At 72.6% G+C, this 56,951-nt stretch carries 51 protein-coding genes and 1 rRNA gene; 21 read left to right on the top strand and 31 right to left on the bottom strand.

The window, feature by feature from the left end:
- Positions 1–234: 234 nt before the first annotated feature.
- Together ACWC5C_RS40215 and ACWC5C_RS40210 are read left to right on the top strand one after the other, a co-directional pair.
- Positions 235–1,419 carry a hypothetical protein gene (locus ACWC5C_RS40215; protein ID WP_450884008.1) on the top strand — a complete coding sequence of 395 codons (1,185 nt, stop codon included), beginning with the start codon at positions 235–237 and terminating at the stop codon, positions 1,417–1,419.
- A gap of 313 nt (positions 1,420–1,732) precedes the next feature.
- Complete coding sequence (locus ACWC5C_RS40210; RefSeq protein ID WP_450884006.1) at positions 1,733–2,779, top strand: phosphatase PAP2 family protein; 1,047 nt, start codon at positions 1,733–1,735, stop codon at positions 2,777–2,779.
- A 148-nt stretch (positions 2,780–2,927) separates the two neighbouring features.
- Here ACWC5C_RS40210 and ACWC5C_RS40205 read toward each other — a convergent pair whose 3' ends face one another.
- Positions 2,928–3,143, bottom strand: a complete 216-nt coding sequence (locus ACWC5C_RS40205; protein WP_450884004.1) for an I78 family peptidase inhibitor — start codon at positions 3,141–3,143, stop codon at positions 2,928–2,930.
- Positions 3,144–3,481: 338 nt separating this feature from the next.
- Here ACWC5C_RS40205 and ACWC5C_RS40200 point away from each other — a divergent pair, with 338 nt between their 5' ends.
- The 9 genes from ACWC5C_RS40200 (at position 3,482) to ctaD (ending at position 8,759) form a co-directional block, all read left to right on the top strand.
- Complete coding sequence (locus ACWC5C_RS40200) at positions 3,482–3,784, top strand: gas vesicle protein GvpO (protein ID WP_450884002.1); 303 nt, start codon at positions 3,482–3,484, stop codon at positions 3,782–3,784.
- 48 nt (positions 3,785–3,832) lie between these two features.
- The gene (locus tag ACWC5C_RS40195; protein ID WP_450884000.1) at positions 3,833–4,306 is read left to right on the top strand and encodes a gas vesicle structural protein GvpA; all 474 of its coding nucleotides are present in this window, start codon (positions 3,833–3,835) and stop codon (positions 4,304–4,306) included.
- Complete coding sequence (locus ACWC5C_RS40190; RefSeq protein ID WP_450883998.1) at positions 4,306–5,025, top strand: GvpL/GvpF family gas vesicle protein; 720 nt, start codon at positions 4,306–4,308, stop codon at positions 5,023–5,025. Before ACWC5C_RS40195 ends, ACWC5C_RS40190 begins: the two co-directional genes overlap by 1 nt.
- Positions 5,025–5,231: a gas vesicle protein GvpG gene (locus ACWC5C_RS40185; protein WP_450883996.1), complete on the top strand. Its 207-nt coding sequence runs from the start codon at positions 5,025–5,027 to the stop codon at positions 5,229–5,231. The genes ACWC5C_RS40190 and ACWC5C_RS40185 overlap by 1 nt, the downstream gene beginning before the upstream one ends.
- Complete coding sequence (locus ACWC5C_RS40180; protein ID WP_450883994.1) at positions 5,210–5,587, top strand: gas vesicle protein; 378 nt, start codon at positions 5,210–5,212, stop codon at positions 5,585–5,587. The genes ACWC5C_RS40185 and ACWC5C_RS40180 overlap by 22 nt, the downstream gene beginning before the upstream one ends.
- Positions 5,584–6,408, top strand: a complete 825-nt coding sequence (locus ACWC5C_RS40175) for a GvpL/GvpF family gas vesicle protein (RefSeq protein ID WP_450883992.1) — start codon at positions 5,584–5,586, stop codon at positions 6,406–6,408. Before ACWC5C_RS40180 ends, ACWC5C_RS40175 begins: the two co-directional genes overlap by 4 nt.
- Entirely contained in the window at positions 6,405–6,638 is a 234-nt protein-coding gene (locus ACWC5C_RS40170; protein ID WP_450883990.1) for a gas vesicle protein, read from the top strand. The genes ACWC5C_RS40175 and ACWC5C_RS40170 overlap by 4 nt, the downstream gene beginning before the upstream one ends.
- Positions 6,635–6,913: a gas vesicle protein K gene (locus tag ACWC5C_RS40165; protein WP_055553182.1), complete on the top strand. Its 279-nt coding sequence runs from the start codon at positions 6,635–6,637 to the stop codon at positions 6,911–6,913. The genes ACWC5C_RS40170 and ACWC5C_RS40165 overlap by 4 nt, the downstream gene beginning before the upstream one ends.
- A 103-nt stretch (positions 6,914–7,016) precedes the next feature.
- On the top strand, positions 7,017–8,759 hold the full coding sequence (gene ctaD, locus ACWC5C_RS40160) for an aa3-type cytochrome oxidase subunit I (protein WP_450883988.1): 1,743 nt from the start codon (positions 7,017–7,019) through the stop codon (positions 8,757–8,759).
- On the opposite strand, the gene ACWC5C_RS40155 is transcribed toward ctaD, so the two are convergent.
- From ACWC5C_RS40155 to ACWC5C_RS40145, 3 genes are all read right to left on the bottom strand, one after another.
- Positions 8,713–9,684: a helix-turn-helix transcriptional regulator gene (locus tag ACWC5C_RS40155; protein WP_450883986.1), complete on the bottom strand. Its 972-nt coding sequence runs from the start codon at positions 9,682–9,684 to the stop codon at positions 8,713–8,715. The genes ctaD and ACWC5C_RS40155 overlap by 47 nt on opposite strands.
- Before the next feature lie 59 nt (positions 9,685–9,743).
- Positions 9,744–10,604, bottom strand: coding sequence for a hypothetical protein (locus ACWC5C_RS40150; protein WP_450883984.1), 861 nt, complete (start codon positions 10,602–10,604; stop codon positions 9,744–9,746).
- A gap of 89 nt (positions 10,605–10,693) precedes the next feature.
- Entirely contained in the window at positions 10,694–11,932 is a 1,239-nt protein-coding gene (locus tag ACWC5C_RS40145) for a glycosyltransferase family 4 protein (RefSeq protein ID WP_450883982.1), read from the bottom strand.
- A gap of 270 nt (positions 11,933–12,202) precedes the next feature.
- Between ACWC5C_RS40145 and ACWC5C_RS40140 the strand changes: the two genes are divergently transcribed.
- Together ACWC5C_RS40140 and ACWC5C_RS40135 are read left to right on the top strand one after the other, a co-directional pair.
- Positions 12,203–13,081, top strand: coding sequence for a hypothetical protein (locus ACWC5C_RS40140; RefSeq protein ID WP_450883980.1), 879 nt, complete (start codon positions 12,203–12,205; stop codon positions 13,079–13,081).
- 61 nt (positions 13,082–13,142) lie between these two features.
- A complete protein-coding gene (locus ACWC5C_RS40135; RefSeq protein WP_385442191.1) occupies positions 13,143–13,508 on the top strand; it encodes a hypothetical protein in 366 nt (121 codons plus the stop codon).
- Positions 13,509–13,587: 79 nt separating this feature from the next.
- On the opposite strand, the gene der is transcribed toward ACWC5C_RS40135, so the two are convergent.
- The 14 genes from der to ACWC5C_RS40065 form a co-directional block, all read right to left on the bottom strand.
- The gene (gene der, locus ACWC5C_RS40130) at positions 13,588–15,051 is read right to left on the bottom strand and encodes a ribosome biogenesis GTPase Der (protein WP_450883977.1); all 1,464 of its coding nucleotides are present in this window, start codon (positions 15,049–15,051) and stop codon (positions 13,588–13,590) included.
- Positions 15,052–15,105: 54 nt separating this feature from the next.
- The gene (locus tag ACWC5C_RS40125; RefSeq protein WP_450883975.1) at positions 15,106–15,795 is read right to left on the bottom strand and encodes a lysophospholipid acyltransferase family protein; all 690 of its coding nucleotides are present in this window, start codon (positions 15,793–15,795) and stop codon (positions 15,106–15,108) included.
- A complete protein-coding gene (gene cmk / locus ACWC5C_RS40120) occupies positions 15,792–16,496 on the bottom strand; it encodes a (d)CMP kinase (RefSeq protein ID WP_450883973.1) in 705 nt (234 codons plus the stop codon). Before cmk ends, ACWC5C_RS40125 begins: the two co-directional genes overlap by 4 nt.
- A 92-nt stretch (positions 16,497–16,588) precedes the next feature.
- On the bottom strand, positions 16,589–17,674 hold the full coding sequence (locus tag ACWC5C_RS40115) for a prephenate dehydrogenase (protein ID WP_450883971.1): 1,086 nt from the start codon (positions 17,672–17,674) through the stop codon (positions 16,589–16,591).
- A complete protein-coding gene (gene aroH, locus ACWC5C_RS40110) occupies positions 17,671–18,033 on the bottom strand; it encodes a chorismate mutase (RefSeq protein WP_385442198.1) in 363 nt (120 codons plus the stop codon). Before aroH ends, ACWC5C_RS40115 begins: the two co-directional genes overlap by 4 nt.
- 128 nt (positions 18,034–18,161) lie before the next feature.
- Positions 18,162–19,250 carry a pseudouridine synthase gene (locus ACWC5C_RS40105; RefSeq protein ID WP_450883969.1) on the bottom strand — a complete coding sequence of 363 codons (1,089 nt, stop codon included), beginning with the start codon at positions 19,248–19,250 and terminating at the stop codon, positions 18,162–18,164.
- Positions 19,250–19,918, bottom strand: coding sequence for an SMC-Scp complex subunit ScpB (gene scpB, locus ACWC5C_RS40100; protein ID WP_450883967.1), 669 nt, complete (start codon positions 19,916–19,918; stop codon positions 19,250–19,252). Before scpB ends, ACWC5C_RS40105 begins: the two co-directional genes overlap by 1 nt.
- Complete coding sequence (locus tag ACWC5C_RS40095) at positions 19,915–21,561, bottom strand: segregation/condensation protein A (RefSeq protein WP_450883965.1); 1,647 nt, start codon at positions 21,559–21,561, stop codon at positions 19,915–19,917. The genes scpB and ACWC5C_RS40095 overlap by 4 nt, the downstream gene beginning before the upstream one ends.
- Before the next feature lie 66 nt (positions 21,562–21,627).
- Entirely contained in the window at positions 21,628–22,254 is a 627-nt protein-coding gene (locus ACWC5C_RS40090) for a hypothetical protein (RefSeq protein ID WP_450883963.1), read from the bottom strand.
- Positions 22,239–23,255 (bottom strand): ParA family protein, encoded by a 1,017-nt coding sequence (locus ACWC5C_RS40085; RefSeq protein ID WP_385442265.1) that lies wholly within the window; start codon positions 23,253–23,255, stop codon positions 22,239–22,241. The genes ACWC5C_RS40090 and ACWC5C_RS40085 overlap by 16 nt, the downstream gene beginning before the upstream one ends.
- A gap of 543 nt (positions 23,256–23,798) precedes the next feature.
- Positions 23,799–24,914 (bottom strand): alanine dehydrogenase, encoded by a 1,116-nt coding sequence (gene ald / locus ACWC5C_RS40080; RefSeq protein WP_450883961.1) that lies wholly within the window; start codon positions 24,912–24,914, stop codon positions 23,799–23,801.
- Between the two features lie 263 nt (positions 24,915–25,177).
- On the bottom strand, positions 25,178–27,199 hold the full coding sequence (locus tag ACWC5C_RS40075; protein WP_450883959.1) for a tetratricopeptide repeat protein: 2,022 nt from the start codon (positions 27,197–27,199) through the stop codon (positions 25,178–25,180).
- 1,242 nt (positions 27,200–28,441) lie between these two features.
- Positions 28,442–29,068, bottom strand: coding sequence for an NUDIX domain-containing protein (locus tag ACWC5C_RS40070; RefSeq protein ID WP_450883957.1), 627 nt, complete (start codon positions 29,066–29,068; stop codon positions 28,442–28,444).
- A gap of 91 nt (positions 29,069–29,159) precedes the next feature.
- Complete coding sequence (locus ACWC5C_RS40065; protein ID WP_450883955.1) at positions 29,160–30,815, bottom strand: CTP synthase; 1,656 nt, start codon at positions 30,813–30,815, stop codon at positions 29,160–29,162.
- 448 nt (positions 30,816–31,263) lie between these two features.
- Between ACWC5C_RS40065 and ACWC5C_RS40060 the strand changes: the two genes are divergently transcribed.
- From ACWC5C_RS40060 to ACWC5C_RS40035, 6 genes are all read left to right on the top strand, one after another.
- The gene (locus tag ACWC5C_RS40060; protein ID WP_385442267.1) at positions 31,264–33,066 is read left to right on the top strand and encodes a glycoside hydrolase family 15 protein; all 1,803 of its coding nucleotides are present in this window, start codon (positions 31,264–31,266) and stop codon (positions 33,064–33,066) included.
- 85 nt (positions 33,067–33,151) lie between these two features.
- Complete coding sequence (locus ACWC5C_RS40055; protein ID WP_450883953.1) at positions 33,152–33,607, top strand: hypothetical protein; 456 nt, start codon at positions 33,152–33,154, stop codon at positions 33,605–33,607.
- Complete coding sequence (locus tag ACWC5C_RS40050; RefSeq protein WP_450883951.1) at positions 33,604–34,269, top strand: hypothetical protein; 666 nt, start codon at positions 33,604–33,606, stop codon at positions 34,267–34,269. The genes ACWC5C_RS40055 and ACWC5C_RS40050 overlap by 4 nt, the downstream gene beginning before the upstream one ends.
- The gene (locus ACWC5C_RS40045) at positions 34,269–38,990 is read left to right on the top strand and encodes a putative T7SS-secreted protein (protein WP_450883949.1); all 4,722 of its coding nucleotides are present in this window, start codon (positions 34,269–34,271) and stop codon (positions 38,988–38,990) included. Before ACWC5C_RS40050 ends, ACWC5C_RS40045 begins: the two co-directional genes overlap by 1 nt.
- Positions 38,987–39,253: a hypothetical protein gene (locus ACWC5C_RS40040; protein WP_450883947.1), complete on the top strand. Its 267-nt coding sequence runs from the start codon at positions 38,987–38,989 to the stop codon at positions 39,251–39,253. Before ACWC5C_RS40045 ends, ACWC5C_RS40040 begins: the two co-directional genes overlap by 4 nt.
- 64 nt (positions 39,254–39,317) lie before the next feature.
- The gene (locus ACWC5C_RS40035) at positions 39,318–41,015 is read left to right on the top strand and encodes a PucR family transcriptional regulator (RefSeq protein WP_450883945.1); all 1,698 of its coding nucleotides are present in this window, start codon (positions 39,318–39,320) and stop codon (positions 41,013–41,015) included.
- Positions 41,016–41,020: 5 nt separating this feature from the next.
- Here the strand turns inward: ACWC5C_RS40035 and ACWC5C_RS40030 are convergent, their stop codons facing one another.
- The 6 genes from ACWC5C_RS40030 to ACWC5C_RS40005 all read right to left on the bottom strand — a co-directional run bounded on the left by ACWC5C_RS40030 (position 41,021) and on the right by ACWC5C_RS40005 (position 48,309).
- Positions 41,021–42,178, bottom strand: a complete 1,158-nt coding sequence (locus ACWC5C_RS40030) for a glycoside hydrolase family 64 protein (protein WP_450883943.1) — start codon at positions 42,176–42,178, stop codon at positions 41,021–41,023.
- A 133-nt stretch (positions 42,179–42,311) separates the two neighbouring features.
- Positions 42,312–43,445 (bottom strand): glycosyltransferase family 4 protein, encoded by a 1,134-nt coding sequence (locus ACWC5C_RS40025; RefSeq protein WP_450884016.1) that lies wholly within the window; start codon positions 43,443–43,445, stop codon positions 42,312–42,314.
- Positions 43,446–44,160: 715 nt separating this feature from the next.
- A complete protein-coding gene (recN, locus tag ACWC5C_RS40020) occupies positions 44,161–45,912 on the bottom strand; it encodes a DNA repair protein RecN (protein ID WP_450883941.1) in 1,752 nt (583 codons plus the stop codon).
- Positions 45,913–46,078: 166 nt separating this feature from the next.
- Positions 46,079–47,044 carry an NAD kinase gene (locus ACWC5C_RS40015; RefSeq protein WP_450883939.1) on the bottom strand — a complete coding sequence of 322 codons (966 nt, stop codon included), beginning with the start codon at positions 47,042–47,044 and terminating at the stop codon, positions 46,079–46,081.
- Positions 47,041–47,910 (bottom strand): TlyA family RNA methyltransferase, encoded by an 870-nt coding sequence (locus ACWC5C_RS40010; RefSeq protein ID WP_450884014.1) that lies wholly within the window; start codon positions 47,908–47,910, stop codon positions 47,041–47,043. Before ACWC5C_RS40010 ends, ACWC5C_RS40015 begins: the two co-directional genes overlap by 4 nt.
- A 72-nt stretch (positions 47,911–47,982) precedes the next feature.
- Complete coding sequence (locus ACWC5C_RS40005) at positions 47,983–48,309, bottom strand: hypothetical protein (RefSeq protein WP_450883938.1); 327 nt, start codon at positions 48,307–48,309, stop codon at positions 47,983–47,985.
- 66 nt (positions 48,310–48,375) lie between these two features.
- Between ACWC5C_RS40005 and ACWC5C_RS40000 the strand changes: the two genes are divergently transcribed.
- The gene (locus ACWC5C_RS40000) at positions 48,376–48,723 is read left to right on the top strand and encodes a sterol-binding protein (protein WP_450883936.1); all 348 of its coding nucleotides are present in this window, start codon (positions 48,376–48,378) and stop codon (positions 48,721–48,723) included.
- Between the two features lie 60 nt (positions 48,724–48,783).
- On the opposite strand, the gene ACWC5C_RS39995 is transcribed toward ACWC5C_RS40000, so the two are convergent.
- The 4 genes from ACWC5C_RS39995 to ACWC5C_RS39980 form a co-directional block, all read right to left on the bottom strand.
- Positions 48,784–49,767: an ABC transporter ATP-binding protein gene (locus ACWC5C_RS39995; protein WP_450883934.1), complete on the bottom strand. Its 984-nt coding sequence runs from the start codon at positions 49,765–49,767 to the stop codon at positions 48,784–48,786.
- Positions 49,764–50,828 carry a FecCD family ABC transporter permease gene (locus ACWC5C_RS39990; RefSeq protein ID WP_450883932.1) on the bottom strand — a complete coding sequence of 355 codons (1,065 nt, stop codon included), beginning with the start codon at positions 50,826–50,828 and terminating at the stop codon, positions 49,764–49,766. The genes ACWC5C_RS39995 and ACWC5C_RS39990 overlap by 4 nt, the downstream gene beginning before the upstream one ends.
- On the bottom strand, positions 50,825–51,886 hold the full coding sequence (locus tag ACWC5C_RS39985) for a FecCD family ABC transporter permease (protein WP_450883930.1): 1,062 nt from the start codon (positions 51,884–51,886) through the stop codon (positions 50,825–50,827). The genes ACWC5C_RS39990 and ACWC5C_RS39985 overlap by 4 nt, the downstream gene beginning before the upstream one ends.
- A 156-nt stretch (positions 51,887–52,042) precedes the next feature.
- Positions 52,043–53,074 carry an HAD-IIA family hydrolase gene (locus tag ACWC5C_RS39980; RefSeq protein WP_450883928.1) on the bottom strand — a complete coding sequence of 344 codons (1,032 nt, stop codon included), beginning with the start codon at positions 53,072–53,074 and terminating at the stop codon, positions 52,043–52,045.
- Positions 53,075–53,152: 78 nt separating this feature from the next.
- On the opposite strand from ACWC5C_RS39980, the gene ACWC5C_RS39975 reads away from it, so the two are divergent.
- Positions 53,153–54,448: a DUF1015 domain-containing protein gene (locus tag ACWC5C_RS39975; protein ID WP_450883926.1), complete on the top strand. Its 1,296-nt coding sequence runs from the start codon at positions 53,153–53,155 to the stop codon at positions 54,446–54,448.
- Between the two features lie 88 nt (positions 54,449–54,536).
- Here the strand turns inward: ACWC5C_RS39975 and ACWC5C_RS39970 are convergent, their stop codons facing one another.
- The 3 genes from ACWC5C_RS39970 to rrf all read right to left on the bottom strand — a co-directional run bounded on the left by ACWC5C_RS39970 (position 54,537) and on the right by rrf (position 56,768).
- On the bottom strand, positions 54,537–55,337 hold the full coding sequence (locus ACWC5C_RS39970; RefSeq protein ID WP_450883924.1) for a hypothetical protein: 801 nt from the start codon (positions 55,335–55,337) through the stop codon (positions 54,537–54,539).
- Complete coding sequence (locus ACWC5C_RS39965) at positions 55,319–56,410, bottom strand: hypothetical protein (RefSeq protein ID WP_450883922.1); 1,092 nt, start codon at positions 56,408–56,410, stop codon at positions 55,319–55,321. The genes ACWC5C_RS39970 and ACWC5C_RS39965 overlap by 19 nt, the downstream gene beginning before the upstream one ends.
- 241 nt (positions 56,411–56,651) lie before the next feature.
- Positions 56,652–56,768, bottom strand: a 5S ribosomal RNA gene (rrf, locus tag ACWC5C_RS39960).
- Positions 56,769–56,951: the final 183 nt, after the last annotated feature.

Here is a 56,951-nt window from a genome sequence, read left to right as displayed (position 1 = left end):
CGGGGCGTGTGCCGCAGGTCATGTTGTGGGCATCGCCGCAGGTGAAGGCGGTGGGATACGTTCCGCCGCTCCCCTTTTGTCCCCTGTCTTCCCGCCGTCCATCGACCGTACGCCAACCGTGCCCCGGTCGCCCCTCGGCCGCCTTCCCCCGTCCTCCCGCCGTCCCTCCGTTGTTCGTCCGACGGTTATCCACAGGCCCGGCGGGCCCCGGAAACATCCTCGATAATCGTCGCCGTGACTGATCTCGCCCAAGCCGATACCGCGCCGCCCGGCGCCTGGCGGCCCGGCGGCGTGGCCCTTGCCGCGCTGCGCCGGGCCGCCCCGGCGCTGCTGCTGTATGCCGGGACGCGCGCGCTCGGCCTCGTGGTTCTCGCGGTCTGGGGAGCGGCCGCGGGCAGGAGTCCGCACCAGCTCCTCTCCGCCCGCTGGGACTCGCTCTGGTACTCCCGCATCGCCGAGGAGGGATACGGCTACACGATCCATCTGGCCGATGGAGCGGTCCACTCCAACCTGGCCTTCTTCCCACTGCTCCCCCTGCTGGAGCGCGGCATAGCGGCCGTGACGCCGCTGAGCGTGCCGGACGCGGGGCTGCTCGTGAGTTCGGTCACCTCGCTGCTGGCCGCGTGGGGGATCTTCGCGGTCGGCGATCTGGTGTACGGGCGCCGGGTGGGCATCACGCTGGCGGTGCTGTGGGGCGCGCTGCCGGTCGGGATCGTGCAGTCCATGGCGTATTCGGAGTCGCTCTTCACGGCGCTGGCCGCCTGGTCGGTGTATGCGGTGCTGACCCGGCGCTGGGTGTGGGCGGGGGTCCTGGCGGCGCTCGCGGGGCTCACCCGGCCGGTGGGGGCGGCGGCGGTCGCCGCGGTGTGGATCACGGCGGCGGTGGAGCTGCTGCCCGGCGGGCGGTGGCGCCAGGCGCTCCGTACGCATCGGCGGGTCCTGGCGGGGCTCGCGATCGCGCCACTGGGCTGGCTGGGCTATGTGGTCTGGGTGGCGGTGCGAACCGGCAGCCCGAGCGGCTACTTCGACGTCCAGAACGGCTGGGGGAACGGTTTCGACGGCGGGTTGGCCTTCGCGGTCTTCATCGGCGGGCTGCTGGTGCAGCCCCCGTTCGTGGCCGGTATAGCGCTGCTCCTCGCCGTGTCCGCGCTGCTCTGGCTGTATGTGTGCTGCGTACGGCAGCGCCAGCCGCTGCCGCTGCTGGTGTACGGCGGCTCGGTGCTGGTCCTCGCGCTGGCCGCCAAGGGGTACTTCGGCTCGAAGCCGCGGCTGCTCATACCCGCCTTCCCGGTGCTGATCCCGCTCGCGATCGCCCTGGCCCGGCTGCGTCCGGCGCGCACCGCGCTGGTCCTCGGCTCGGTGGCGCTGGCCTCCGCGGTGTACGGGGCCTGGTGGCTGCACGGCTCGGGACCGCCCTGATCCGGCCACCCGGTCCTGCCTCCCGGCGGGGTGCCGACCCGGGCGCCGGGAGCCCGCCTGACGTCCGGGCGACACCCCGGGAAACGGTGAGGAACGCCACGGCCAATCGCCGATAAACACCCCTGTAAGAATTCCATAAAGAGATCGCGGATCGCTGATAGGAAGGCCAGCGCACAAATGTGCCGGGGCCTCGTGCATTCCTTGGAAAGGGGCGGCCAAAAGCCGACCGACGAGACGCACCCCACATCACATCGTCATCACAAAGCGACCTGATCGACTGAACCCCCCTGTCACGCAATGTAACGTCGATTAGGTGCGTACCGAAGACAAGCTCCTCATGGAGGAGCGACCTACCGATCTCGCGCGGCGCGATCTCGCGCGACCGCGGATGACCCGAACACGCTTCTGGCTGCTCGGAACCACCCTCGCGGTCTATGCCGCGACCGTGATCGGCGTGCTCACCACCTCATGGCTGGTGAAGCTCGACTGGCAGATCATGCTCTTCCGGCCCTACAAGCAGTGGCCGGAGTTCCACATGCTCCTGGACTACTTCGTGGTGATGGGCCAGCGCGGCCCCACCGCGGTGGCGGTGGCCGCCTGGCTGGGGTGGTGCTGCTACCAGCAGCGGACCCTGCGGCCAGGGCTGGTGCTGGGCACCTCACTGCTGCTGCTGAACATCACCGTGGGCGCCGTGAAGATCGGCTTCGGGCGGCTCGGCCCGCACTACGCGACGAGCGTCGGATCCAATGAGATGTGGGACGTCGGCGATATATTTCCCTCGGGTCACACCGCGAACGCCGTGGTCACCTGGGGTGTGCTGGCCTACCTCGCGACCACCCCGCTGGCCCGCAGGATCGCCTCGCTGATCGCCGCGGGCTTCGCCTTCGGCGTCGGCATGACGACCGTCTACCTGGGCACCCACTGGCTGAGCGACGTGGTGCTGGGCTGGGCCGCCGGGGTGCTGGTCCTGCTGGCCCTGCCGTGGCTGGAACCGGCGATGGCCCGGGCCGAGATGCTGCTGCTGAGCCTGTACCGGCGGGTGCGCTACGGCCGGGCGCGGGTGCCCGTGCCCTCCGCGCGGCCCGTCCCCGGGCCCTCCCTGGCCACCCCGCGGACCGCCCGCGACGACGAGTCCCCGGTCCTCGAACCGGTGAGCGTGGTCGGCCGCCCGGGCAGCACCGGGCGGGTGCCCGAGGCGCGGCCGCACCACACCGGGCGGCAGCACACCGTCCGCTCCGAGCGCACCCCGGTCACCCCGGTCGGCAGCCGCCGTCCGCCGCACGCCGACCGCGTGCCGCGCACCACGACCCCGTTCGGCCCCTCGGCCGGGCGCGGCCGCACCCCGGCCACCGGCGGCTAGCCCCGGGCACCCCACGGGCCGGTACGCACACCCCCGCGGCCCGCGGCGCATACGACGGCGACGGCCCCGGAAGCTCCTGAGAGAGCTTCCGGGGCCGTTTCCGTGCGCGCGGGGGCCCTCCCCGTGCGCGAAGGCCGTCTCCGGGCCGTCAGCCGCGCCAGCAGCGCCGCACGGCGTCGTCGGCGACCTCGAAGTTGATGCGGCCGCGCAGGTACTCCATCGTGATGATCGCGCCCGGCGGAAGCGCCCGCACGGTGGTCCAGCCGCGCTCGCGCGCCATGTCCTCGGCGGCCTTGGCATCGAGCCCCACATAGCTATCGAGGTCGTCTTCGGGTTCGGCCGGAAGGTTCGGTACAGGTCCCATGACAGCCACGGTAGGCGCAGTCGAAGTCATTCGTCACACTTGTGTCACAGAAAACACGCCCGGGTTTGTCATCGACTTTGTCACTCTTACGAGCCGCGTGTTGACGCTCGAAAGATGACGGAGAGTTTTCGTCGATATCCCTTGTCAAAGGCGGGGTTCTGGTAGGGGCGCGAGACGGCCCATGACATGCCACGAGAGGAATTCAGCCGCCGCGGGAATATGCCAGCGCCGAGTGGGCACCCGCGATCCGGAGCGCACAATTCCGACACAAATCGGGGAATTCGAACCCCGAGGTTTACCCCGCCGGGACCGCGGTACCCGGCGCCATCGAGGCGAACATGACAGACACATCCGATGGAACCCGCAAGAAGACGGCGACCGGTGGCCCGAGCCCACTGGCGCTCATGCGATCCGCCCGGGAACAGCTCGCCGAACTGACGGGCCTGTACCCCGAGTCGATGCCCCGGCTGGAGCAGACCGACGAGGGCTGGGTCCTGGACGTCGAGGTGGTGGAGCTGGCCCGGGTGCCGGAGACGATGAGCCTGATGGCCCTGTACGAGGTGACTCTCGACCCGGACGGCCAGCTCACCGGCTACCGCCGCATCCGCCGTTACGAACGCGGGCGAAGTGACCGCGGCTGACTGACCGGGGGAACGGCCGGCGCGGCCGGACACGAGAGGACACACGACATGACCACGGTTGTTCCGGCACAGCAGAGCAGGGGCGGGGGCGGCAGCAGCGGCCTCTACGACGTCCTGGAACTGATCCTCGACCGCGGCCTGGTGATCGACGCGTTCATCCGCGTCTCCCTGGTCGGCATCGAAATCCTCAAGATAGACATCCGGGTCGTGGTGGCGAGCGTCGATACCTACCTCCGGTTCGCCGAGGCCTGCAACCGCCTCGACCTGGAGTCCGGGCCGAACAAGTCCCCCGGCATCCCCGAGATCCTCGACGGCGCCACCGAGGGCGCCGCCCGCAGCAAGACCAAGGGCGCGCTGTCCGGCGCCGGGGAGACCGTCTCCAAGGCCGCCCACTCGGTCGCCGAGGCGCTCCGGGGCGACGAGGAGCCTGAGCCAGAGGAAGCGCCCGCACGCAGCCGCTCCCGCCGCCCGGCGGCCCGTAAGTCCACCCAGTCCGCCTCGAGGAAGTCCGAGGAGAGCTGATGAGCACCTATGTGTACGGGATCGCCCGCGGCGCCCTCCCGGACCTCGGCGACACGCTGCTCGGCATCGGCGATCCGCCGCTGCCGGTCCGTGCCCTGAACGAGGGCGAGCTGACCGCGGTCGTCAGCGACTGCCCGCCGGAGCTGAAGCCCCGGCGCCGCGATCTGCTGGCCCACCAGCACGTGCTGACCGAGGTGAGCGACAAGCGCTCGGTGCTGCCGATGCGGTTCGGCTCGGTCTCCGCCAGCGACGCGGACGTGCGTACGGTGCTGAACCGGCACGCCGACCGCTACGAGGACCAGTTGCGGAGGCTGGCCGACCGGGTGGAGTACAACGTCAAGGCGGTGCACGACGAGGACGCGGTGCTCCACCAAGTGCTCTCCGAGGAGCCCGAGTTGCGGCTGATGGCCGAGGCCAACCGGGCCTCGGGCGGCGGCACCTACGAGGAGCGCATGCGCTTCGGCGAGCTGGTGGCGAACGCGGTGCGGGCCCGTGAGGTGCGCGACGCGCGGATCGTGGAGGAGGCGCTGGCCCCCACCGCCGAGGCGATGCGCCCCGGCCCGGAGGGCGGCGGCTGGTTCGTGAGCCTGTCGGCCCTGCTGGCCAAGGACGGGACCGAGCCGCTGCTCCAGGCGATCGCCGACCTGGAGAACGCCCACCCCTGGATGAAGCTGCGGGTGAACGGCCCGCTGCCGCCCTACAGCTTCGTCGAGGCCTGATGCTGCTGATCGGCTGGGTGCTCAGACAGGTGCTGGCCGCGGCGGAACGCGAGTACTACGACCCGGCCGCGATCCAGCGCGAACTGATGGCCCTGGCCACGCGGCTGGAGGACGGGGAGATCGACGAGGCCGAGTTCGAGCGGCAGGAAGACGTGCTGCTCGACCGGATGGAGGAGGCGCAGCAATGGGCGAACGGGACCCGGTGACCACCGCGTACGGCTCCCCGTCGGGGTTCGGCTCGTCGGCGCCGTACGGTGCGCCCGGCGCGTCCGGGCTCGCCACCCGGGGTGAATCGGCCAACCTCGCCGACATCCTGGAGCGGGTGCTCGACAAGGGTGTGGTCATCGCGGGCGACATCCGCATCAATCTGCTCGACATCGAACTCCTCACGATCAAGCTGCGGCTCATCGTGGCCTCCGTCGACAAGGCCAAGGAGATGGGCATCGACTGGTGGGAGCACGACCCGTCGCTGTCGTCCCGCGCCCGCCGCGACCCCGCACCGGCGCCCGCACCGGCGGTGGAGAACGGCACGAGCGGAACGAATGAGGAGGCGGCCGGATGACCGACGCGACGACCCGCGCGACGGAAGCGGCTGAGGCGACCGGCACGCTGGAGTACGCGTACGCCATCGTCCGCGAGGCCGACACCCCGCGCTCCGCCCTGGAGCGGGTGCGCGGGGTCGCGGGCGAACCCGTGCGCGCCGTCCGCCATCTGGGGCTCGCCGTGCTGGCGGGCCCCGTACCGGCCGCCGACTTCGACGAGGGTCCGCTGCGCGCCCGGCTGGAGGACCTGACCTGGCTGGAGGGCGTCGCCCGCGCCCATCAGCAGGTGGTCGACACGGCAGGGGCGGACACCTGCGTCATCCCGGTCCGGATGGCCACCGTCTGCCGTGGCGAGGAGGGGCTGCGGCGGCTGCTCGCCAGTGGCCAGGACCGGTTCACGGCGGCGCTGGACCGGCTGGAGGGCCGGGTGGAGTGGGGCGTCAAGGTGTACGCGGCGCCCGCCCCCGCCCAGGAGCCGTCCGCGGAGCCCTCCGCCGCCATCTCGGGCCGCGACTATCTGCGCCGCCGAGGCGCCCAGCGGCGCGCCTCCGAGCAGCGCTGGGAGCACTCCGAGGAGGGCGCGCGCCGGGTCCACGAGACGCTCACCGCACTCGCCGAGGGGGCCAGGCTGCATCCGCCGCAGGACGTACGGCTCTCCGGCGAGGCGGACCGCAATGTGCTCAACGCCGCGTATCTCCTGCCGCGCGAGGACAGCGAGGCGTTCGCGGAGCGGGTGGGCCAGCTGGCCGGGCGCGAGAGCGGGCTGCGGCTGGAGCTGACCGGCCCGTGGGCGCCGTACTCCTTCGTCGCCGCCGAGGGCAACGAACGGTCCGGGCCATGACCATGACCACGAGCCCGCTCGCGCACCGGCAGATCGCCTTGGTGGACCTGCTGGACCGGCTGCTCGCGGGCGGCGTGGTCATCACCGGCGACGTGACCCTGCGCATCGCCGACGTGGATCTCGTACGCATCGATCTGCGCGCGCTCATCAGCTCGGTGAACGAGAACGTGCCGTCCCCCTGGGACGAACCGCTGAAACCGCTGGAACCGCTGGAACCGGAGGAACCGTGAGCCGGAAGCTGGAGCTGGACCAGGACACCGTCGAGCGCGATCTGATGAAGCTGGTGCTGACCGTCGTCGAGCTGCTGCGGCAGCTGATGGAGCGGCAGGCGCTGCGCCGGGTGGACCAGGGCGACCTGACGGAGGACCAGGAGGAGCGGATCGGGCAGACCCTGATGCTGCTGGAGGACCGCATGGGCACGCTGTGCGACCGCTACGGCATCAAGGAGTCCGACCTGAACCTCGACCTCGGGCCGCTCGGCCCGCTGCTGCCCCCGAGAGAGTGACAGCACCCTGAGGGCATGACACCCGGGACATAGCCTCGCGGATCACCCCAAAGCGGGCGATCATGGGCCGGAGCCGACCCCCGTGCCAGCCCAGGGAGCCCCGATGGTGACAGACACCGCGCGTCCCGCGGCCGGACCGGACGGACGGGCGCGGCGGTCGCTCCGGGACCGGGGCCGGGTGCTGGCCGACTGGCTGACCACCACCGACCACAAGAAGATCGGCCATCTCTATCTGATCTCCTCGTTCGGCTTCTTCCTGGCGGGCGGCGTGCTGGCGCTGGTGATGCGCGCCGAACTGGCCCGGCCCGGGATTCAGATCCTCTCCCAGGAGGCCTACAACCAGGCGTTCACCCTGCACGGCACGATCATGCTGCTGCTGTTCGCGACGCCCGCCTTCGCCGGGTTCGCCAACGAGATCATGCCGCTGCAGATCGGCGCGCCCGACGTCGCCTTCCCCCGCCTCAACATGCTGTCGTACTGGCTGTATGTGTTCGGCGGGCTGATCGTGGTGGCCGGGCTGATGACGCCCGGCGGCGGCGCGGACTTCGGCTGGACCGCGTATGCCCCGCTGAACAGCATGGTGCGCTCCCCCGGCATCGGCGCCGACATGTGGATCATGGGGCTCGCGCTCTCCGGCTTCGGCACCATCCTCGGCGCGGTGAACTTCCTGACGACCATCATCACCCTGCGCGCCCCGGGGATGACGATGTTCCGGATGCCGATCTTCACCTGGAACACCCTCTTCACCTCGATCCTCATCCTGATGGCGTTCCCGGTGCTGGCGGCGGCGCTGCTGGTGCTGGAGGCGGACCGGCGGTTCGGGGCGATGGTCTTCGACTCGGCGTACGGCGGGGCGCTGCTGTGGCAGCACCTGTTCTGGTTCTTCGGCCATCCCGAGGTCTACATCATCGCGCTGCCGTTCTTCGGCATCATCACCGAGATCATCCCGGTCTTCTCGCGCAAGCCGGTCTTCGGCTATCTGACGCTGATCGGCGCGACGATGGCCATCACCGCCCTGTCGATGGTGGTCTGGGCGCACCATATGTTCGCCACCGGGGCGGTGCTGCTGCCCTTCTTCTCGCTGCTGTCCTTTCTGATCGCGGTGCCCACCGGGGTGAAGTTCTTCAACTGGATCGGCACCATGATGGGCGGTTCGCTGTCCTTCGAGGCGCCCATGCTGTGGGCGGTCGGCTTCATGGTGAGCTTCCTGTTCGGCGGGCTGACCGGCGTCATCCTGGCCTCGCCGCCGCTGGACTTCCACGTCACGGACAGCTATTTCGTCGTCGGTCACTTCCACTACGTGGTCTTCGGGACCGTGGTGTTCGCGATGTTCGCGGGCTTCTACTTCTGGTGGCCCAAGTTCACCGGGAAGATGCTGGAGGAGCGGCTGGCCCGGATCCACTTCTGGACCCTGTTCACCGGCTTCCACCTCACCTTCCTGGTGCAGCACTGGCTGGGCGCGGAGGGGATGCCGCGCCGCTACGCCGACTATCTGGCGGCGGACGGCTTCACGGCGCTCAACACGGTCTCCACGATCGGTTCCTTCCTGCTGGGGATCTCGACGCTGCCGTTCCTCTACAACGTCTGGAAGACGGCCCGGTACGGCACAAAGGTCGAGGCGGACGACCCCTGGGGGTTCGGCCGCTCGCTGGAGTGGGCGACCTCCTGCCCGCCGCCCCGCCACAACTTCCTGACGCTGCCCCGGGTGCGCAGCGAGTCGCCCGCCTTCGACCTGCACCACCCCGAGGTGGCCCAGATCGAGCAGGAGCGCGACCAGCAGCTGAAGGCGCGCGGCGCGGTCAGCCCGAAGCCCGGTCGCCCAGAGCCCGGTCCAGGCGGTCCCTGATCGCGCGGATGTGCTCGGTGAGCCCGGCCGGTTCGCGCACCTCGAAGTCGAAGCCGGTCAGCACGATGTGGAGCACCAGCACTTCGAGGGCGTGGGCGCCGGTGTGCAGCAGACAGCTGTGCTCGTCCACCGCCTCCAGCACCCCCGCCGCGGGCGAGATGCGCTCCGCCGCCCGCGCGACGGGCACCCGCAGCAGGACCGTGGCCCGCTCGCGGTAGACCGCGCCGGACACGCCCCGGGCGACATACGCCGCCAGATCCTCCGCGGGCGGGCGGCGCGGGGTGAAGCGGGGGCCGTGCGGCGGGGTGGGGGTGATGCGGTCGGCCCGGTACGTACGCCAGTCCTCCCGGTCCACGTCCCAGGCCACCAGGTACCACTTGCGCTGCGCGGCGACGAGGCGGTGCGGTTCGGCGGTGCGCCGGGTGACCGTACCGCCGTGGTCGCGGTAGGTGAAGCGCAGCCGCTGGGCGTCCCGGCAGGCGCTCGCCAGCTCGATCAGGACCGCCGAATCCACCGCGGGGCCCGGGGTCGCCCCGAACATCGGCACGGTGAACGAACTCAGCGCGCTCACCCGGCGGCGCAGCCGGTCCGGCAGCACCTGTTCCAGCTTGGCGAGGGCGCGTACGGAGGTCTCCTCGATGCCCTCGACGCCGCCCGCGGCCTGGCGCAGCCCGACCGCGACCGCCACCGCCTCCTCGTCGTCCAGCAGCAGCGGCGGCAACTGGGCGCCCGCGCCCAGCCGGTAGCCGCCCGCCGTGCCGGGGGCGGAGTGCACGGGGTAGCCCAGCTCGCGCAGCCGGTCGACGTCGCGGCGCACCGTGCGCGGGGTGACGCCGAGCCGGTCGGCGAGGTCCGAGCCGGACCATTCGCGGTGGGCCTGGAGAAGGGAGAGCAGACGGAGCAGACGGGCCGAGGTCTCCAACATGGGGCCGAGTCTGCCAGCCCTTGAGGACGACCACTGTCCTCAAGGGTCCACAGCCCTCGTCAGTCCGGGTCGGAGACCCGCACCGACAGATCGTTGTCGACGGTGTAGTACGGACGGACCGTGGCGGTGCCGTGCGGCGCGTCGACCGTCCGCACCGGGTACGTGAAGATCTCCTTCTTGTCCGCGACGTCGTCCAGTATCCGGCCGAGCCGCACCGGGGCCACCGCTTCGTCCGCCGAGCGCAGCCGCAGGTCCCACAGGTCCGCAGCCCCGCCCCAGCTCTCCGCGAGCCGCTCATAGGCGAGGGTGAAGGAGAACGCCGCGCCGTCCGCCGTCACCGGCACCGTGTGTACGAGGGCCTTGTCGCGGCGGCAGCGGGCCTCGACGACCGCACCGGCCAGCCACTCGGCCGGATTCTCCACCCGGTACAGCCGCCCGCCGACCGCCATCGCGCCGTCCTCCAGCCGGATCTCCCCCGCCTCGGCGTGCGGCACCCGGCGCCAGGTGCGCAGGCTGAGGTTGCCGTGCTTGGTGGCGTACGGGATGCGGACGGACAGCGGCGAGGTGCTGGGGCCCGGCCTGCGGTCGACCAGGGAGCGCAGATCGTGCAGGCCCGGGGCGAGCCGCCGCGGCTCCTGGTCCCCGTACGCGACGAACACGTCCCAGCGGCCCTCGGGCAGGGCCACCGTGCCCGGCAGCGCGGCCTGCAGCCTGCCGTCTGCGGTCGGGCCGAGCGGCAGCCGTACCTCGCCGTCGGCGGCGGGCTCGGCGCCGCGCAGCGTCAGGACCAGCGCCCCGCTCCAGTCGTCGTAGCTCCCCGGCTCCGGGCGGGCCCAGTCGGAGATGTGGAAGGTGAGTCCACCGGCGGAGTCCGCGACGCAGTCGGCGCGCGTCGGGGCGACCTCGGTGGCTTCACTCATGCTGTCCCCTTCAATGGCTTCCATGGGCTCGATGGGCTCCATGGGCTCGATGCGCTCGGCCGCGCCCGCTGTCACGCTCCCTCTTCCACTCATGCCATTCGCACCCTTCGCATCGCCTCGGTCGTCGCCATCGCCCCGCCGACCAGCGAGCCGCGGGCCCGGTGCAGCGAGCCGCGCAGTCCGCCGCGCGTCGCCAGGTCGGCGAAGAGGCTCTCGTAGCGGCCGGCCACCCGGGACGGGTCGAAGCGGGCGGAGTCCCGCAGCGCCGCCTGGCCCATCTGCTGCCGCAGTTCGTCGTTGTTGATGAGGTCGAGCAGCGCGGTGGCGATCGCGTTGGTGTCGCCGGAGGGCACCAGGCGGCCGTCCACGCCGTTGTCGATGATCTCGGCCGGGCCGTGCGGGCAGTCGGTCGCGACCACCGGGAGGCCGCAGCGCATCGCCTCCACGATCGTCATGCCGAACGACTCCAGGCTGGAGGTGACGGCCGCTATCGAGCCCTTGGCCCACTCGGGGTCGAGGGGGTTGGCGGGGCCCATGAGGAAGACGTGGTTGTAGAGGCCGAGCTTGTCGATGAGCGCGCGCAGCTTGGCGCGCTGCTCGCCGCCGCCGTATATCCGCAGCCGCCAGTCCGGGCGGTCCGCGCTGACCTTGGCGAACGCCCGTATCAGCAGGTCGTACCGTTTCACCGGGGCGAGCCGACCCGCCGCGACGACCCATTTGCCGGTGCCGTCGGCCGGTTCCACGCCGGGCGCGGGAACGCTGTTGGGCACGCCCTCGATCCGTACGCCCGGCAGCCGCATCTGGTCGCGGTAGTCCTTGGCGTCGGCCTCGGTGACCGTGGTCACCGCGTCGAGCCGCGGATAGAAGCCGCGCAGCGTCCGCTTGAGCCCCTTGGAGTGGGTGCTGAGCGTCAGATGCTCCTGGCCGACCCGGATCGGGCCGCGGCGCGCCTCCCGGGCGATGTGCACGTTGAGGCCCGGGCGGGTGCCGACCACCACATCGGCCTGGATCCCCCGCAGATGCTCGCCGATGCGGCGGTCGGTGAGCGCGCTGTACTGCTGGTACCGGCCCTCGGTGACCGGGAAGACCTTCGCGGGCTGCGTGTAGGCGGGGTCGTCGCCTTCGTAACCCGGGCTGTTCTTACGGATGTCGATGAGATGGCTGAGCCGCACGTTCGGTCCGGGCTCGAAGATCGGCTGATCCCGGTGGCGGAACACCGAGACGATCTCCACGTCGTGCTGCTCGCTCAGCGTGCGGGCGAGGTTGTACGTGGTCCGGATCGTCCCGCCGATCCCGTACGCGTTGTGAATCAGGAATGATATGTGCATTCCGTCCCGTATCCCACCGTTTCCCCGCGGACGGGTATCTCGTCCGCCTACCACGAGGTAAGACCCCGAAAGTGGCTGTCGGGTTGGGTACCAACACCGTCTTGTTCCCCAACAGAAAGGAAATCGGTAGCCAATTCAGGGAACTTCCGGGGGAACTCGTGCATCACAGGGGTGGTGGGACCAGGCCGCGTGACCCCCGCCGTGGATGGCCGTTGTCTACGTATGAGCCGGGGACCGCCCGGCCCACGGACCGAGACCGAGGAGCCACCCGTGCCGCGCATGCTCGACGTCAGCGATGACGTACGCGCCGAGATCGGCGATGAAGAAGCCGACCGGCTGCTCGCCGGGGACAACGCCCCGGGCGCCTACGACTGCACGTCCTGCCGCACGCCAGGCAACTCCGACCAGGAGCGCACCAGCACGGTGCTGTTCGTGGGCCAGGAGACCGCCGTGCTCGCGTTCGCGCACGCCACCTGCGTTCCCTCCCAGGTCGTCCCGGTCTCCGAGGAGCAGCTGGCCGGTGCGGTACGGTCCATCACCGCCGAGGAGTCCGCGCCGTACGCGCCGGAGCCGCCCGCCGCCTCTTACGCCTACTCCGCCCCGCACGCGGCTCCGCACCCCCCGGCCCCGCACTCCGCCGCGTACTCCGCCCCGTACACCGCCCCGCCGCCGCCCCAGCAGGCGGTGCTCGGCGTCACCAGCGGGGTGGTGCTGGTGGGCGGGGAGCAGCGCCCGGCGCTGGTCGTCGAGCCGACCGGGCCGATCACCCGGCCCGGTGCGACCGGGCACGGCGACGACTTCCTCCAGCTCCTCATCGAACAGGGCTTCCTGCCGGTGGTCGACCTCGGCCGTCCTCCGGTGGCCATTCCCGGCTGGTCGGTGCTGCTCGCCATGGGACAGCTGCACGCGGTGCTGATGCCCGCGGCGAACGGCGGCTCCCCGGTGGCCTGGTGGCAGGCGCACAGCCCGATGCCGCTCAGCGAGGGCTGGCGCAGCGCGGTGGGCCGCTCCCAGCAGGTCCTGGTGTACGCGGCGGCGGCGGGCACGATCGGCACCCAGCCGCGCGAGGACCAGCTGCGGGCCGCGCTGGACCGGGCCGCGGCGCGCGGCGCGCTGGTCGGCGCCTCGATGCCGCTCGCGGGCACCTGATCCGGTGACCCACCCCGCCCCGGGCTGCCGCTGCCTGACCCAAGCGGCCCATTCGCCGCCGATGCCGCATCCCCTGGGCGGCCTGGTCGTTGGCACATACGTGCACGGATACGACCTCCCCTACCGCTCCCCCTCTTACGCCCACATCCCGGCCATGCGCCCGGCGCTGGAGGCGTCGCCCGACCCGTGGCGGCACTCCGCGACGCCGATCTACGACGCGCTGTACGCGGAGTACCGGCGGCTGTTCCGGGCGCTGCCCGGTGACCGGTCGGACGAGGAGGATCTGGGGTTCGTCGCGTTCAGCGCCATCGGCCAGCCCCGCGGCCTGACCAGCGGCGGCCACGGCGGAGCCTGGGACACCGGCGGGCTCTACTACCGCACCTACCTCCCCGCCCTTCCACCCGGCCAGCGCGACGGGCGCTACTGAGCGCCACCGTTGAAGGGGCGCCACCGGAATCGGTGGCGCCCCTTCAACGGTTACTTCTCACCGCTACTTCTTACGGCCGTTACCGCTTGCGGCCGCGCTTCTCGCGGACCCGCACCGAGATCTGGATCGGGGTGCCCTCGAAGCCGAACTCCTCGCGCAGCCGCCGCTCGATGAAGCGGCGGTAGCCCGCCTCCAGGAAGCCGGAGGCGAAGAGGACGAAGCGGGGCGGCCGGGTACCGGCCTGGGTGCCGAACAGGATGCGGGGCTGCTTGCCGCCGCGGATCGGGTGCGGGTGGGAGGAGACGATCTCGCCGAGGAACGAGTTCAGCCGCCCGGTCGGCACCCGGGTCTCCCAGCCCGCCAGCGCCGTCTCGATCGCCGGGACGAGCTTCTCCATGTGGCGGCCGGTGCGGGCCGAGACGTTGACCCGGGGCGCCCACTGGATCTGCCCCAGCTCGGTCTCGATCTCGCGCTCCAGGTAGTAGCGGCGCTCCTCGTCGAGGGTGTCCCACTTGTTGTACGCGATGACCATCGCGCGCCCGGCCTCCACGGCCATCGTGATGATCCGCTGGTCCTGGACGCTGATGGGCTCGCTGGTGTCGATGAGGATGACCGCGACCTCGGCCTTCTCCACGGCGGCCGCGGTGCGCAGCGAGGCGTAGTAGTCGGCGCCCTCCTGGAGGTGGACGCGGCGGCGGATACCGGCGGTGTCCACGAACTTCCAGGTGACCCCGCCGAGTTCGATCAGCTCGTCCACCGGGTCGCGGGTGGTGCCCGCGACCTCGTTGACGACCACGCGCTCCTCGCCCGCCACCTTGTTGAGCAGCGAGGACTTGCCGACGTTGGGGCGGCCGATGAGGGCGATGCGGCGCGGGCCGCCGACCGTGCCCCCGAAGGTCTGGGCCGGGGCGTCGGGCAGCGCCTCCAGCACCGCGTCGAGCATGTCGCCGGTGCCGCGGCCGTGCAGGGCCGAGACCGGCTGCGGCTCGCCGAGGCCGAGCGACCACAGCATCGCCGCGTCCGCCTCGCCGCTCGGGCCGTCGACCTTGTTGGCGCACAGCACGACCGGCTTCCCGGCCCGGCGCAGCAGCTTGACGACGGCCTCGTCGGTGTCGGTCGAGCCGACCGTGGCGTCCACCACGAAGACCACCGCGTCGGCGGCCTCGATGGCGAACTCGGCCTGGGCGGCCACGGACGCGTCGATGCCGAGCACGTCCTGTTCCCAGCCGCCGGTGTCGACCACCTTGAAGCGGCGGCCGGACCACTCGGCCTCGTACGTGACGCGGTCGCGGGTGACGCCCGGCTTGTCCTCGACGACCGCCTCACGGCGGCCGATGATCCGGTTCACCAGGGTCGACTTGCCGACATTCGGGCGGCCGACGACGGCGAGCACCGGCAGCGGGCCGTGGCCCGCCGCCGCGAGGTCGCCCTCGACCTGCTCCAGGTCGAAGCCCTCCTGCGCGGCGAGGTCCATGAACTCCGCGTACTCGGCGTCGCCCAGCTCTCCGTGTTCGTCGCCGCCGCTGTGGATCTGGTCGTTCATGAAGTGATGTCCTCGTCGTCCCTCAGTGCCGCGCGCCCTCGTGGGCGCGCGGGGCTATGTCTCGTTGTGGCGGCCCGTGAGCCGCCTGGCGCTCCCCAGGTGCTCGCCCAGACGCTTCTGGATGAGCACGGTCGCCTCGTCCAGCGCCGCCCGGGTCCGGCGGCCGCTGCCGTCGCCCGCCTGGAACGGGTCGCCGAAGACCACGTCGACGCGGCTGCGCAGCTTCGGCAGCGCCCTGGGCCGTCCGTCGGCGCGCCGCTGCTCGCCGGTGCCGAGCACGGCCACCGGCACGATCGGGGCGCCGGAGCGCACCGCGAAGTACGCGAGCCCCGAGCGCAGCGACGCGAAGTCGCCCTCGCCGCGGCTGCCCTCCGGGAAGATCCCCAGCACCGCGCCGCGCTCCAGCAGGCCCAGCGCGTGGGTGATCGCGGTGCGGTCGGCGCTCGTACGGTCCACCTTCACCTGGCCGACGGAGCGCATGAACGGGTCCAGCGGACCGACGAACGCCTCCTTCTTGACCAGGAAGTGCGACGGCCGGGGCGAGGTGCCGATGATCATCGGGCCGTCGACGTTGTGGGAGTGGTTCCCGGCCAGGATGACCGGACCGGCGGACGGGACCCGCCAGGCGCCCAGCACCCGCGGCCGCCACAGCCCGTACATCAGGCCGATGCCGATCCGGCGCCCCACGGCGGCACCGGCCGCGCTCGGCAGCTCCGGGTCGGCGGCCCGGTCGGCGGCGGTCATGCGGCGGCCCGCTTCTCCTCGACCAGCGTGACCACGCACTCGATGACCTGGTCGAGGGTGAGGTCGGTGGTGTCGACCTCGACCGCGTCGTCCGCCTTCGCCAGCGGCGAGGCCTTGCGGCCCGAGTCGGCGGCGTCCCGCTTGGCGAGCGCCGCCTGGGTGGCGGCCAGGTCCGAGCCGTCCTTGCCCTTCAGCTCACCGCTGCGGCGGGCGGCCCGGGCCTCGGCGGAGGCGGTCAGGAAGATCTTGAGGTCGGCGTCCGGGAGGACGGTCGTGCCGATGTCCCGGCCCTCGACCACGATGCCGCGCGGCGCCTCGGTGGCGATCGTCCGCTGCAGCTCGGTGATCAGCGTGCGCACCTCGGGGACCGCGCTGACCGCGCTGACCCGGGAGGTGACCTCCTGGGTACGGATCGGCCCGGCGACGTCGGTGCCGTCGACGGTGATCGTGGGGGCGGCCGGGTCGGTGCCGGAGACGATGACCGGCTTGCGGGCGGCGTCGGCCACGGCGACGGCGTCCTCGACGTCGATGCCGTTGTTCACCATCCACCAGGTGATCGCCCGGTACTGGGCGCCGGTGTCCAGGTAGCCGAGGCCGAGCTTGGCCGCGACGGCCTTGGACGTACTGGACTTGCCCGTGCCTGCGGGGCCGTCGATCGCGACAATCACTGCTGCCGGGGCGGTCCGGGCGGCGGTTTCCACGGTGACAGACACCTTTCGTATGCACGGGGCTGGGTTGAACGGAGCTTGGTGAGAGCCCCGGACAAGGTTACTGGCTCATCCAGGGCGCCCGGTCACTGCCGGATGGACCAGCCACGCTCGCGGAGGGCCTTGGTCAGACCGGGGGCGGCGGCGGGCTCCACCATCAGCTGGATCAGGCCCGCCTGCTGTCCGGTGGCGTGCTCGATCCGTACGTCCTCAATGTTGACGCCCGCCCGGCCCGCGTCGGCGAAGATCCGGGCCAGCTCGCCCGGCTGGTCGCCGATGAGCACCGTCACGGTCTCATAGACGGCCGAGGCGGCGCCGTGCTTGCCCGGCACCCGCTCGCGCCCGGCGTTGCCCCGGCGCAGCACGTCCTCGATCCCGGCCGCTCCCCCGCCGCGCTTGGCGTCGTCGGCCGACTGGAGCGCGCGCAGCGCCCGTACCGTCTCGTCCAGGTCGGCGGCGACGGCGGCGAGCACGTCGGCGACCGGGCCGGGGTTGGCCGACAGGATGTCGATCCACATCGCGGGGTCGGAGGCCGCGATCCGGGTCACATCGCGGATGCCCTGGCCGCAGAGGCGCACGGCGGTCTCGTCGGCGTCCCGCAGCCGCGCCGCGACCATGCTGGAGAGCAGGTGCGGGGTGTGCGAGACGAGCGCCACGGCCCGGTCGTGCGCGTCGGCGTCCATCACCACGGGGACGGCGCGACAGAGTGCGACCAGTTCAAGTGCGAGATTGAGCACTTCGGTGTCGGTGTCGGCGCCGGGTGTGAGCACCCACGGCCGCCCCTCGAACAGGTCGGCGGTCGCGGCCAGCGGCCCGGAGCGCTCCCGCCCGGCCATCGGATGCGTACCGATGTACCGGGTCAGGTCACAGCCCAGCTCCTCCAGCTCCCGGCGCGGCCCGCCCTTGACGCTGGCCACGTCCAGACAGGCCCGCGCCACACCCCGGTGCAGCACATCGGCCACCGTCCGGGCCACATACGCGGGCGGCACGGCGACGATCGCCAGGTCCACCGGCCCGTCCGGCTCGTCCTGCGTCCCGGCACCGAGCGCCGCCGCGGTCCGCGCCGCGTCCGCGTCGTGGTCGGCGAGGTGGACGTGGATACCGCGGCCCGCGAGGGTGAGCGCGGCGGAGGTACCGATCAGTCCGGTGCCGATGACGAGGGCTGTTCTCACTGGGCGATGTCCTTGCGGAGGGCCGCCGCGGCGCCCAGGTAGACATGGGCGACGTCGGTCTTGGCGAGGTCGGTCTCGACATGCGCGAGTATCCGGACGACCCGCGGCATGGCCCCCGCGATGTCCAGCTCCTGCGCACAGATCAGCGGTACGTCGGTGATCCCGAGCTTGCGCGCGGCGACCGCGGGGAAGTCGCTGTGCAGATCGGGCGTGGCGGTGAACCAGACGCTGATCAGGTCGTCCGGCACCAGGCTGTTGCGCTCCAGGATGGCGGTCATCAGCTCGGACACCTGCTCCCGCATGTGCCCCGCTTCATCCCGCTCCAGCTGAACCGCCCCGCGGACCGCTCGTACCGCCACGTCTGTGCTCCCTGCGCGTGCTGTGCCTGCGCCGCGCGTGTCCTACGCCTCTGTCCCACGCGCGGACATGTCCCCCATCAGCCTAACCAGCCCCACCGATCCCCCGCTCACGCGTCCCACGGGAGCCTTTAGAGCTCCACCTCGCGCATCAGCATGCCGACCTCGGTGTTGGTGAGGCGGCGGAGCCAGCCGGACTTCTGGTCGCCCAGGGCGATGGGGCCGAAGGAGGTGCGGACCAGTTTGTCGACCGGGAAGCCCGCCTCGGAGAGCATGCGGCGGACGATGTGCTTGCGGCCCTCGTGGAGGGTGACCTCGACGAGGTAGTTCTTGCCGGTGTTCTGGACCACCTTGAAGTGGTCCGCGCGGGCGTAGCCGTCCTCCAGCTCGATGCCGTTCTTGAGCTGCTTGCCGAGGTCGCGCGGCAGGGGGCCCTGGATGGCGGCGAGGTAGGACTTCTGGACGCCGTAGCGGGGGTGGGTGAGGCGGTGGGCCAGCTCGCCGTGGTTGGTGAGCAGGATGATGCCCTCGGTCTCGGTGTCGAGGCGGCCGACGTGGAAGAGCCGGGTCTCGCGGTTGGTGACGTAGTCACCGAGGCACTGGCGGCCGTCCGGGTCCTCCATGGTGGAGACCACACCGGCGGGCTTGTTCAGCGCGAAGAAGAGGTACGACTGGGTCGCGACGGTCAGCCCGTCGACCTTGATCTCGTCCTTCTCGGGGTCGACGCGCAGCCCCTGCTCGGTGACGATCTTGCCGTTGACCTCGACCCGGGCCTGGTCGATCAGGTCCTCGCAGGCGCGGCGCGAGCCCATGCCCGCGCGGGCCAGGACCTTCTGCAGCCGCTCGCCGTCCTGCTCGCCGAAGGTCTTGGGCAGCTTGGTCTGCGGCTTGTTGTGGCGGGCTCGGTTCCGCTCCTCTATCTGGGCCTCGTACTCGCGCGGGCGGGCCGGGGCGGTCGGCTTCCGGCGGCCGCCGGTGCCCTTGGGGGCGCCGCTCTTGGCCGCCCCGCCACGGGGGCCGGGGCCGCTCTGCTTCGGGGCGCCCGCGTCGTGACGGCGCTCCTCGGGGCGGGGACGACCGGTGCGCTTCGGCTTGTCGTCGCGCCCGTTCCCGGCCCCCCGGTAGTTCTTGCCGCCGCCGCTGCCGCGTCCGCCGCTGCCGCCGCTACCGCTGCCGCCGCCGCTACCGCTGCCCCTGCTGTTCCTGCCGCTGCTTCGCATCAAGTTTCCGTCTGAGAGTGGCTGCTGTCGTGTACGTCTGTGTCCGGAGCGTCCGGGTCGAACGACGGCACGCCCTCCTGGGACTCGCCCTCGACCGCGTCCACCTCGGGGAGGAACGGTGCCAGCTCCGGAAGCTCGTCCAGGCCGCGCAGGCCCATCCGCTCCAGGAAGTAGTTCGTCGTCCTGTACAGGATCGCACCTGATTCGGGTTCCGTGCCCGCCTCCTCCACCAGTCCGCGCTGCAGGAGGGTGCGCATCACGCCATCGCAGTTGACGCCACGGACGGCGGAGACGCGAGAACGGCTGACCGGCTGACGGTACGCGACCACCGCGAGGGTTTCCAAAGCGGCCTGGGTGAGCCGGGCGTGCTGGCCGTCCAGGACGAAGCCCTCGACGGCCGCGGCGAAGGCGGGGCGGGTGTAGTAGCGCCAGCCGCCCGCGACCAGCCGCAGCTCGAAGCCGCGCCCCTGCGCCGCGTACTCGTCCGCCAGCTCCCGCAGCGCGTCCGCGACCGCGCGGCGCGGGCGGTCCAGCACTTTGGCGAGGTGTTCCTCGGTGGCGGGTTCGTCCACGACCATGAGGACGGCTTCCAGCGCGGGCTTGAGGTCGAGCGCCGCGACCTCCGAGGGCTCGGTCTCGGCCGCGTCTTCGATGACCGGCTCGCTCATGTCCGTACCTCCTGCTTCTCGGTATCGGCCGGTGGCCGGGCCTCCTGGTCGAACTCGTCGGTGACCAGCGGCCGCTGTCCGTCCTCCGCGCCCGTCCAGCGCACCATGAGCGCGCCCAGCGCCTCCGGCTGGTCGAGCAGGATCGCGCGCTCCCGGTACAGCTCCAGCAGGGCCAGGAAGCGGGCCACGACGGTGAGCGTGTCCGGCGCGTCCTCGGTGAGCGTCGCGAAACTGGCCTCCCCCAGCTCCCGCAGCCGCCCCACCACCACGTCCGCCTGCTCCCGCACGCTCACCAGCGGCGCGTGGATGTGGTCGACGTACACCTGCGGCTTGGGCTTGGCCTGCATCGCCTTGACGGCCAGCTTCGCGAACCCCTCCGGGCCGACGCGGATGACGACATCGGGCAGCAGCTCGGCGTGGTGCGGCTCCAGGCCTACGGTGCGGGGGTAGCGGCGGGACTCTTCGACGAGCCGCTCGTGGAAGATGTCCGCGATCTCCTTGTACGCGCGGTACTGGAGCAGCCGGGCGAACAACAGGTCCCGGGCCTCCAGCAGCGCGAGGTCAGCCTCGTCCTCCACCTCGGCGGCGGGCAGCAGCCGGGCCGCCTTGAGATCCAGCAGGGTCGCCGCGACGACGAGGAACTCGGTGGTCTGGTCGAGGTCCCAGTCCGGCCCCATGGCCCGGATGTGCGCCATGAACTCGTCGGTGACCTTGGAGAGGGCGACCTCGGTGACGTCCAGCTTGTGCTTGGAGATCAGCTGGAGGAGCAGGTCGAAGGGCCCCTCGAAGTTGTCGAGCCGCACGGTGAAGATGTTGCCGCCGTCCCCGGCGGCGTCCTGGCCTCCGGCCGCCTCGCCGTCTTCGGCCGCCCCGCCGCCGTCGGGCGGCGCTCCGTGGCCCCGGGCAGCGCCCTCGTCCGCCCCGTCCTCGCCCTGCGCCCGCTCGTGCGCGGGCTCGGACTCCCCGGCGGACCCCGCCGACGGGCCCGCTTCGGACGGCCCATGGCCGGTTTCGTACGGCGCCCCCGCGCTCTCGGCCCTCGGTCGGGCCTGACCCTCGGAGGGCCCGTCGCCCGGCGCGGGCTCCGTCCTCGGCTGGTGCGCGGCGCCCTCGCCTTGCCGCGCCCCCGGGGCCGCAGCGCCGCGGGGCTCGTCCGTGGCCGGGCCGGACAGCGCGTCCTCGCCACCGCGCGGCACACGCTGGGGTGGCGCGTCGCCCCGCGCGGGCGGAGCGCCGTGGGCTTCCGCTGTGGCCGCGTCGCCGCCGGGCGGCGGAACGGCGGCGGTGCCGGGGGCCTTCGCTTCGGCCTCGCCGGACGCGGCCTCGGCACCCGCAGTCGCAGCGCCGCGGGCCTCGTCCGCTGCCGCACCGGCGTCCCGTGCCCCGACTCCAGGTGGCGGGGCCAGCGCGTCCGGCTCAGCCACTGGCACCGGCGCGGCGGCGTCGTTACGGGCCTCAGCCTCCCGCGCGTCCGGAGCGGCCTGGGCGGCGCTCCCGGCGGCCTCGGGTGGTGTGCGCTCGTCGTCCGGTCCGGCGGACCGGTCCGGCTCACCGGTCGGCGCCGCGGCGACCGGGACGGCGCCCGGGCCTCGGCCCAGGGGGCGGCGGCGGGACGGCGGATCCTGCGGGTCGTTTGTCGGCATCGCGGTCCGGGGTGCTAGGGGGCCGGGCGGTCAGCCCGCGATCGGGGCAGGCTATCGCCCGGCCCGTCAGCGGCCGCGCAGGCGGCGCACCAGAATGCTCGCGTCGCCGCGCGACTCCAGGTCGGCGAGGACGACCGCGACCGCTTCGCGGACGATCCGGCCGCGGTCGACCGCGAGTCCGTGTTCGCCCCGGAGCACCAGTCGTGCGTGTTCGAGGTCCATCAGCTCCTCGGCGGAGACATAGACCGTGATCTTCTCGTCGTGGCGCTCGCGCCCGCTGGGGCGCCGGTTGGCCGCGCGGGAGCGGCGGCGGGCGGGCCCGCCCTGGGCGGGCGGGGACGCGCCGTCGGACGCCTGGCGGCCCTTGGCGCTCCGCTCCCCGGCCGGGGCCCCGGTCCCGGACCCGGCGGCCGCCGCGGCCGCTGGGCGGCCGCCGACCGCGTCCTGGGGGGCGGTCTCGCGGCCCGTGTGCTCGGCCGCGCCGGACTGCTCGCCGCGCTCGCCGCCGTCGGCCGGTGCGCCGCCCGGTGCCGCCTCGCCGCCCGGGTCGGACTCGGTGGCGGGGGCGGGCACCCGTGGCGCCTCGCCGTTCGCCTGGCGGCGGCCGGACGCGGGCGAGGAGGACTGGAGCCCCATCCCCCCGGTGGTGCGGAACAGTTCGTCGGCTCCCGGCAGACTCACTCGGCGTGACACCGGGCGAGCACCTCCCTGGCGAGCTGGCGATAGGCGGCGGCACCGACGGAGTTGGACGCGTACGTGGTGATCGGCTCACCGGCGACCGTGGTCTCCGGGAAGCGGACCGTACGGCCGATGACCGTGTGGTAGACGTGGTTGTCGAACGCCTCGACCACCCGGGCGAGGACCTCACGGCTGTGCACGGTGCGCGAGTCGTACATCGTGGCGAGGATGCCGTCGAGTTCCAGGTCGGGGTTGAGCCGCTCCTGGACCTTCTCGATGGTCTCCGTGAGCAACGCCACACCACGCAGCGCGAAGAACTCGCACTCCAGCGGCACGATCACCTTGTGCGCCGCGGTGAGCGCGTTGACGGTGAGCAGGCCGAGCGAGGGCTGGCAGTCGATGACGATGTAGTCGTAGTCCGCCATCAGCGGCTTGAGCGCCCGCTGCAGGGTCGACTCGCGGGCCACCTCGCTGACGAGCTGCACCTCGGCGGCCGACAAGTCGATATTGCTGGGCAGCAGGTCCATGTTGGGCACGGCCGTCTTCAGCAGCACCTCGTCGGCCGACATGCCCCGCTCCATGAGCAGGTTGTAGACGGTGAGGTCCAGCTCCATGGGGTTGACCCCGAGGCCGACCGACAGCGCGCCCTGCGGGTCGAAGTCGACCAGCAGCACCCGGCGGCCGTACTCGGCGAGCGCCGCGCCCAGGTTGATGGTGGAGGTGGTCTTGCCGACGCCGCCCTTTTGGTTGCACATCGCGATGATCTTCGCGGGGCCGTGGTCGGTCAGCGGTCCCGGGATCGGGAAGTACGGGAGCGGACGGCCGGTGGGGCCGATGCGCTCGCGCCGCTGGCGGGCCGCGTCGGGGGCGAGAGTGGCCGCGTACTCGGGGTCGGGCTCGTACTCCGCGTCCGGGTCGTAGAAGTGCCCTTCGGGCAGGTCGTCGTAGTCGGCGAAGCGGGCGGGTTCGTTGCCCCCCTGGTCGCCGGCCATGGCGTTCACGTGATGGCCGTCCATGCTGTGGCTCTGGTGGGCTGTCGTCATGCTCGTCACGCTCTGGTGGGTTGCGAAGGTACGGACAGCGACGGAGCCGACAGCCTCGAGCCCCGAGGGCCCCTGGCCCCGCGCAGCCGGTCCTGGTTGACCACCCCCGGGAGAAAATGTCGACTCATTCACAAGTCGTCCTACCTCCTTGGTGACCAGGAAATTTCTCTATAGGTCAGCGTGACACCATGCCGACGGTTGGCGACTCTATGGCGTGTCGGCGGTCCTCAGCAACACAATCCACCGGACACGGCACGATGTGTCGGCAATCGAACACCCCGATGTCAAGGGCGTATGGGCGGCGCCGCGGAGATTTCACCACCCCCCAAAGCGTCTGGATAGTTACATTCAGGGCGAGTTGGCCGACGCCCCCGTCGGGCCTGATCCGGGGCGTACCGGACAGACCGGCGGCCGGGTCCCGCCCCTCGGCAAGACCCGGCCGGATGCCCGGTGTTGACCTGATGTTGACGGCGCGCGTTGACCCGCCGTCGTCCGGAGTTGACCGGCCTCGCGGCCTCAGCCGATCAGCGAGGCCAGTTCGACCGAGGGCAGCCCGTGGGCCTCGGCGACCGGCCCGTAGACGACCTCTCCCTCATGGGTGTTGAGCCCCTTGGCCAGCGCGGCGTCCCGGCGAATCGCCTCCCGCCAGCCGCGATTGGCCAGCTCGACGATGTACGGGAGCGTCGCGTTGGTGAGCGCGTGGGTGGAGGTGTTGGGCACCGCGCCCGGCATGTTGGCGACGCAGTAGAAGACCGAGTTGTGGACCGTGAAGGTCGGCTCCGCGTGGGTGGTGGGGCGGGAGTCCTCGAAGCAGCCGCCCTGGTCGATCGCGATGTCGACAAGGACACTTCCCGGCTTCATGCGGGACACCAGCTCGTTGGTGACCAGCTTGGGCGCCTTGGCGCCGGGGATGAGCACCGCGCCGATGACGAGGTCGGCGTCGAGGACCGCCTTCTCCAGCTCGAAGGCGTTGGAGGCGATGGTCTGCACCTTGTTGCCGAAGATCCGGTCGGCCTCGCGCAGCTTGTTGATGTCCTTGTCGAGCAGGGTCACGTGGAAGCCCATGCCGATGGCGATCTGCGCGGCGTTCCAGCCGGAGACGCCACCGCCGATGACGACCGCGCGGGCGGCGGCCACGCCGGGCACGCCGCCGGGCAGCGCGCCGCGGCCACCGGCCGACCGCATCAGGTGGTACGCGCCCACCTGCGGCGCGATCCGGCCCGCGACCTCGGACATCGGGGCGAGCAGCGGCAGCGTGCGGTTCACGGCCTCGACGGTCTCGTACGCGATGGCGGTGGTGCCGGACTCCAGCAGCGCGTCGGTGCAGGCGCGGGAGGCGGCGAGGTGGAGGTAGGTGAAGAGCGTCTGGTCCTTGCGGAGCCGGTGGTACTCCTCGGCGATCGGCTCCTTGACCTTCAGCAGCAGGTCGGCGGTGGCCCAGACCTCGTCGGCGGTGGCGAGGATGCCGGCTCCGGCGGCGATGTACTCCTCGTCGGTGATGGAGGAGCCCAGACCGGCGCTCTGCTCCACGAAGACCTCGTGGCCGCCGCGTACCAGCTCGTGCACGCCTGCGGGGGTGATGGCCACACGGAACTCGTTGTTCTTGACCTCGCGGGGGATACCGACCTTCACGTCGATCACGGTCCTTGATCTGTGGGGGCTAAGGGTTTGACCGGCCACAACCGGCCATGGACCGGCCGGAACCGGCCATAGGTCAGCAAAACGGAACATGTCCGCATGCCGAGGTAACCGCGGCGACCGCGGGTACAGCCAGTGTAATGAAGGACGTCGCGCTGTCTAGCCTTGCATTGCTTCAATCTTTCGCGAGACCACCACTGATTTCGTAGGTCGACTGGCGCTCTCCCCTCAATCCCGGGGTTCGTGGCCCTGCGGCGTCATGTGTCCTCACCGCGCTGAGACCGCTGTGACCTGGCCCACTCGTCCGCCCGCCGCGCCGCCGCGGCCGCGTCCGACCAACTGCGCAGCGCCTCCTTCGACCGCCCCGTCTTCTCCTGGGCCTTCGCCGTGCCGCTCAGCGCCCGCGCGTATCCCGCCAGGTCCCCGGCCCGGCGGCAGGCGGCCGCGGCGGCCCGCCAGTCGCGCAGCGCCTCGGCCCAGCGGCCCGCGTAGCCGCGTACGGTGCCCAGCCGGGCGTAGAGCCGGGCCTCGGCGGCCAGGTCGCGGCGGCTCAGCCGCAGTTCCAGGGCGCGGCCGTACCAGTCGGCGGCCCGGCTCCAGTCCTCCAGCTCCTGGTACGTCCCGCCGATGGATTCCAGGGCGCGCCCGGTCGTGTACGGATCGTCCGCCGCGCGGGCCGCCTCCAGCGCGCCCTTGTAGCGGGCGAGGGCGGTGTCGATGCGGCCCGCGCCCGCGTCCAGGTCGCCCAGGTTCAGCAGCGCCGCCGCCCGTTCCACCGGCAGGTCGCGGCGCCGGGCCACGTCCAGCACCAGCTGGTGGAGCCCGTACAGTTCGGGCGCCGCGCCCTCGGCGCCCCGGTGCGCGGTCAGCGCGTGGGTGAGCGCGGCCACCAGCCGCCGGGCGAGGGTGTCGACCTCACCGGCCTCGACGGCCACCCGGGCGGCCTCGACCAGCGTGGGCAACCGGCTCTCCAGCCACTCCCCCGCCTCCGCCGACGACGAAAACCGCAGCGACCCCGGCAGCGCCGCCAGCTTCTTGCGGGCCGGGGAGTCCTGCGGCTCGGTGGCCAGCCTGCACGCGTACAGCTGCCGTACGGTGCGCTCCAGCATCCGGGCCCGGGCCAGCTCCACCTCCGCCGGGCGCTCCGTCGCCTCCAGCAGGCGGCGCAGCAGCGGGTCGAGGCAGCCGGGCAGCTCGTACCGGCCGTTCTCGCGCGGCCGCAGCATCCCGTACCCGGCGAAGCCCTCCAGTGCCGCCTGGCCGTCCGCCACCGAGCATCCGGCCAGCGCGGACGCGGTGTGCGCGTCGGCGCTTCCGGCGGGCGCGAGCGCCAGCAGCCGCAGCATCCGGGCGGCGGCCGGGGGCAGTGAGCCGTACGCCAGCCGGAAGGCGCGGGCCAGCGGGCGGGCGCCACGGTCTACGTCCACCTCGGACGGCGGCAGTTCGCGCAGCCGCTCGATGACGTCGGCCACGGAGTCCTTGGGCCGGGCGGCGAGCCAGCCGCCGACGAGCACGAGCGCGGCGGGCATCCCCGCGCACTCCTCGACCAGGGTCTGCGCGGCCACCGGGTCGCAGGTGATCCGGGTGGGCCCGGCGGACTGCGCGAGCAGCCCGACCGCCGCGCTCACGTCCAGCCCGCCGACGGTGCACGGGCGGACGTCCGGTACGCCGGTCAGCGGGCCCCGCGAGACCGCGATGACCAGGCAGTCGGGTTCGTCCGGCAGCAGCGCGTCGACCTGCTCGGCGCCCGCCACGTCGTCGAGCAGCAGCAGGACCCGCTTGCCGTCCAGCGCGTCGCGGAGCATCTCGCCCAGCTCGTCCTCGTCCGCCCCGGGCGGGGCGGTCACGCCGAGCCGTACGAGCAGGTCGCGGGCGGTGCGCTCGGTGGGCACGGGGTCCCCGGACGACGTCATCAGCCGGGCCTGGAGCACCCCGTCGGGGTAGTCGTCCGCCAGCCGCCGGGCCAGCTCCTCGGCCAGCGCGGTACGGCCCCAGCCGGGCCGCCCCGCGATGAGCAGCACCCGGCTGCGGGCGGCCTTGCGGCCCGCGATCGTGTCCAGCCCGGCTCGGTCGATGTCGGCCCGCAGCGCCAGCAGCTCCCGGCGGCGACCAGCGAACCCCCGGCCCACGGTGGCGGCGGCCGCGAACAGCACCGCGCGCGTCGCGCCGCTCCACACCCCGCCGTCGGCTGCGCCACGGGCCGGAGGCACGCCGTCCGCATCCCCGTCCGCGGGTTCGCCCAGGGGCTCCCCGTCGGTGTCGACCGCCTGCTCCGCCACGGGCCCCACTCCCGTCCACCTGCGCATACGAGCCCGCCGCGGCTGCGGTCAGGGTTCGTACGAGCGTAGTTCACTGCACGTCAGCTCCCGGGCACTCCGGGCCGGTGACGCGGACCGAAAATCACCCCATCGGATGGTCCGACGGCCATTCCCCCACCCCGCCGCCGCGAAGGAGACGGCAGCGCCCCGGCGCGGCCCACGGCCGCTACGTCTCGAACGGGCGGGCCGCCCAAAGACGTCCACGCCGGGGCGGGGCCCGCCCCGGCGGCTACGCCGCGAAGAGACGGGCTGGCCACCGGGCATCCGCCGGGCGCGGAACGCCCAAGCCATGGCCCGCGAGCAGCGGCGACAGCAGACACCCGGGCGGCCAACGCGGGGGCGGGCGGGTGCCACGCCACCGTCACGGCGGGGCGAGGGCAGCGGCCCGGCACGAGGGAGGGCGGCGCGGCCGAACCCCGCCTGGTCCGGCGGCTGCGCTGCAGGCCCCGGCGGGGCTGAGACAGCGGCCCCCCGGAGCGGCAAGGGGCGGCCCGGCGAGGTGCGGCAGCGGACGGACCGGATCCCCCGGGTCCGGTCCGTGCCGGGCGTGGCCCCCACCGAAACGCCCACGCCATCGCCCGCAAGCGCGGACAGCAGCATCACCCCGGCACGGCGCACGGGGGGCAGGGCGCTGTCGCGGTGTGGTGAGGGCTGCGGCTCGAACGCGTCGGCATCCGCCGAGCGCAGCGACGCCCGCAAGCAGCAGGCCCCGGCGCGGCGGGGCCATGCGAGGGCCGGGACGTGATCCGGGCCGCGCCAGGAGTGGCCCACCCCGGCGCGGCAAAACGCGGCGGCGGGGCGAGAGCAGCGGGCCCGCCCCCGGGCGAGTCCGGGCCGCAGCACCCCGGGCGGCTGCGGCTCGAACGCGTCGGCATCCGCCGAGCGCAGCGACGCCCGCAAGCAGCGGGCACCGGCGCGGCGGGGCCCATGCGGGGGGCCGGGACGTGATCCGGGCCGCGCCAGGAGTGGCCCCGCCACGGACGGGCGGGCCTCCGCCGGGCACCGGGCGCCCCGGCCGCCCCGGCGCAGCGCGCGGCGGGGCAGGGCAGCGGCCCCCGCCCCCGGGCGAGTCCGGGCCGCAGCACCCCGGGCGGATGCGGCTCGAATGGGGCGGCATCCGCCGGGTGCAGGGGTGCCCGCGAGCGGCGGGCCGGGGCGTCGTCGCTGCGAGGCGATGGCAAAGGGCCGCGGGCCCCGGGCCGGTTATGCCTCGAAGGGGCGGGCGGGCCAGGGGGCGTCGGCGGGGCGGAGGGTGTCCGCGCCGTCGCCCGTCAGCGCGGCGTGCAGGGCGAGGACGCCCACCGCGAGGCAGTTGTTGTGCAGGTCACCGGCGAGCACGAGCCGCACCAGCTCGTCCAGCGGTACCCGGGCCAGCTCCATGTCGGCCTCCTCCTCGGAGACCTCGTACCGCTCGCCGTCCGCCGCCGAGATCTCCCGGGCGAGGAAGACCCGTACGGCCTCGTCGCAGCCGCCGGGCGTGGTGTAGACGTCCACCAGCACCCGCCAGTCCTCAGCCTTGACGTGCGCCTCTTCGTACAGCTCGCGCTGCGCGGCGTGCAGGGGGTTCTCGCCGGGGATGTCGAGGAGACCGGCCGGGATCTCCCAGAGGCGGTGGCGGACCGGGTGGCGGTACTGGCGCAGCACGATGACGCGGCCCGCGTCGTCGAGGGCCAGGACGGCGACGGAGCCGGGGTGGACCTGGTAGTCGCGAGTGACCGTGGAGCCGTCGGGCATGACGACCTCGTCGGTGCGCACGCTCGTCTTGTTGCCGGTGAACGGCGTGGCGGTGGCGACGGTCCGCCACTCCTCGGGGGTGTCCTGGATGCCCATTGCGCTGCCTCAGCGTCCTTTCCGGATGCGGGTGGTGGCCGGGGGAAGCGGGCCGCTCAAGGCCACCCGCTTCCCCCGTCAACCGTATCGGTCAGGCTCCGGCGGACGGCCCCTCACCAGCGGTCAGTCGCTCGACTGCCGCCTTCACCAGACCCGCGAAGAGCGGGTGCGGGCGGGTCGGCCGGGAGCGCAGCTCCGGGTGGGCCTGGGTGCCGACGAGGTACGGGTGGACCTCGCGCGGGAACTCGACGTACTCGACCAGCTTGTTGTCGGGGGAGGTGCCCGAGAAGACCAGCCCGGCCTTCTTCTCCAGCTCACCCCGGTACGAGTTGTTGACCTCGTAGCGGTGGCGGTGGCGCTCCTCGACGTACGGCTGGTCGTCGTAGACCTCGCGGACGATCGAGCCCTCGGCGAGCTTGGCCGGGTACATGCCCAGCCGCATGGTGCCGCCCATGTCGCCCTCGCCCGCGACGATGTCCAGCTGCTCGGCCATGGTGGAGATCACCGGGTCGGTGGCGGCCGGTTCGAACTCGGTGGAGTTGGCGCCCGAGATGCCCGCCAGGTTCCGCGCGGCCTCGATGACGATGCACTGGAGGCCGAGACACAGCCCCAGCAGCGGGATCTTGTTCTCGCGGGCGTAGGTGATCGCGCCGACCTTGCCGATGACGCCCCGGTCGCCGAAGCCGCCGGGGATGCAGACCGCGTCGCAGTCCGCCAGCTGCTGCCGGGCACCGGCGGCCGTCTTGCAGTCGTCGGACGTGACCCACTTGATCTTCACTCGGGCGTTGTTGGCGAACCCGCCCGCGCGCAGCGCCTCGGTGACGGACAGATAGGCGTCCGGCAGGTCGATGTACTTGCCGACGAGCGCGACCGTGACCTCGTGGTCGGGCTGGTGGACCCGCTTGAGCAGGTCGTCCCACTGGGTCCAGTCCACATCACGGAAGGGCAGGTCCAGCTTGCGGACGACATAGGCGTCCAGCCCCTCGGAGTGCAGCACCTTCGGGATGTCGTAGATCGACTTGGCGTCGATGGCGGCCACCACCGCCGCGTCGTCCACGTCACACATCAGCGAGATCTTGCGCTTGATGGAAGTGGGGACCTCGCGGTCGGCGCGCAGCACGATGGCGTCCGGCTGGATACCGATGTTGCGCAGGGCGGCGACCGAGTGCTGGGTGGGCTTGGTCTTCAGCTCACCGGACGGGCCGATGTACGGCAGCAGGGAGATGTGCACCACGAAGACGTTGTCCCGGCCGACCTCGTGGCGGACCTGGCGGACGGCCTCCAGGAAGGGCAGCGACTCGATGTCGCCGACGGTCCCGCCGACCTCGGTGATGACGACATCGACGTCATCGGTGGCCATGCGCCGGATGCGGTGCTTGATCTCGTTGGTGATGTGCGGGATGACCTGCACGGTGTCACCCAGGTACTCCCCGCGCCGCTCCTTGGCGATCACGCTGGAGTAGACCTGGCCGGTGGTCACGTTGGCGGAGCCGTCGAGGTCGACGTCGAGGAACCGCTCGTAGTGGCCGATGTCCAGGTCGGTCTCGGCGCCGTCATTCGTGACGAACACCTCACCGTGCTGGAACGGGTTCATCGTGCCCGGGTCGACGTTCAGGTACGGGTCGAGCTTCTGCATGGTGACCCGCAGACCCCGCGCCTTGAGGAGCGCACCGAGGCTGGAGGCGGTCAGGCCCTTGCCGAGTGAAGAAGCGACACCCCCGGTGACGAAGAGGTGCTTGGTCGTCATGGGCTTAGCGGCAATGGCCAAAAGGGGGCTCCCGTGGTCGCGTCGTGAGGGGTGCGGTCCGGCCGCCGCCCCGATTTCTCGGGGGCGCCGTCGCTGAGGTTCGGGGGTTTTGTGCCCGCCGCTCCACGGGCTACCAGGGTATCAGTGCCCCGGGGCGGCCGGTGGAGGCCGTCCGCGTGGCACCGCCCGCCGCGCCTCTGCCGCACCGTACGCTGTCATGACAACGACGCGTATCGATCCCACCACCCGATCGGCGGTCGTGACGCGAGCCACGATATGGACGGGCTCAAGCGGATCACAGTCCGCCGTCGTATCCTGCTCGGACGAAACGCTACGCGAGCCCCGGCACGGCACCACCAGCACGCCTCCGGAACAAGAGCTCGTCCAATATTTCCGGAGACCGTAAGCACGCCCGCAGGGGCATACGGCCGTTCGATTGGGGAAGCACGTGGCCGGGCGTATCGAGGACTACGCACTCATCGGTGATATGCAGACCGCCGCTCTCGTCTGTAAGGACGGGACGGTCGACTGGCTGTGCCTGCCGCGCTTCGACTCCCATGCCGTCTTCGCCGGTCTGCTCGGCACCGAGGAGCACGGCTTCTGGCGGCTGGGCCCCGCCCACACCAACGGAAGCGAGCCGCCGGTCGCCGACCGCCGCCGCTACCGGGGCGACTCACTCGCCCTGGAGTCGGAGTGGGACACCCCGCGCGGCACGGTCCGCGTGATCGACTTCATGCCGCCCCGGGACGGCGCCCCGCAGCTGGTGCGCATCGTCGAGGGGGTCAGCGGCCGGGTGCCGATGCGCTCCAGCCTGCGGATGCGCTTCTCGTACGGCTGGGTCGTGCCGTGGGTGCACAAGGTGGACTCGCGGACGGTCGCCGTCGCCGGTCCCGACTCGGTGTGGCTGGACACCGAGGTCGACACCTTCGGCAAGGACCTCACCACCTACGCCGACTTCACGGTGGCCCCCGGCGACCGGATCGCCTTCACGATCAGCTGGCAGCCCTCGCACAAGGAGCCGCCCGCCCTGCCCGAGCCGGAGGCCGCGCTGGAGGCGACCGAGGCGTTCTGGCGGGAGTGGGTCGAGCACTGCACGTACCACGGCCCCTACCGGGACGCGGTCGTCCGCTCGCTGATCACCCTCAAGGCGCTCACCTACGCCCCCACCGGCGGCATCGTCGCCGCGCCCACCACGTCGCTGCCGGAGGAGATCGGCGGCGTACGGAACTGGGACTACCGCTTCACCTGGCTGCGGGACGCGGCGATCACCCTGTCCTCCCTGCTGCGCACCGGCTACCGCGAGGAGGCGCGCGCCTGGCGCGAATGGCTGCTGCGCGCCGTCGCGGGCGACCCGGAGAACCTGCAGATCATGTACGGCATCGCGGGTGAGCGCGAGCTGTCCGAGGCCGAGCTGACCTGGCTGCCCGGCTACGAGAACTCCCAGCCGGTCCGGGTCGGCAACGGCGCGGCGGGCCAGCTCCAGCTGGATGTCTACGGCGAGGTCACCGAGGCGCTGCACCTCGCCCATATGACGGGCCTCGCCCGCAACGACTACGCGAGCGTGCTCCAGCTCAAGCTGATCCGCTACCTGGAGGAGCACTGGGACGAGCCCGACGAGGGCATCTGGGAGGTGCGCGGCCCGCGCCGCCACTTCGTGCACTCCAAGGTGATGGCCTGGGTCGCCGTCGACCGCACCGTCAAGCTGATCGAATCGGGCGATGTGGACGGCCCGTTGGACCGCTGGCGCGATCTGCGTGACGAGATCCACCGCGATGTGTGCGAGAAGGGCTACGACGCCGAGCGCAACACCTTCACCCAGTCCTACGGCTCCAAGGAGCTGGACGCCTCGCTGCTGCTCATCCCGCAGATGGGCTTCCTGCCGCCGGACGACAAGCGGGTCATCGGCACCATCGAGGCGATCCAGCGCGAGCTGTCGACCTCCGACGGCTTCGTGATGCGCTACCCGACCGCGGGCGAGGACGCGGGCGTGGACGGCCTGGAGGGCGACGAAGGCGCCTTCCTCGCCTGCTCGTTCTGGCTCGCCGACGACCTGGCGATGATCGGCCGGGTGGACGAGGCGCGCAGGCTCTTCGAGAAGCTGCTCGGGCTCCGCAACGACCTGGGCCTGCTGGCCGAGGAGTGGGACCCCCGGCTCCAGCGCCAGGTGGGCAACTTCCCGCAGGCGTTCAGCCACGTCCCCCTGATCGACACCGCCCTGCGGCTGACCGCCTCCGGCGCGTACGGCGGCTGACGCGGCGCCCTTTCCGCAAGGGTTGTGACGATGGTGTGACGACAACGGCGTTGTTTTGGCTTGATGCAGTCGTGATGATGGCCGTATGTCTGACTACGGGGGCGGGGCGGACAGGCCGCCGCTGAACAGAGCGTCCGAGGATCCTGAAGCGGCGGCGCGCAGACGGGCGTTCGCCGAGCTGCTGGGCGAGTTCCGGCGGACAGCCGTGCTCGTGCCGCTGGGTGACGAGCCCGGCGCCGAGGAGGAGCGGGGGCTGCTGACCGCCGACTGGGGCGGCATCCGTTTCATCCTCGCGTTCTCCGACGAGCGGGCGCTGGCCCGGTACGCCGAGGCCCGCGGCGCCTACCGCCGCGAGTGGACGTACCGGACGGTCCTGGGCGCCCGCCTCCTCGATGTCGCCGTCGCGGCCGCCGGGGTGCCCTGCGGGGTCGCCCTGGACTGCGCGGACGGCGAGGACGGCATGGTCTTCCCGCCGGTGAAGGGGATCGTTCCGGACGCGGTGGCCGTCGACCGGGACACGGACGAGGGGGATGCGGCGTGAGCGGCGGGGGCGGGGATCTCAAGACCGACGGACTGGCCCTGATCGCCAAGGGTCTGACGGAGGCTCTGGGCGAGCTGAAGGAACTCGGGATGGTGGGCATGGCCGGGGCCGGGCGCGGTTTCGGGGACCTGGCGCTGTCCGGTCTGGAGCTGGGTCATGAGGGGCTGACGGGGCAGTTCACGTCGTTCTGCGAGCGCTGGGAGTGGGGGGTGCGGTCGCTGATCAACGAGGGCAACGCGCTGGCCCAGAAGACCGGCATGGCCGCGGGCACGTACTACGAGACGGAGAAGTACGCCGAGGGCAGCCTCAAGGTCGTCGCCAACGCGGCGATCGGCAATCCGTACGCCTCCGAGGAGGAGGTCACCCAGCAGGGCTGGGGCGACATCGCCACCTCCGGCGCCTTCGGCGGCGCGGACTACAGCAAGGAGTCCTTCGACCAGGCCATGGCCAACAGCGCGCAGGGCTGGAAGGACGCCGGTCGGGATGTGATGACCTCCCACACGGTCGGGCCGCTGGGGCTGAATCCCGAGAACCTGCACGGTGCCGCCGGTGTCTCCGACGCCGAGTACGACCGGATGCTCGACGACACCTTCGGCCCCTCCCCCGAAGCCCGCGCCCAGGCCGCCGCACAGCAGCCCGCGGACCCGGGCGGTGAGGGCTGATGGGCATCTTCGGAGACATCGGCGATGGCATCACCAGCGGGGTCAACAAGGGCCTGAGCATCGGTGAAGACCTCATCGACGAGGGCAAGAAGAAACTCGGCGAAGGCATCGACTACGCCACCGACAAGGTCGGCGACGGACTCGACTACGTCGGCCTGGAAGGCGCGGCGGACGCCGTGGAGGACTGGGGCGACGACGTCGCCTCCGACCTGGGCGCCACCCCCGGCGAACAACAGCTCGGCGAGACCGAGGAAGCCAACGAACTCATCCACGGCAACCCCGGCAAGATCCGCGAGAGCGCCAAGCATCTCAAGGACTTCCACACCGCCTTCGACAAGGTCGTCCAGGGCATGCGGAAAGTCGACTCGGCCGGATGGAAGGGCGAGGGCGGCGAGGGCTTCCGCCAGGCCTTCGGCGTCCACCCCACCAAATGGGCCCGGGCGGCCGAGGCATGCGAGACGGCGGGCAGCGCCCTGGACGCGTACGCCGACACCGTCGCCTGGGCCCAGCGCCAGGCGCAGGACGCCATCGACCTGTACAAGAAGGGCCGCAAAGCCTCCGAAGACGCCGTGAAGGCGTACAACGACAAGGCCGACGCCTACAACGCCAAGATCAAGGCGAACGAGGACCCGGGCCCGAAGCCCGCCCCCTTCACCGACCCCGGCAAGGCCGACATCGCCTCCGCCCACAGCAAGCTCGCCGAGGCCCGCAAACAGCGCAACAGCGCGGCCTCCGACGCCCAGGGCAAGGTCACCTCCGCCCTCGCCCACGCCCCGGCCGAACCCCCACCGCTGGACCGGCTGGGCGACAACATCGTCGACGGCTACCAGGCCGTCAACGTCGAACTCACCCACGTCGCCGGCGGCATTCTCAAAGGCACCGCCGGGCTGGTCAACTTCGCCCGCGGCCTCAACCCCACCGACCCCTACAACCTCACCCACCCCGCCGAGTACATGCAGAACGTCTCCACGACGCTCTCCGGCCTCGTCTCCACCGCCGCCCACCCCGAACGCATCGTCACCGCCGCCGTCGACGGCTTCAAGAAAGACCCCTCCGAGTTCATCGGCCGCCTCATACCCGAACTCATCGGCACCAAAGGCGCCGGACTCGCCCGGGGCGGAGTGCGCCTCGGGCTCAAGGAGGGCGCAGAGAGCGCGGCGCGCTCCACGCTGCGCGACGCCGAACGCGGGGCGGGCGCGCACGGGCCGAACCGGGTCGCCCGCGAACAGCACGCGGTGGAGAGCAACGGCTCGGACCCCATCGACATGGCGACGGGCCGGATGTACCTGCCGCAGACCGACCTCTCGCTGCCCGGCACGCTGCCCCTGGTCTTCACCCGCCGCGTCGAGTCCGGCTACCGGCTGGGCCGGTGGTTCGGCCCCTCCTGGTCCTCCACCGCCGACCAGCGCCTGGAGATCGACGCCGAGGGCGTCCTCTTCGTCACCGAGGACGGCCTGCTGCTCAACTACCCCCACCCGGCCCTCGGCGTCCCCGTCCTGCCGAGCCACGGCCCGCGCCGCCCGCTGGACCGCACGGACGGCGGCTACGTCGTGACCGACCCGGACACCGGCCTCGTCCGGCACTTCGCCGACCGGGGTGAAGGGCTCGCGGTCCTGGAGCAGATCGACGACCGCAACGGCAACTGGCTCACCTTCGAGTACGACCGGGACGGCGCCCCCACCGCGATCGTCTCCAGCGGCGGCCAGCACCTCAAGGTCACCACCGATGGCGGCCGGATCACGGCGCTCCAGCTGGCGGGCGCGGGACCGGATGGCACCGACCAGGAGGTGAAACGGTACGGCTACGGCGAGACGGGCCAGCTCACCGAGGTGGTCAACTCCTCGGGCCGGGCCCTGCGCTTCGGCTACGACGACCGGGGCCGTGTCACCTCGTGGACCGACACCAACGACCGCTCGTACAGCTACGCCTACGACGACCAGGACCGCTGCGTCGCCGAGGGCGGCGGCGCGGGCCATATGGCGCTGCGTCTGACGTACGACACCGTCGACCGGGCGACCGGGCACCGGGTCACCGAGACCACGACCGGCGCGGGCCACATCCGCCGCTTCCTCGTCAACGAAGCCCATCAGGTCGTCGCCGAGACCGATCCCCTCGGCCACACCACGCGCTACTCCTGGGACCGCCGCAACCGCCTGCTCACCCGGACCGATCCGCTCGGCCACACCACCGCCTACCGCTACGAGGACGGCGACGACGACGGCGACGCGGTGTCCGTCACCCGCCCCGACGGACGCGAGACGACGGTCCGCCATAACGCTCTCGGCCTGCCCGTCCAGGTGAAGGGGCCCGACGGCAACACGGTCCGCCACACCTACGACGAGCGCGGCAACCGGACCTCGTCCACCGATCCGGCGGGCCGCACCACCCGCTTCGCCTACGACGAGGCGGGGCGGCTCATAGCGGTCACCGATCCGCTCGGCCACACGACCACCGTCCGCTGCGACCGCTCCGGCCTCCCCGTCGAGGTCACCGATCCGCTCGGCGCCACGACCCGCTACGCGCGCGACGCCTTCGGCCGCCCCGCCGCCGTCACCGACCCGACCGGCGCCACCACCCGGCTGGAGTGGACCGTCGAGGGCAGGCTCGCCCGCCGCGTCCACCCCGACGGCGCCACCGAGACCTGGACCTGGGACGGCGAGGGCAACTGCACCAGCCACACCGACCGGATCGGCGGCGTCACCCGCTTCGCGTACTCCGACTTCGACCTGCTCACCGCCCGCACCGCCCCGGACGGCACGCGCTACCGGTTCGAGCACGACGACGAGCTGCGCCTCACCCAGGTCACCAACCCCCAGGGCCTGACGTGGAGTTACACCTACGACGCGGCGGGGCGCCTGGTCTCCGAGACGGACTTCGACGACCGTACGCTCGCCTATCGCCACGACCCGGCAGGCCGTCTCACCTCCCGCACCGACGCGCTGGGGCAGACCACCGCCTACGACCGCAACGCGCTCGGCCAGATCACCCGCAAGGACGCGGACGGGCGGATCACCACCTACGCCTACGACCTCACCGACCAGCTCGCCCAGGCCACCAGCCCCGACGGCGTCGCCCTCACCCTGCTGCGCGACCGCCATGGGCGGCTGCGCTCGGAAGCCGTCGACGGGCGCGCCCTGACGTACCGCTACGACGAGCTGGGGCGGCGCACCGGCCGCACCACGCCGACCGGCGCGACCACCACCTGGAGTTACGACGCCGCCGGGTACCGCACCGGCATGACCGCCTCCGGCCGCGCCCTCGACTTCACCTATGACGCCGCGGGCCGCGAGCTGACCCGCCGTATCGGCGACGCCCTCACCCTCAGCCACGCCTTCGACCCGGTCGGCCGCCTCACCGCGCAGACCGTCACCGGCCCGTCCGGTGACCGCGTCCGGCACCGCGGCTACACCTACCGCGCCGACGGCAACCTCACCGACGTGGACGACGCCCTGCACGGGCCGCGGCACCTCGATCTCGACGTGAGCGGCCGGGTCACCGCCGTCCGCGCGGCCGGGTGGACCGAGACGTACGCGTACGACGAGGCGGGCAACCAGACCGCCGCCTCATGGCCCGAGGGCCACCCCGGCCACGAGGCCACCGGCGAGCGCGCCTACGAGGGCACCCGCATCACCCGCGCGGGAAGCGTCCGCTACGAACACGACCGGCTCGGCCGCATCACCCTGCGCCAGAAGTCCCGGCTGTCCCGCAAGCCCGACACCTGGCGCTACGTCTGGGACGCCGAGGACCGCCTCACCTCCGTCACCACGCCCGACGGCATCCGCTGGCGGTACCTCTACGACCCGCTGGGCCGCCGCACCGCCAAGCTCCGCCTCGCCGACGACGGCACCACGATCCTTGAGCGGACCGACTTCACCTGGGACGGCAGCACGCTGTGCGAGCAGACCACCACGGCGCAGCGGCTGCCGCACCCGGTCACCCTCACCTGGGACCACCAGGATCTGCGGCCGATCGCGCAGACCGAACGCATCCTCGGTGACGACCAGGAAGAGATCGACTCCCGCTTCTTCGCCATCGTCACCGACCTCGTCGGCACCCCGACCGAACTGGTCGACGAGCACGGCGAGGTCGCCTGGCACACCCGCGCCACCCTGTGGGGCGCCACCGCGTGGTCCGCCGGAAGCACCGCGTACACCCCGCTCCGTTTCCCGGGCCAGTACGCCGACCCGGAAACCGGCCTGCATTACAACTACTTCCGCCACTACGATCCGGAAACGGCCCGCTATCTCACCCCGGATCCCCTCGGTCTCGCTCCCGCTCCAAATCCGTCCACCTATGTGGCCAACCCCCACACCTGGACGGACCACTTGGGGCTGGCGCCGGATTACATCCCGATTTACCGCACCCCGAAGGGGGCCCACGCGGAATACGAGCTGGCGCACGGCCCGAATCCGGCCAACCACCAGCCCGGCGTGGACATCGGCGGCGGCATCATGTCCGACGGGAAGATCTACTTCGGCGAAAAGGCAGTCGCCGCGGAGTATGCTGGACCGACGGGAGTGAACTTCGCGAAGGGCATGGTCAAATACGACATGCATCCGTCGTTCCTGGAAGAGTTCGGTGACCACGCCAAGGTCCATGACTTCAATGGCCCCAATGGGGCGGCGCGCCTGGAATTCGAGATCCCGGTGGAGAAGCTCGACAGATTCAATGAGCTGACCCAGGGACGCAGTTGGGTATCTATATTCGGAGGGCCTTCGTGACATTTCGCAACCACCAGGAGCTGGATGTGACGGTGGTCGCGGTGGCCCCCGTGGGAGCCAGGGTCGAGGTGGACGGCGTGCCCGGATTCATCGACCAGGTGAAGCATCCCTCCTGGTGGGACGAGAGCGTCGCACCGGCCCAGGTCGGCGACGAGCTGCACGTCGTCGTCCTGGACGCGACCCGCGAACCGCCCCGGCTCAGCGCGCTGCGGCGGGACATCGACACCGCGCGGCGGCTGCGGGGCGACGCCGCCGGTCAGTGAGACACCCGTATCCCCGATAAATACCCTGAGCAGGACTCTCAGCAGGACCGACAGCCGGAACCGGATGGAGACACAAGGAACGATCACCGTGGGCCGGGCACTGGACCTGCCCGCGCTGCGCCGCGGCCTCCCCGAGGTGGTGACCGGGGGCGAGCTGCTGGACCGCCCGGTGCGGTGGGTGCACGCGGGGGAGGCGCCGAACATCGCCGCGCTCCTCAAGGGCGGCGAGCTGCTGCTGACCACCGGTCTGGGCGTCGGCCCGCGCGCCGCCGAGCAGCGCGCCTTCGTCCGGCGGCTGGCCGAGCGCGGGATCGCGGCGCTGGTGGTGGAGCTGGGTCCGAGGTTCCGTACGCTGCCGGTGGCGGTGGTGGACGCGGCGCGCTCGTGCGGGCTGCCGCTGGTGCAACTGCACCGCGAGGTGCCGTTCGTGGCGGTCACCGAGGAGATCCACACCGAAATCGTCAACGAGCACTACGCCCTGCTGCGCCAGGCCGATGTCGTCCACCGCCAGGGCACCGAGGTGCTGCTGCGCGGCGGCGGAGTGCCGGAGCTGCTGCGGAACTTCGCGGAGTTCGCGGGGAACCCGGTGTTCCTGGAGACCCCCGACGGGCGGCTGCTGTACGCGGCCGGGCCCGGGGGCGTACGCCCCGGCGGGACCGATCCGCTCCAGGCGTGGGAGGGGCTGCGGGGCCGCCACGCCGACCGGCGGCGGCCCGAGACGGCCGGGCCGCCCGAGCCTCCGGCGGGCAGTGTGCTGGCCGATGTCCCGGGCGGCGGCCAGGGGCCGGGCGCGGTACGGGCCCGGCTGGCCGTGCTGCCGGTGGTCGCGCCGCTCGCCCCGGTGCACCGCATCGCCGCCGAGCGGACCGCGGATCTGCTGGCGGTGGTGCTGCTGCGGGCGCGCCAGGACGAGGAGCTGGCGGCGCGCGGCCGGGGCGACTTCCTCACCGATCTCGCGGAGGGGCGCGTGGATGCGGCGGACGCGCCCGCGCAGGCGCGGGTGCTGGGCTTCCGGCCGTCCGGTGACGGCCCCCTGCTGCCGATGGTGATGCGGCTCGCGGAGGACCCCCATCCGCTCAGCGGGAGCGGGCGCGCGGTCACCGCGGGCGGCGACGCGGAGAGCTGGGCCGCGCTGGCCCACGCGCTGCGGGAGGAGCTGGCGGCGGTCGGCGTTCCGGTGCTGCTGGGCGTACGGCTGCCGGAGGGCCGGGTGCCGCTGCTGGCCGGGCTGCGCACTTCGGCGGACCGCGGCGCGGTCGCGGCGCGCGTCGCGGCGGCCCTGCGGGCGGGGGTGGAGCGGGCCTGGCCCGACCGTCCCGCCGGGGTGCGTCCGCCGGTGGTGATCGCCGGGCTCGCGGCCGGATGGGACGCGGTCGGCGGTGAGCTGCGGCACGCGGCGGAGGCGGCGTACGCGGCGCACGGGCTGGCGGACCGCGACTGGTACGACGTCCGCAGCCTGGATGTCGACCTGTTGCTATGGCGACTTCGGGAACACGGGGATCTGGCCGCCTTCGTCGACCGGGTGATCGGCCCGCTGCTCGCCCACGACCGCACCGCCCGCCCGCCGCTGGTGCCGACGCTGGAGGTCTATCTGCGGCACGCGGGCCGCAAGGCGGAGACGGCCCGCGCGCTGCACCTCAACCGCCAGACGCTGTACGACCGGCTGGCCCGGATCGCCCGGCTGCTCGGCACGGACCTGGAGGACCCCCAGACGGTGCTCGCCCTGGGAGTGGCCCTCCAGGCCAGACGCCATGTGCGGTAAAGGCCCTAGAAGGGGGTGAGGGTGAGCGTGATCCCGGTCGGGGCGGTGTCCTGGATGTACGAGGCGAAGTCGGCCACGTCGTCGAAGGCGAAGCCGTACGCCTTGCCGTCGGCCGTCGCCGCGTGCATGGCCTTGGCGTAGTGGTGGGTGACCTGCTCCCCGTAGAAGGCGGCCGGGTCGGTGGTCGGCTGGGCGGCGGCGCTGTGCAGCGTGGTGCGGTTGAAGCCCGCGCCGAGGATGGCCGCGACCGGCCCGGTCGTACCGTCGTTGGGCGCGGCCAGGGCACCGTCGCAGAACAGCACGTCCTTGGTGGACGGCTTGCCGAAGGAGACCGCCGCCGGACCGGTGAACGCGAACTTGCCCCCGCTCACCCGGCCGGTGAAGGTGCCCGCGTTGGTGGTCACCTTGAGGTCCTTCGATCCGTAGGTGTCCCAGACCCGGTCGATGTACGACGCGAAGTAGTCCTGCGGGAACAGCCCCGCGCCCAGGCCGTGGCCGGGTGCGATGACCCGCAGATCGTCCCCGATGACCAGCGGCTTGTACGCCTCGACCGCGCGGAGGTCGGAGAAGATCCGGGCGCGGGCGCCGTCCTTGAGGGTGCCGGTGCTCTGGTCCTTGGCGCCGGTGAGGCGGATGGCGAGCGGGACGCTGAACATGTCGACCATGGTGGTGTTGCAGAACATGCCGGAGGCGTTGAAGGTGAACTCCGCGCAGTCGTGCATGACCTGGTAGTTCGGGTCGCCGGACACCCAGCCCGCCGGGTACTGCAGCGCGGCCTTGCCCGTCCCGTCCGCCACCACCTTGAACTTGAGCTTCTTGCCCAGCGCGACATAGATCCGGCCGGACATGCGCGGCAGCGTCAGCTTGGTGTCGCCGCTGCCCGAGAGCGGGATGGCGTAGTCGGTGAAGCCGTCCGCGCCGTTGTCGGAGAGTGCGATGGGGGCGAGCTTTCCGTCGGGGGTGACGCGGACCTGCTGGTTGTCGGCGTTGCCGACGATGTAGAGCCATACCGACGCGTTGCCGTACTGGCCGGTCTTGTTGACGACCGTGAGGGGAAGCGTTTCGGCCCGCGTCGACGCGTGCGCCCCGCTGGTGAGCGTGAGGCCGGTGCCCGCGGCGGCGGATGCGGCGATTCCACTCAGCAGCATTCTGCGTGTGATCATGACAATGCACTCCTCGGCGTAGTGGGGGTTGCCGGGACATGACGGAAAAAGCGACACGAGGGAAGAAGCGCGCCGTCGGAGAGCGCTCTCTCGGTCCACCGCGCAGAACCCTGCCGATCAGCGCCCGGGGGCGTCAACCCCCTACGCGCAGAAAGGTCTGCACCAATTCGTCGTAGACGCTGAGGACATGGGCCACCGTGTCGTCCTCCGTCGGCCACTCGGCCGTCCGCGCCCGCCCCGCCGCGGTCAGCTCCGCGCGGCGCCCGGGGTCGGCCAGCACCCGGATCACCGCGTCGGCCAGGGCGCCGGAGTCGCCGTACGGGACGAGTTCGGCGGCCTCCCCCACCAGTTCGGGCACCCCGCCCACCGCCGTGGCGACCAGCGGCACCCCCGCGTGCAGCGCCTCCTGGGCCAGCAGCGAGCGCGCCTCCCAACGGCTGGACAGCACCGCGACATCGGCGACGGCCAGCAGCCCCGGTACGTCGTCCCGGCGGCCGAGCAGCCGCACCGGGAGCCCTTCCGTATCGATCCGGCGCTGCAACAGCGCACGGTCCGGCCCCTCCCCCGCGATCGCCAGCAGCGGCGGCGGGTCCAGGGACCGCCAGGCACCCGCCGCGTCCAGCAGCGCGCCGTGGCCCGCAGCCGCGTCCAGACGGCCGACCGCGAGCAGCAGCGCCCGATCCACCGCGCCCAGGTCCGCGCGCGCCTTCTGGCGGGCGCCGTCGTCCGTCTCGGGCGCGGGGCGCGGGGCGGGCACCGCGACCGGCGCGAGCCGCGCGTCGCGCGCCCCTCGGTCACGGGCCCAGGCCACCAGGTCCGAGGACGCCCCCAGCACCACCGACGCGGCCCGCGCCACCCGCCGCTCCATCAGCCGTACGAGATGGGCCCGCGGCCCGTCGGCCTCCGCCCTGGTGTGCCAGGTGACGACGAGCGGGATGCCCCGGCCGCGCAGCGCGAGCGCGGCCAGCAGCCCGGGCCGCAGCCCGTGCGCGTGCACCAGCCCCGCGCCGACACAGGCGGTACGGAGCGCCGCGACGCTCCCCGCGTCCGTACGGCCGTCCAGCGGGGCGAACCCGGCACCCGCCTCCGTGAACCCGTACCCCTCCTCGGCGCTCCGGGGCCCGCAGACGGTCACCCGCAGCCCACGCGCCACCAGCCCGGCCGACAGCGACCGCACATGCACCCCACTGCCCGAACTGCCGCCGCCCAGCACCTGAACGGCATGCAGCGACGGCTGCCCGTGCGGCGGGACCGGGGTGTTGCTCACGGTACTGCTCACTCGGGCGGAGCTCCTGGGGCGGTGACGGAGGTGCGGGTTGCTGCGCCAAGAATGCCAGCCTTCGCACCGCCCGCGCCGCAACGTCCCCAAGCCACGCCCACCCACCGCTCGCCCGTACGTCCGCAACACCACCCATAAGAGTGACCCCACGCCCCCCTCAGCCACCACGGGCTGCCCCGGCGCGACTTCGCGAACCCCACGGGAGGGGCCCAGGGCCGAGGCCCGGCCCCGGCGAGCCCGGACAGGGCCCGAGGAGAAGCCAGGGGGCAGCGAGGCCGTGGGCACGGGCCCGGGGGCCAACCCCCGGCAAGGCCAGGACCGCAAGCGCCGCCCGGGCCCCGGGCGGCCCCGGCAACAGCCGGGCCCGGACCGGCCGCTGGGGCGAGCCCGGCGGGACCGGCACCAGGCGGGCCAAACCCCAGCGGGCCAGGGCAGGAGCCCAGGGGGCCGGGAAACCAATCCCGGCGAGGCCAGCCCGGCGGGGGCCAGGGGCGCAGCCCCGGCGGGCCCGGGCAGCGCCCGGTTCGGGAAGGGGCGGGGCGGGGAAAAGGACCCCGGCCAGCAGCCCGCGCGCCGCCTCCAACACTCCCCCGCACGAGCCCGGACCAGCTCCGAGCCCACTCGGGGGCCAGGGGCGCAGCCCCGGCGGGGCCGGGCGGGGCCCGGTTCGGGAAGGGGCGGGGTGGGGAAAAGGCAGTGCCGGTCAGCGGCCCGCGCGCGCCGCCTCCAGCAACTCCTCCGCATGGGCCCGGGCCAACTCCGAATCGTCCTGGCCCGCCAGCATCCGCGACAGCTCCCGCACCCGCTCCTCCCCCTCCATCGCCTTCACACCACTCCGCGTCACCGCCCCGTCGTTCGTCTTCTCCACCACCAGGTGCCGGTCCGCGAACGCGGCGACCTGCGGCAGGTGGGTGACGACCACCACCTGGGCGGAGCGGGCGAGCCGGGCCAGCCGACGCCCGACCTCGACCGCGGCCTTGCCGCCCACGCCCGCGTCCACCTCGTCGAAGAGATACGTCGGTACGGGGTCGGAGCCCGCGAAGACGACCTCGACCGCGAGCATCACCCGGGACAGCTCACCGCCCGAGGCGCCCTTGGCGATGGGGCGCGGCGGCGCGCCGGGGTGGGGGGCGAGGAGCAGCTCGACCTCGTCGGCGCCGTGCGGACCGTACGTCACGGCCCGCCCGCCGACCTCGACTCCGGCCGCCTCGTCCGCGGCCTCGGTCTGCCGGATCGCGAACGTCACCCGGGCGTGCGGCATCGCGAGCGAGGCCAGCTCCTCGGTGACGGCCTCGGCGAAGCGCGCCGCGGCCTCCGTACGGGCGTCGGTGAGCGCCTGGGCGAGCCCGCCCAGGTCGGCGCGGAGCGCGTCGCGTTCGGCGGTCAGCTCGCTGATGCGGTCGTCGTCGCCGTCGAGTTCGGCGAGCCGGACGGCGCCCTGTTCGGCCCAGGCGAGCACATCGCTGATGCTCTCGCCGTACTTACGGGTCAGCTGGGCCAGCGCGGCGCGGCGCTCCTCGACGGCGGAGAGCCGCAGCGGGTCGGCGTCCAGATCGTCGGCGTATCCGGCCAGTTCACCGGCCACGTCGGACAGCAGGATGCCCACCTCGCCGATGCGGTCGGCGAGCCCGGCGAGGGCGGGGTCGTGGGAGCGGACCGCCTCCAGGGCGCGGTGCGCGCCGCCGACGAGGGTGGCGGCGTCCACGGCCTCCAAGTCCTCCGGGTTGCCCGCGAGGGCGGCGTGCGCGAGGGCGGCGGCGGACGCGAGGGCCTCGGCGTGGCCCAGCCGCTCGGCCTCGGCGGCGAGTTCGTCGTCCTCACCGGCCCGCGGCTCGGCGGCGGCGACCTCCTCCAGGCCGAAGCGGAGCAGATCGGCCTCCTGCTCCCGCTCGCGCGCCCGCGTGGTCAGCTCGTCCAGCTCGGCCGCGACGGCGCGCAGCCGCCGGTAGGCGCCCGCGTACTTCTCCAGGGGCCCGGCGACGGCGGCGCCCGCGTACCGGTCCAGCGCCTGGCGCTGCCGGGCGGGCCGCATCAGGCCCTGCTGATCGGTCTGCCCGTGGACGGCCACCAGGTCGTCGGCCAGCTCCGCGAGCAGCCCCACCGGCACGGACCGGCCGCCGACATGGGCGCGGGAGCGGCCTTCGGCGGAGAGGGTACGGCTGATCAACAGCGCCCCGTCATCGAGTTCGGCCCCCGCCTCCTCGGCCCGTACGGCGACGGACGAGCGGGCGTCGACCGTGATCCGGCCCTCGACGACCGCCGCCTTGGCGCCGATCCGCACCAGGGCGGCGTCGGCGCGGCCGCCGAGCAGCAGCCCGAGACTGGTGACGACCATGGTCTTGCCCGCGCCGGTCTCGCCGGTTACCGCGGTGAAGCCGGGTGACAGCTCGACTACGGCATCGTCGATGACACCCAGGGCACGTATCCGCATCTCCTCCAGCACGTGCAAGACCATACGAGGTTTACCGGCCACCTCGCGACGGCCACCCCCGGGGACGGCCGCACCGTCGCTCCGGGTGATCGCCCGGTGGCCGCGCCACCTCGCCTTCCGCACCGGGGAGGACTGAGGGACGTACCCCATCGAAAGGGTTTTCCCGGGCCCTCCCCCTGGCGAACGAAGGTCAGTGCGGCGCCCCGCGCCAGCCCGCCACCGGCAGCGCGAACTTCGCCACCAGCCGGTCCGTGAACGACGCGTGGTGCAGCCGGGCCAGCCGGACCGGCACCGCCCCCCTGCGCACCTCCACCCGCGCCCCGGCGGGCAGCTCCACGGTGCGGCGCCCGTCGCACCACAGCACCCCGTGCGGGGTCTGCGGCTGCACCTCGACCGCGAGCACCGACTCCGGCGTCGTCACCAGCGGCTTCGCGAACAGGGCGTGCGCGCTGATCGGAACCATCAGCAGCGCCTCGACCTCGGGCCACACCACCGGGCCACCGGCCGAGAAGGCGTACGCGGTCGAGCCGGTCGGCGTCGCGCACACCACGCCGTCGCCGCCGAAGCGGGAGACCGGGCGGCCGTCGACCTCGGTGACGACCTCCAGCAGCCGCTCGCGCGCCGCCTTCTCCACGGACGCCTCGTTCAGTGCCCAGTCGGTGTGCACGATGTGCCCGTCGTTACGGACGAGGACATCGATGGTCATGCGCTCCTCGACCTCGTACTGGCGGCTCACCACCCGGTCCACGACCTTGTCCAGGTCGTCCCGCTCGGCCTCGGCCAGGAAGCCGACCCGGCCCAGGTTGACGCCGAGCATCGGCACGCCGGAGATGCGCGAGAACTCGGCGCCGCGCAGCAGCGTCCCGTCCCCGCCGAGCACGACCAGCAGTTCACAGCCGTCGAGCACGTCGCGGCCCGCGTCGACCAGTTCGACCTCGGGCGGCAACGGCAGGTCCGCGGCCTCGGCGGCGAGGACCCGCACGCCGATGCCGCTGCGCACCAGCCCCTGGACGACGAGTTCGGCGCTTCGGATGGCCGCCGGGCGGCCGGTGTGCGCGAGGAGGAACACGGTGCGGTCGGCGGTTGATTCCGGCGTCGGCTTGAACGCTGTCTCCGCCGCCGACTCCGCCTTTGCCGCTGCTTCTGAAGTGGTCAACTGGGCCCCTCCGCCACTGCACGGTCAACATCGTCCGGGTCCAGTGCCGGCGCCCCGGCGCGCATCCACAAAAAGTACTCGACGTTCCCCGACGGCCCCGGCAGCGGGCTGGCGGTCACGCCAAGCACGCCAAGCCCCAGGTCCGCCGCCTGATGAGCCACCGTCCGCGCCGCCTCGGCACGCAGCTCGGCGCTGCGGACGACACCGCCGCTGCCGAGCCGCTCCTTGCCGACCTCGAACTGGGGCTTGACCATCAGCACCAGGTCGGCGTCGGGCGCGGTGCAGCGCACCAGGGCGGGCAGTACCAGCCCGAGCGGAATGAAGGAGAGATCTCCGACGACAAGGTCCACGGGCTCGCCTCCCATCTGCTCCGGCGTCAGCTCGCGTACGTTCGTACGGTCGAGAACGGTCACGCGTTCATCACTTTGCAAAGACCATGCAAGTTGCCCATAGCCGACGTCCGCGGCGACGACATGGGCGGCGCCCGCGCGCAGCAGGACATCGGTGAAACCGCCGGTCGACGCCCCCGCGTCCAGCGCCCGCCGCCCGGCGACGGTCAGCAGTCCTGAGCCGGAGACCGGGGTGGGTTCCGTGGTCCGGCCGGGCCCCTCGCGGTACTCCTCGCTGAAGGCGTACAGGGCGCCCGCGAGCTTGTGGCCGCCGCGCGAGACATAGTCCGGATCACCGTCGTCCTTGGTCACGACGACCGCCGCGCTGGTCTCGACCTGCGTGGCGGCCTTGGTCGCGGTGGCCCCGCCGACGGTCACCCGGCCCGCCGCGATCAGCTGGCTCGCGTGCTCACGCGAGCGGGCCAGCTTGCGGCGCACCAGCTCCGCGTCGAGTCGTACGCGTCGTGGGCGGGTCACTGCCACGGGTGGTTCAGCTCCTGGGGTCGGCCGTATGCGGTCTTGCGCGGTCTTACGGAGGCTTGCGGGGTCTTACGAGGAGGGGGCGGGCGGGGCCGGAGGTCCGGGCCGCCGGTCGAGTCCCGTCAGCGTGTCGCGCAGGCCCCCGTGCACATCCTCGTACACCTCCAGATGGCTGCTCACCGGGAGGTCGTCCGCGTCGGCCAGCCGGTCGAGCCGCGCGTCGACGTCGGGTACGCCGGTGGGCGTACGGGCCACCCCGAGCGGCGCCGGACCGGCGGGCCCGGACGGCGCCTCCGCGGGCGCTTCGGGCGGCCCGGGGGGCGCGTCGGCAGGCTCCGACCCCGGCTCCGGTCCTGGCTCTGACCCGGGCCGTCCGCCCGGCGTGGGCTCACTCATGCCCCCGACGCTACCGCGAAGCGCACGTTCTCCGACGGGGCACGACCTGCGGTACCGTCGTCGGCGATGGCCACCTTGGAACAGTGCCGCGACGCACTCGACAAACTGGCGGAGAACCTCGCGGGCGCGAACGGGGACCTCCGCAGCGCCGCCGCGCTCGATCGCTCCGTGAGCTGCTGGATCACCGACCTCGACACGACCTTCCTCGGCCGTCTCGTGGACAGCCGCATCGAAGACGTGACGACCGCGCCCGGCCCGCCCGCCGAGCGCGCGCAGATCCGGCTGGCCATGGCGGGCGACGACCTGGTGGCCCTGGTCGACGGCGAGCTGCACTTCGCCCGGGCCTGGGGCACCGGCCGGGTCAAACTGGAGGCCGGGCTGCGCGACCTGCTGCGGCTGCGGAAGCTGCTCTAGCACTCACCCACCGCCCCGGCCCGTAACCCGGCGTGTCCACACTCCCCGGGGGCCCGGGGCTCAGGACTCCGTCGCCGCGGCGGCCAGCGGCTCCGCCGAGTCCTCCGCGCCCGACTCCACAGTCTTACGGGACTGGCGGGCGGCCGGTATCACCAGCGGGGTCCCCGTCTCCGGGTCGTCGATGACCTGGCAGCGCAGCCCGAAGACCCGCTCCACCAGCTCCGCCGTGACGATGTCCCCCGGCGCGCCCTCCGCGACGATCTCCCCGCCCCGCATCGCGATCAGATGCGTGGCGTAGCGGGCGGCGTGGTTCAGGTCGTGCAGCACCGCGACGAGGGTGCGGCCCTGCTCCTCGTGGAGCTGGGCGCACAGGTCGAGGACATCGATCTGGTGCTGGATGTCCAGGTACGTCGTGGGCTCGTCCAGGAGCAGCAGCGGCGTCTGCTGGGCGATGGCCATGGCGATCCACACCCGCTGGCGCTGCCCGCCGGACAGTTCGTCGACATAGCGATCCCCCAGTTCGGCCACGCCGGTCGCCGTCATCGACTCCTGCACGATCCGCTCGTCCGTCTCCGACCACTGCCGCAGCAGCCCCTGGTGCGGATAGCGGCCACGGGCGACGAGGTCGGCGACGGTGATCCCGTCCGGGGCGATGGAGGACTGCGGCAGCAGGCCGAGGGTGCGGGCGACCTTCTTGGCGGGCAGCGAACCGATCGCCTCCCCGTCCAGCAGCACCGACCCCGCTGTCGGCTTGAGCATCCGGGACAGGGCGCGCAGCAGGGTGGACTTGCCGCAGGCGTTGGGGCCGACGATCACGGTGAACGAGTGGTCGGGGATGGTGACCGACAGGCCCTCGGCGACGGTGCGCCGGTCGTACGCGAGGGTCAGCCCCTCGGCGGTGAGCCGCTGCCGGTCGGTCGTCGCGCCGGTGGTCGTGCTGTTCGTACTGGTGCTGGAAGCCACGGTGTGCCCGGTGTCCTTTTCCCTGTTGCCCTTGCTGCCCTTGGAGCCCTTGTTGCTTTCGCTGCCCTTGCGTTCCGTCATATCCGCCCCGCCTTGCGCTCGGTCACCAGCAGCCACAGCAGATAGGCGCCGCCCAGCATCCCGGTCAACACGCCCACCGGCAGCTGGTCGGCGCCGAAGGCCCGCTGTGCGGACCAGTCGGCGGTGACCAGCAGGGCCGCGCCCATCCAGGCCGAGGGGAGCAGATTGGGTCCGGCCGAATGAGTGAGCTTGCGGGCCAGTTGCGGGGCGACCAGCGCCACGAAGGCGACGGGCCCGGCGGCGGCCGTGGCGGCGGCGGTCAGCAGGACGCCCGCGAACATGAGCACCAGCCGGGTCCGCTCGACCCGCACCCCGAGGGCGTACGCGCTGTCGTCGCCCATCTCCAGCATCCGCAGCCCCCGCGACTGCCCGAGGATCACCGGCAGCAGGACCGCGCAGACGCAGGCCAGCGGCCAGACCTGGCCCCAGTCGCGGCCGTTGAGCGAGCCGGTCAGCCACACCACCGCGCGGGTGGCGTCGGGGAGGTCGGCCTTGGTGAGCAGATAGCCGTTGACGGCGGCGAGCATCGCGGACGTGCCGACGCCGACCAGCACCAGCCGGTAGCCGTGGACGCCCCGCCGCCAGGCGAGCGCGTAGACCCCGACCCCGGTCAGCAGACCGCCGCAGATCGCACCGACGGCGACCTCGGCCGGATTGCCCTGGAAGAGGACGATCACGGCGAGCGCCCCGGCCGCCGAGCCCTGCCCGAAGCCGATCACATCCGGACTGCCCAGCGGATTGCGGGAGATGGACTGGAAGACCGCCCCGGCCAGCCCGAGCGCCGCGCCGACCAGCAGCCCGACCAGGACGCGCGGCAGCCGCAGGTCATGGACGATGAAGTCCTGGGCCATGGTGCCGTTCCCGGCCAGGGAGTTGAGCACATCGCCGGGGGCCATGGGGAAGTCGCCGGTGCCGATCAGGACCACGCTCATCGCCAGCGCCACGGCGAGCAGCAGCAGCCCCACGACCACGCTGCGCACGTCCAGGCGCAGCGACAGGCCGCCGGTGCGCAGCGTGACTCCGCTCGTCCTGGGCGTCGTGGTGCGCTTGCTCGCGTTCACAGTTGAGTCATCCTTCGGCGGCGTACGAGGTAGAGGAAGACGGGCCCGCCGACGAGCGCGGTGACGACGCCGACCTGGAGTTCGGCGGGCCGGGCGACGACCCGCCCGATCACATCGGAGCCCAGCAGCAGGACGGGCGACAGCAGGGCGGCGTACGGCAGCGTCCAGCGCAGATCGGGGCCGGTGAGCGCCCGGACCAGGTGCGGAACCATCAGCCCCACGAAGGCGATCGGCCCGCAGGCGGCGGTCGCGGCCCCGCACAGCAGGGTGACCGCCAGCATGGACATCGCCCGGGTGCGGGCCAGGTTGGTGCCGAGCGCGCGGGCCGTGTCGTCGCCGAGCGCCACCGCGTTCAGCGAACGGCCGAGCAGCAGCGCCAGCACCGCGCCGGCCAGGAGGAACGGGGCCACCTGCCGGACCACGGTCATATTGGCGGAGGCCAGCGAACCGACCGTCCAGAAGCGCATCTTGTCCAGCGTCGCGCTGTCCAGCAGCTGTACGGCGTTGATGTAGCCGTAGAGCGCCGCGTACACGGCCGTACCGGCGAGCGCGAGCCGCACGGGGGTGGCGCCCCGGCTGCCGCCGAGCGCGTACACCAGCACGGAGGCGACGGCGGTGCCGAGGAAGGCGAACCACACATAGCCGGTCAGGGAGGTGACGCCGAGGAAGCTGATCGCCGAGACGACGGCGGCGGACGCGCCCGCGTTCAGCCCCAGCAGCCCGGGGTCGGCGAGCGGGTTACGGGTGAGGGCCTGGATGACCGCGCCCGCGAGCCCGAGGCCGACGCCCACGAGCACCCCGAGGAGGGTGCGCGGCACCCGTACGTCCTTGATCACCACATCGGTGTCACTGCCGGTGTACTGGAACAGCCCGTGCCAGACGTCCCCCAGCGCGATCGGCTTGGAGCCGATCGCGATGCTGGCGGCCGCGACGGCCAGCAGCACACAGAGGGAGACGACGAGCCCGGCCGCTCGGCGCGCGTTCTGCTGGCGGGGTGGCGGGGCCGCCGTATCGGTCGCTGTCTCGGGTCCGGCTTTCGCCGGACTGACCAGGGTCACGCGGAACTCCACCTCACAGCACGGCCGATCAAGACTTAGGTTAGGTTACCCTAAGCCCCGCCTGTGACACCCGGCCGGGTCCCCGCCCCGCGTCCCGCCTCCGGCCACATCACCCCAGGCCCCGGCCACGCAACGCCCCGGGGGACTGGAGGCCGTTCACAGCCCCAGCCGAGCCAATGCCTTCCCCGCGTCCACGCCGCTCACACCCTCCCCCGCCTCACTCCAGGCGGCGGCGCACAACGCCCGCAGCCCGTCCAGCGGCTCAGCGCCGTCCCCGTCCAGCAGCAGCGCGCCGTCGCCCACCCGCGCCGTCCAACCGCCGCACCGGAAGCCCCCGTCGACGGGCTCGACCACCGGCTGAGGCGTCAGCAGCCCCCGCAGGTCGCGGTCCACATACGCGGGCCGGTGCTTCGGCTCCGCCGCCAGCAGCTGCGCCGCGGTCGTCACCCCGGTCAGTACGAGGAGCGAGTCGACCCCGCCCGCGTACGCGCCCTCGATATCGGTGTCCAGCCGGTCCCCCACCACCAGCGGCCGCCGGGCCCCGGTCCGCAGGATCGTCTCGCGGTGCATCGGCGGCAGCGGCTTCCCCGCGACCTGCGGGTCCTGGCCGGTCACGATCCGTACGACCTCCACCCCCGCGCCGTTGCCCGGCGCGATCCCACGGCCGCTCGGAATCGTCAGATCCGTATTGGACGCGTACCACGGCACCCCGCGCGCCACCGCGTAGCCCGCCTCCATCAGCCGCGCCCACGGCATGTCCGGTCCGCCGTACCCCTGCACCACCGCCGCCGGGTCGTCCTCGGCGGACTCCACCGGCAGCAGCCCGCGCTCGCGCAGCGCCACCCGCAGCCCCTCGCCGCCGATCACCAGCACCCGCGCGCCCTGCGGCAGCTGCTCGGAGATCAGCCGGGCGACGGCCTGCGCCGAGGTGATCACGTCCTCGGCCCCGGCGGGCACCCCGAGCCGGGTCAGATGCTCGGCGACGGTCTGCGGTGTGCGCAGCGCGTTGTTCGTCACATACGCCAGCCGCATCCCGCCGTCCCGCGCGGTGCCGAGCGACTCCACGGCGTACGCGATGGCCTCGCCACCCGCGTACACCACCCCGTCGAGGTCCAGCAGCGCGGTGTCGTACGCCGCGTTCAGCGGCTGCTCGCTGCCCTCGGGCGCGGTGCGGACGGTCTGGTTCATGGGGGGCCACTCTCCTCGCGATCCATGCGTTCTCCCCCCGATCATGGCTCATCGACGACCGGGGCATAACATTCTCTAATGAGCACTTCAGGGCCTGGCGGGCAAGGTCTCCAGCTCACCCCCTTCCGGGGGCTGCGCTACGTCGCGGAACAGGTCGGCAGTCTCGCCGCCGTCACCTCACCGCCCTACGACGTGGTCGTACGGCCCGATGGTCTGCGCGAACTCGAGACGGCCGATCCGTACAACATCGTCCGGCTCATCCTCCCGCAGGCGGGCTCCCCCGCCGACCGCCACCGGCAGGCCGCGGACACACTGCGCCGCTGGCAGGCAGACGGCGTCCTCGCGCCCGACCCCGAACCGGCCCTGTACGTCTACGAACAGCGCGACAGCCACATCCTCCAGCGCGGGCTGATCGGCGCCCTGCGGCTGAGCCCGCGCGAGGAGGGCGTCGTCCTCCCGCACGAGGAGGTCATGCCGCACATCGTGGAGGACCGCGCCGACCTGATGCGTGCCACCGCGGCCAACCTCGAACCCCTGCTGCTCGCGTATCGCGGCAACGGCGGTGATACGGACGGGGGCGGCGCCGCCGGGGTCATCGAACGCGCCATCCAGCACGAGCCGTTGCTCTCCACCACCACCGAAGACGGCTTCGACCACCATCTGTGGCGGGTCACCGACCCGGCCGACCTGGTCGCCATCGCCGCCGATCTCCGCGACCGCCAGGCCCTCATCGCCGACGGCCACCACCGCTGGGCCACCTATCTGCGGCTGCGCGAGGAACGGCCCGAGCCGGGCCCCTGGGACTTCGGCCTCGTCCTCCTCGTGGACACCGCCCGCTACCCGCTCCGGGTCCGGGCCATCCACCGGCTGCTGCGCCACCTCCCGGTGGCCGAGGCGCTGGCCACGGCCAGCACCGCCTTCCGGGTACGGACCGTCGACGGCCCGCTGCCCCGCGCCCTGGACGCCCTCGCGGAGGCGGCCACCGCACCCGACGGGCGGAACGCGTTCCTCCTCGCGGGCGACGGTGGATTCCACCTGCTCGACCGGCCCGACCCCGGGCTGCTGGCCCGTACGGTCCCCGAGGGACGGCCGGAGGCCTGGCGGTCGCTGGACGCGACGGTCCTGCACGCACTGCTCCTGGACCACCTCTGGCAGATCCCGGACAGCGCCGAGCACATCGGCTACATCCACAACGCGGAAGCGGCCGTCGAACAGGCGGAGCGGCACGGCGGCACGGCGGTGCTCATGCATCCGGTGTGCGAGGAGGTCGTCCACGAGCTGGCGCGCCAGGGGGTCGCCATGCCGCGCAAGTCGACGTCCTTCGGCCCGAAGCCCGCCACCGGGCTGGTGCTGCGCAGCCTCACCCTGGGCTGAGCCACGCAGAGATACGAAGACATACGCGGACATACGAAGAGGGCGGAGCCCCGGCCGGGGGTGGTGGCCGGGGTTCCGCCCTCAGGCATCAGCCGCGGTCGCTGTCCTCGGCCGGGGCTGCGGTCTCCTCAGCCTCTTCGACCTCTGCGACCTCTTCGGCTTCCGCGGTCTCTTCGGCTTCCGCGGCCTCCTCAGCGACCTCGGCGACCTCGGCGACCTCTTCGGAGACCTCGGCCTCCTCGGCGACCTCATCAGCATCGAGCGCGTCCACGAACTCGACACCGTCCAGCTCCGCGAGCCGGTCGGAGGCGTCCGTGGTGCCGCCCTGGTCCGCCTCCAGCGCCTTCGCGAACCACTCCCGCGCCTCGTCCTCACGGTCGACGGCCAGCAGCGCGTCGGCGTAGGCGTACCGCAGGCGCGCGGTCCACGGCTGGATGGAGTTCGAGGCCAGCTCCTGGCTCTGCAGGGTGACGACGGCGGCGTCGGCCTGGCCCATGTCGCGCCGGGCACCGGCGGCCACCAGGCGCATCTCGACCTGCCCGGCCCGGTCCAGCTTGTGCACCTCGGGCTCACCGGCCATGGCCAGCGCCCGCTCGGGACGGCCCATGCCGCGCTCGCAGTCGGCCATGACCGGCCACAGGTCGTTGTTGCCGGTCATACGGCGCGCGGCACGGAACTCCGCCAGCGCCTCCGAGTACTTCGCGACGGCGTACGACGCGAACCCGGCCGCCTCACGGACGGCGGCGACGCGGGAAGCGAGCCGCAGCGCGATGCGGGAGTACTGGTACGCCCGCTCCGGCTCCTCGTCCAGCAGCTTGGCGACCATGACGAGGTTCTTCGCGACATCCTCGGCGAGGGTCTTCGGCAGGCTCAACAGCTCCTGCCGCACATCCTTGTCGATCTCGTCGCCGGTGACGTCCTCGGGGATCGGCAGCCGCTTGATCGGCTCGCGGTCGCGGTCCCGGCTGCCGCGCTCGTCGCGGTCGCGACGGCCGTAGCCCCCGGACCGGTCGTCGCGCCCCCGCCCCTGGCCGCCACCGTACGGACGCCGAGCCCCACGGTCGTCGCGCCCACCACGGAAGCCACCGCCACGGTCATCGTCACGACGAGGCCCACGCGGCCGGTCGTCACGCCTGTCGTCCCTGCGGTCGTCCCGGCGGTCATCACGGCGGAACCCACCACGGTCATCCCGGCGATCATCGCGCCGGTCATCGCGACGGAACCCACCCTGCTGCGGACGGGAGCCACTGTCACGGCGGTCATCACGGCGGTCATCACGCCTGTCGTCCCGGCGGTCGTCCCGGCGGAATCCACCGCGATCATCGCGCCGGTCGTCACGACGGTCATCGCGACGGAATCCACCACGGTCATCCCGGCGATCATCGCGCCGGTCGTCACGACGGTCATCACGGCGGAACCCACCACGATCATCACGACGGTCATCACGCCGATCATCGCGACGGAACCCACCACGATCATCGCGCCGGTCATCACGCCGGTCATCGCGGCGGAACGGGGGGCGGTCATCCCGGCGGTCGGAGCCACCGCGGGGCCGGTCGCCACGGTCGTCACGGCGCCCGCCGAACCCACCCGGACGTCCGCCACGGTCATCGTCACGGCGCGGCCCACGGGGCCGGTCATCGCGACGGTCATCGCGGGGGAAGCCACCACGGTCGTCGCGCCGGTCGTCACGACGGTCATCCCGGCGATCGTCACGACGGAACCCACCCTGCTGCGGGGGACGGGAACCACCCTGCGGACGGGAACCACCATCACGGTCGTCCCGACGCGGCCCACGGGGCCGGTCGTCACGCCGATCGTCACCACGCCGGTCATCACGACGGTCGTCGCGCCGATCATCGCGGCGGCCGTAGCCGCCACCGCCGGGGCGTCCACCGCGGTCGTCGTCGCGGCGCGGCCCACGGGGCCGGTCGTCGCGGCGATCATCCCGCCGGTCGTCACGACGGAACCCACCCTGCTGCGGACGGGAACCACTCTGCGGACGGGAGCCACCGTCACGGTCGCGGCGCGGTCCGGAGTCGCGGAAGTCCCTCCGGTCGCCGCCGTCCCGGCGCCGCAGCTCGCGGTCACCCCGGTCGTCGGAAGAGTTGGTGGACATCTACGTGACTCCTGTCTTCAGGTCAAAACAAAAAGGACCCTTGGTCCCAGCATGAACGCTGGGACCAAGGGTCCTCCAAAGATTGTTCGGCGGCGTCCTACTCTCCCACAGGGTCCCCCCTGCAGTACCATCGGCGCTGAAAGGCTTAGCTTCCGGGTTCGAAATGTAACCGGGCGTTTCCCTAACGCAATGGCCACCGAAACCCTATCGGGTTCTAGCGAACAAGCACACTTTTCAATTAAGTAAGTGGAACTGATTCACCGGTGCGACTGTTCGCAACCCGGGAACCACACAGTGGACGCGAGCAACTGAGGACAAGCCCTCGGCCTATTAGTACCAGTCAACTCCACCGGTTACCCGGCTTCCATATCTGGCCTATCAACC

It is taken from the genome of Streptomyces sp. NPDC001700 (assembly GCF_053596435.1).
The sequence above is the reverse complement of the archived record's forward strand: the minus strand, read 5'-3'. Positions and strand labels throughout refer to the sequence as shown.

What these genes read in the sequence shown, in the direction of transcription:
- ACWC5C_RS40035 (WP_450883945.1), top strand. Translation starts at nt 39,318, where the DNA reads ATGGAGACACAAGGAACGATCACCGTGGGCCGGGCACTGGACCTGCCC.
- der (WP_450883977.1), bottom strand. Translation starts at nt 15,051, where the DNA reads ATGAACGACCAGATCCACAGCGGCGGCGACGAACACGGAGAGCTGGGC.
- ACWC5C_RS40070 (WP_450883957.1), bottom strand. Translation starts at nt 29,068, where the DNA reads ATGGGCATCCAGGACACCCCCGAGGAGTGGCGGACCGTCGCCACCGCC.
- recN (WP_450883941.1), bottom strand. Translation starts at nt 45,912, where the DNA reads ATGGTCTTGCACGTGCTGGAGGAGATGCGGATACGTGCCCTGGGTGTC.
- ACWC5C_RS40135 (WP_385442191.1), top strand. Translation starts at nt 13,143, where the DNA reads ATGCCGCATCCCCTGGGCGGCCTGGTCGTTGGCACATACGTGCACGGA.
- ACWC5C_RS40055 (WP_450883953.1), top strand. Translation starts at nt 33,152, where the DNA reads ATGTCTGACTACGGGGGCGGGGCGGACAGGCCGCCGCTGAACAGAGCG.
- ACWC5C_RS39995 (WP_450883934.1), bottom strand. Translation starts at nt 49,767, where the DNA reads ATGACGGAACGCAAGGGCAGCGAAAGCAACAAGGGCTCCAAGGGCAGC.
- ACWC5C_RS40205 (WP_450884004.1), bottom strand. Translation starts at nt 3,143, where the DNA reads ATGGGACCTGTACCGAACCTTCCGGCCGAACCCGAAGACGACCTCGAT.
- ACWC5C_RS40200 (WP_450884002.1), top strand. Translation starts at nt 3,482, where the DNA reads ATGACAGACACATCCGATGGAACCCGCAAGAAGACGGCGACCGGTGGC.
- ACWC5C_RS40150 (WP_450883984.1), bottom strand. Translation starts at nt 10,604, where the DNA reads ATGAGTGAAGCCACCGAGGTCGCCCCGACGCGCGCCGACTGCGTCGCG.
- ctaD (WP_450883988.1), top strand. Translation starts at nt 7,017, where the DNA reads ATGGTGACAGACACCGCGCGTCCCGCGGCCGGACCGGACGGACGGGCG.
- ACWC5C_RS40005 (WP_450883938.1), bottom strand. Translation starts at nt 48,309, where the DNA reads ATGAGTGAGCCCACGCCGGGCGGACGGCCCGGGTCAGAGCCAGGACCG.
- ACWC5C_RS40180 (WP_450883994.1), top strand. Translation starts at nt 5,210, where the DNA reads ATGGGCGAACGGGACCCGGTGACCACCGCGTACGGCTCCCCGTCGGGG.
- ACWC5C_RS40195 (WP_450884000.1), top strand. Translation starts at nt 3,833, where the DNA reads ATGACCACGGTTGTTCCGGCACAGCAGAGCAGGGGCGGGGGCGGCAGC.
- ACWC5C_RS40125 (WP_450883975.1), bottom strand. Translation starts at nt 15,795, where the DNA reads ATGACCGCCGCCGACCGGGCCGCCGACCCGGAGCTGCCGAGCGCGGCC.
- ACWC5C_RS40155 (WP_450883986.1), bottom strand. Translation starts at nt 9,684, where the DNA reads ATGTTGGAGACCTCGGCCCGTCTGCTCCGTCTGCTCTCCCTTCTCCAG.
- ACWC5C_RS39975 (WP_450883926.1), top strand. Translation starts at nt 53,153, where the DNA reads ATGAGCACTTCAGGGCCTGGCGGGCAAGGTCTCCAGCTCACCCCCTTC.
- ACWC5C_RS40065 (WP_450883955.1), bottom strand. Translation starts at nt 30,815, where the DNA reads ATGACGACCAAGCACCTCTTCGTCACCGGGGGTGTCGCTTCTTCACTC.
- scpB (WP_450883967.1), bottom strand. Translation starts at nt 19,918, where the DNA reads ATGAGCGAGCCGGTCATCGAAGACGCGGCCGAGACCGAGCCCTCGGAG.
- ACWC5C_RS40030 (WP_450883943.1), bottom strand. Translation starts at nt 42,178, where the DNA reads ATGATCACACGCAGAATGCTGCTGAGTGGAATCGCCGCATCCGCCGCC.
- ACWC5C_RS39980 (WP_450883928.1), bottom strand. Translation starts at nt 53,074, where the DNA reads ATGAACCAGACCGTCCGCACCGCGCCCGAGGGCAGCGAGCAGCCGCTG.
- ACWC5C_RS40085 (WP_385442265.1), bottom strand. Translation starts at nt 23,255, where the DNA reads ATGGACGGCCATCACGTGAACGCCATGGCCGGCGACCAGGGGGGCAAC.
- ACWC5C_RS40175 (WP_450883992.1), top strand. Translation starts at nt 5,584, where the DNA reads ATGACCGACGCGACGACCCGCGCGACGGAAGCGGCTGAGGCGACCGGC.
- ACWC5C_RS40105 (WP_450883969.1), bottom strand. Translation starts at nt 19,250, where the DNA reads ATGCGAAGCAGCGGCAGGAACAGCAGGGGCAGCGGTAGCGGCGGCGGC.
- ACWC5C_RS40170 (WP_450883990.1), top strand. Translation starts at nt 6,405, where the DNA reads ATGACCATGACCACGAGCCCGCTCGCGCACCGGCAGATCGCCTTGGTG.
- ACWC5C_RS40190 (WP_450883998.1), top strand. Translation starts at nt 4,306, where the DNA reads ATGAGCACCTATGTGTACGGGATCGCCCGCGGCGCCCTCCCGGACCTC.
- ACWC5C_RS40145 (WP_450883982.1), bottom strand. Translation starts at nt 11,932, where the DNA reads ATGCACATATCATTCCTGATTCACAACGCGTACGGGATCGGCGGGACG.
- ACWC5C_RS40045 (WP_450883949.1), top strand. Translation starts at nt 34,269, where the DNA reads ATGGGCATCTTCGGAGACATCGGCGATGGCATCACCAGCGGGGTCAAC.
- ACWC5C_RS40095 (WP_450883965.1), bottom strand. Translation starts at nt 21,561, where the DNA reads ATGCCGACAAACGACCCGCAGGATCCGCCGTCCCGCCGCCGCCCCCTG.
- ACWC5C_RS40000 (WP_450883936.1), top strand. Translation starts at nt 48,376, where the DNA reads ATGGCCACCTTGGAACAGTGCCGCGACGCACTCGACAAACTGGCGGAG.
- ACWC5C_RS40185 (WP_450883996.1), top strand. Translation starts at nt 5,025, where the DNA reads ATGCTGCTGATCGGCTGGGTGCTCAGACAGGTGCTGGCCGCGGCGGAA.